Raw genomic sequence first — 57,671 nt, forward strand, 5'->3', positions numbered from 1 at the left:
CTTTACTCTTTACTCTTTACTCTTTACTCTTTACTCTTTACTCTTTACTCTTTACTCTTTACTCTTTACTCTTTACTTAAAATTCGAAATCCCTGTTTTTAACCAAGTTAGATATTCTTCAACATCTACATAACTAATTGTCGGTTTTGAACTGTTTAGATTCTTTCCTTCTAAATCAGTTATAACATATAAAGGTTGTGTATTTGTTTTATATTTTGAGATCATAAAGTCCGTCCATTTATCACCAATTGTCTCAATTTTATCTCCTGCTGCAGTTATAAATTGTTCGTTTTCCGGCAATGGTCTTTTGTCATCAACAAAAAGAGAAATCAAAACTACATCATTTTTCAAGATAGGCAATATTATTGGATCTGACCATACATTATTTTCCATTTTTCTACAATTTACACACGCATGACCTGTAAAATCAAGCATAATAGGTTTGTTGATTTCTTTCGCGTAAGCTAATCCGTCTTCGTAATCTGTAAAAATCATTATACCGTGTGGACCTAATTCAGCACCTTTTGGCAAACCTTTTATTTCTCCAGTATTTACATTTGAATTTGACGAACCTCCCACTCCAAACGGACTTTCACTATAGGTTTGAGGCGGTGGAAAAGCACTAATTAATTTTAATGGCGCTCCCCAAAGTCCCGGAATTAAATAAACCGTAAAACTTAAAACCAAAAGTCCAAAAGACAATCTTCCAACTGAAATATGATTCGTTGGACTATCGTGTGGTAATGTAATTTTTCCAAATAAATACAGCGCCAAAGTTCCGAAAATAGCAATCCAGATCGCTAAAAACACTTCTCTTTCTAATAAATGCAATTGCAAAACTAAATCGGCATTGGATAAAAATTTGAAAGCCAAAGCCAATTCTAAAAATCCTAAAACCACTTTTACCGTATTTAACCATCCACCAGATTTTGGCAAAGAATTTAACCAGCCCGGAAACATTGCAAACAACATAAATGGAAGTGCCAATGCTGATGAAAATCCTAACATTCCAACAACCGGCGCAATTCCTCCATTTGAAGCAGCGTCTACTAATAATGTCCCAACAATTGGTCCTGTACAAGAAAAGGAGACAATTGCCAAAGCCAAAGCCATGAATAATATACCAATGATACCACCTTTATCAGCTTGTTGATCAGCTTTGTTTGCCCATGAATTTGGAAGCATAATTTCGAATGCTCCTAAAAACGAAGTTGCAAAAACAATCAAAATCACAAAGAATATCAAATTGAACCAAACATCTGTAGATAATGCATTTAATGCATCGGCACCAAAAATCTTAGTTACAATTAAACCTAATATTACGTAAATAGAGATAATTGAAAGTCCATATATAATTGCGTTTCTAATTCCTTTTGCTCTGCTTTTACTCTGTTTCGTAAAGAAACTCACGGTCATTGGAATCATTGGAAAAACACATGGTGTCAATAAAGCGGCAAAACCACCTAAAAACGCAAGAAAAAAGATCGACCATAGACTTCTGGTTGGTGCAGGAGGTGGAATATCATTATCTTTTGAATCAGCAACTTCAGCTTTAGCTGGTTCCGATTTAACTTCTTTTGTTACAGTTGATAAAGTATCGACAGCAATTCCAGTTACTTTTGTTTCATCTTTTTTTAGTTCAGAAACCGTTGCAACAGCTTCCATTTTGAAAGAGGCCGGAATGACAATAGAGAATTTTTTATTCGAATTGATACAAACTTCTTTACAAACCTGAAAATCAAAATCGACATCAACCGTTTTCAAATCCGGATTTGTAATCGTAATTTCCTGTTCGATGTGGGCTTTTCCTTCAAAGAAAGTTTCATTCACACCAAATACATCATTAAAGGCAGTTCTCGTTTTTCCCTCTTTGGCTTTTCCAACCAAATTGTAGTTTCCTTTTTGATTTTTAAATACAATTTCTAACGGAAGCGGCCCTCCATCTGGCGTAAATTGCGAATACATATGCCAGTCTTTCTCAATAGTTCCATCAAAAATTAAAACAGCATTTGTTCCTGATTTCTTTTCGATTTTAGCGGTCCATTTTACCGGTTCTAAAATCTGGCCATTACCTTTTGCAAAAGCAAAAATGAAAAACAACAAAAAAATAATGGTTTTATTCCAGATACTTTTTGAAGTTATCGTTTGATAGGATTGAGTAAAGTTCATTATTGTAATTCTATTTTAAGTATATTATTAGTGGTATTTTCTATTTTAAAACGTTCATCCTGCCTGATTCCGATAACCCATACAATTTGATTATCTGAACACAAAATCCATGTTTTTTCCTTTTCAATCAACGATAATTTTTCATCTTTAAAAAGCTTACTGACTTTTTTAGATTTTCCATTCATTCCAAACGGATGAAAAACATCACCTTCATTCCATTTACGTAAAACCAAAGGAAACTGGATTTTTTCGGCGTCCACAAAGATAGCTTTATTTGAATCTAATGTAATGTCGTCTACCTGACAAAGCCTCAATTTTAAGGGAAAATTAACGTCTTGATCTTCTTTATTAATGTGATATTCGTCCTTTTCATCCTCTTCAGAAATTGGACTTAAAATCAATGTATTTCTGTTTTTCAACAATCTAAATTCCCCTGAAAATACTTGTTTCCCGGATTGTCCATCGACTAAATCATAAATATCATTCCACGCCAAAAAACCAAATTCATTCAGCCATTGGTACAAATACGATTTATAATTGGGTAATTTTTGAAGCTGATTTAAATCAAAATGAATATCATCACCCACTTCTTTCGCGACTTGTTGGTAAATCATAATCGAAGCATCTTCAACCATTTCTTTTGATTCCTGCAAATAAGATTGTGTTTTCTGAAAAGCATTCAAAAAATTGGGATTGATTTCTTTAAGCAGCGGAACTAAATCATGGCGAATTTTATTTCGAAGATATTTATTGGATGCATTGCTGCTGTCTTCACGCCATTCTATATTATTTTCTTCGGCATATTCCAGGATTTCATCTCTTGAAAAAGGCAAAAGCGGACGGCTAATTTTATCATTTTGCTCCGGAATTCCTGTTAATCCATCTAAACCGGTTCCGCGAGTTAAATTGATGATAAAAGTTTCCAGATTATCGTCAGCATGATGCGCTGTTAAAATATAATCGAATTTTTCTGTTTCTAAAAGTTCATAAAACCAACTGTAACGAAGTTCTCTCGCTGCAACTTGTGTAGAAAGTTTATAATCTTTTGCAAAAGCTTCTGTATCAAATTGAGTGATAAAAACAGGAATTTCATTTTGATCGCAATAGTTTTGAATAAAACTTTGATCACCAAAACTTTCTAATCCACGCAATTGAAAATTGCAGTGTAAAACGGCAATTTCATATGGTAATTGTTGGAACAAATGCAATAAAACCATACTGTCTAAACCACCACTTACAGCCAGAAATAGTTTTTTATCTTCCAGAAATGGAAACCGTGAAATGATGTGATTTTGAAATTTTGAAAACATTTGATAAAAGTAGAAAATTAAATTGAATCTATTTTTAAATGAAATGTTAAGCGTGCTTTTTTGCGACGAAATGTACTAATTTTTACTAATTATTTTTCTCGCAGATTTAAAAGGATTTAAGCAGATAAACGCAGATTTATTTTAATAAAATCTATTTAAATCTGCCTAAATCTCCAGAATCTGCGTGAAACAAAATCCTTTTGATTACTTAATCTATAGCTAACTTTTTTATCGCAAGACCTCATGCATTGCTTTAGCCTTTAAAAAACATTCTTCATATTCTTTTTCCGGATCAGATTGCGCTGTAATGGCGCTTCCAACAGAAAAGGAAACATATTGATTTTCCTGATTGTACAAAATACTTCTGATAACCACATTAAAGTCAAAATCGCCTTCTGGTGTAAAATAACCAACAGCGCCGCTATATAATCCGCGTTTGGTTTCTTCCAGATTTTCTATGATTTTCATTACTGAAATCTTTGGAGCGCCTGTCATACTTCCCATTGGGAAAGTCGTTTTTAAAACATCAACCGGAGCATATTGTGTATCTACTTTTGAAGTTATCGTTGAAATCATTTGATGAACCTGCAAAAAAGAATAAATCTTGCAAAGTTCCACAACTTCTACAGAACCTTTTTGCGCAGTGTGTGATAAATCATTTCTAACCAAATCGGTAATCATGATATTTTCTGCACGTTCTTTTGAATCTGATTCCAGAAATTGTTTTGATTTTTCATCTTCAACAGGATTTGAAAATCGTTTTGAAGTTCCTTTTATAGGTTGAGAAATAATGGTTTCACCTACTTTTTTCAGATAACGTTCCGGAGAAGCTGAAAGCAAATATTGTTTATTATTTTTAAAGAAAACCGAAAACGGTGCCTTCGAAATTTCATTTAGTTTCAGAAATTTTTCTAACGGATTGATAACAGCATTTTCAGCATAAAACTCCATGCAGAAATTGGCTTCATACATATCACCTATGTAAATATGTTCCAGCATTTTTTTTACTTTTTCAATATAAGAATCTCTGGAAATACGCTGTTCAATTTTTAAAGATGAACTTTCGACTTTCGACTTTGGACTTTGGACTATTTCATTAAAATCATCTTCAACCTCATCATCACAAAGCAATAAATATTTAATTTCAAGTTGGTTTCCTTTCAATAAAAATATTTTTTTTGGCTGAAAGAAAAACAAATCCGGAAAATCCAATCCATCAAAATTAGCCGATTTTAAAGCTTCGACATCATTTTTCAGATCGTAAGTCAAATAACCAAAAAGCCAGTCTTTAGTAGTTTGCTGATATTGTTTTAAATCATCAAAAGCATTTTGAAAATCGGTTTTTAAAGAAGTGAAAGCATCAACAGCCAGCACACAATCAAAATTAGAATATTCTTGCGTATGCGAATTGCTGTCTAAAAAAACAACCTCGCGAAATTGCTGTGACCATGTTAGAAGTTGCTCTTTAAACTGCTCTGGATTTGAAATAGGTTTATGAATAGAAACTCTCAAAAAAGTATAAATTTTAGACTTCAAAATTACGACAAAAAAAATCCTTCAATAAAATTATACCGAAAAATTATTGGCACACTTTTTAGTATATCGAATTAGTGCTAATTATTAAAACTTTTCCTGCCATTTGATTAAAAAATTACTCACGCTGTTATTAACGTACAAAACCCTATTTACATGGTGTAAATAGTTTATTTATTAATCAAATTTTATAACCTTTATGAAAACAATTGCACAATTAGGTTTGACTACCTTGATGATTATCGCATTACTATTTTCCTGTAAAAAAGCAGATTACGCTTCTGAAGAATCTGCAGATTACAAAACCACAGCAGACAGCACGGCTGTTTCCTCAACAGCAGCAGTGGAACCCAAAAACAGCTCGCAGAAATTTATTCGAACCGCTGATATTAAATTCAAGGTAAAAAACGTCGTCAAATCTACTTATACAATTGAAAATGCTGTGGCAAAATTTGGAGGTTTTGTTACGTACACCAATCTTCAAAGCAATATTCACGATCAGATTAAAACTAAAATCAGCCAGGACAGCACGCTGGAAACCACTAAGTTTTCGGTAGAAAATAATATTACCATTCGTGTTCCCAACACGCAGCTTGACACCGTAATTAAAAGCATTGCCAAACAAATCGACTTTCTGGATTTCAGAGTTATCAAAGCTGATGATGTTTCATTGAAATTATTGGCCAATCAGCTTTCTCAAAAAAGAAGTACCACAAATGAAAAAAGAGTTGAAAAAGCAATCGATACAAAAGGCAAAAAAATAAATGATATTATGGAGGCCGAAAATGCTTTAGCTAATCAAAAAGAAGCTAATGATACTAAGACTATCGAAAATTTATCGATGCAGGATCAAATAAATTTTAGCACGATTACTTTACAACTTTATCAAAATGAAACTATTAAACAGGAAATAACGGCGGGCGAAAAAGACAGTGCTTATTACAAACCTAATTTAGGCATTCAGATTATTGATTCATTAAAAACGGGTTGGTATATCCTACAGTCAATTTTGGTTTTTTTGCTTAATCTTTGGCCTTTTATTTTAATTAGTTTGGGTGGATTTTTTCTCTATAGAAAATATGGCAAGAAATAAGAAAAGTGTTAATAAAATAGCAATATCATAATGAAAAAAGCGTTATATTTGATATAGCATTCAATTAATCCCAAAATAGGATTATTTTGATTGTAAAATCCTTAATTAAAGTGTCATTAAATATTAAATTTCATTTTTATTAGGATATAAAGCGCAACGATTTCAGCAGATAACTATATTTTTTTAACCTCTTAAAAATCCTAAGTATTATGAAAATTGCTACAATTATTGTCCGCGTGTTAATTGGTCTTTTGCTTCTTTTTGCTTCGATCAGTTATTTTTTCCACCTAATGCCAGAACCAGAAACCACAGGCAATTTTAAAGCCTTTAATGTAGGTTTAATGGCTTCAACTTATTTAATGCCCTTGGCTAAATCAATTGAATTGCTTTGCGGAATTGCATTTGTAACAGGACGTTATGTAACTTTAGCTAATATTTTGATCTTACCAATTACAGTAAACATTTTGTTTATCAATTATTTTCTGGCTCCGGAAGGTCTTCCAATTGCAATACTTTTATTTCTGGCCAACTTATTTTTGATTTACAGATATTGGGATAATTATAAAAGTGTTTTCACAGCATAAATCACTTTCACATTAAAATAAATAAACCCGACAACTTTAAAAATTGTCGGGTTTACTTTTAATTGGCCTTATTATGTTCGACCCAAACGAGATCTGAAATATTATAACCAATTTCCTGTGCTTTTATAAGATAATCTGCTTTTATACTTTCAGGAATTGTAGTTTCTCTCGAAAGTATCCACATGTATTTTAAGCTTTCGCCTGCAACAAGTGCATATTTATAATCCGGATCAACAGCAATTACATTATAACCGGAATAAAAAGGACCAAAAAATGAGACCTTAAGCATGCCAACATTGTCCTTTTTGACGAACTTGGCTTTCCCGATGCTTTCTTCCCACTTGTCTTTTTTGACATTATAGCCCCTGTTATCAACTTTAATCGTTCCGCCATCCTTAAGAGAATATTCGGCCGTTACGTTGTTTAAATTTTTCTCCCATTTATAATCCAGTCTTGCAATTTCAAACCATTTTCCAAGATACTTTGCTTTGTCAAAATTAGTGACTGCAACAGCTTTTTTCGGAATGGTTGATTTGCACGAAGCAAGTACAAATGCTATTCCTGCTCCTATTAGAATTGGAGCTATATATTTATTTTTCATAATGTTATCTTTTTAAAGAAGTAAAGATAGCATCAGAATTCTACATCTAATTTACAAAATTATTTTTGAATTTTATATTATATGAAGCAGAAAATTACCGCAAAAGAAAACCCATCAATCCCGAAACTTCGGGACTGATGGGTTTTAAAATATAATTTTACGTAGCTTATACGTGTAATGCTCTATTGTCTGTAGCTGCCAAAGCTGCTTCTTTTACCGCTTCCGCGAAAGTTGGATGCGCGTGGCTCATTCTTGAAATATCTTCAGCAGAAGCTTTAAATTCCATTGCAGTAACCGCTTCAGCAATTAAATCTGCTGTACGTGCTCCAATCATGTGAACTCCTAAAACCTCATCTGTTTTAGCATCAGCAATGATTTTTACGAATCCGTCTAAATCTCCACTTGCTCTTGCACGACCTAAAGCTTTGAAAGGAAAACTTCCTACCTTATATTCTGTTCCTGAAGCTTTTACCTGCTCTTCAGTTTGTCCCACTGCAGCAACTTCTGGCCAAGTGTAAACAACACCAGGAATTAAGTTATAATCGATATGTGGTTTTTGACCTGCTAAGATTTCAGCAACCATTGTTCCTTCTTCTTCCGCTTTATGTGCCAACATTGCTCCACGAACAACATCTCCAATTGCATAGATATTTGGAACATTAGTTTGTAAATGATCGTTTACTTCAACTTGTCCTCTGTCTGAAATTTTAACTCCGGCTTTGTCAGCATTTAATCCGTCTGTGTAAGGACGACGACCAACAGAAACTAATGAATAATCTCCTTCTAAAGTTATTGTTTCTCCTTTTGCATTTTCAGCCTGAACAGTAACAGCATCGCCATTTCTTTCAACCGATTTTACTTTGTGAGAAACGTAGAATTTCATTCCTTGTTTTTTCAATACTTTAGTCAATTCTTTAGACAAAGCACCATCCATTCCAGGAATAATTCTGTCCATGAATTCTACTACAGAAACCTGAGCTCCTAAACGTAGGTAAACTTGTCCAAGCTCGATTCCGATAACGCCACCACCAATAATTACTAAGTGTTTTGGAACTTCTTTTAAAGCCAAAGCCTCAGTTGAAGTGATGATTCTTTCTTTATCAATTTTGATAAAAGGCAAAGAAGATGGTTTTGAACCTGTAGCGATTACAGTATATTTTGCTTCGATAGTTTCAGAAGTTCCGTCTGCTTTTGCAACTGCAATGTGTGTTGCATCTACGAAAGAACCTAAACCATTGAAAACAGTAATTTTATTTTTATCCATTAAGTAGTTGATTCCACCTACGGTTTGATCTACAACGGCTTGTTTGCGTGCGATCATTTTCTCTAAATTGATTTTTACATCTCCGGAAACTTCGATTCCGTGATCTGCAAAATGAGCAATTTCAGCATAATGATGAGAAGAAGAAAGTAATGCTTTTGAAGGAATACAACCTACGTTAAGGCAAGTTCCGCCTAATGAATTATATTTTTCTACAATTGCAGTTTTGAAACCTAATTGTGCGCAACGAATTGCTGATACATATCCGCCAGGACCTGAACCTATAATGACTACGTCAAATGAACTCATAGTTTGTCTATTTTATTTTTAGCGATACAAAATTAAGGAATAAAGTTTTGTTTAAAGTTTAAATCTCAATGTTTTTTGTGTGAAATTTTGGGTGTGGGTTTTCTGCCACAAAGGCTCAAAGACACAAAGTTTTTTGTTTTTTTAGTCTCGCAAAGACGCGAAGGCGCAAAGTTTATACTCAAGCTTGTCATCCTGAGGAACGAAGGATCACACTAGAGGCTCGTCATGCAAAATCGCCAATCTTTGTCGAGTTACGTGTGTGATCCTTCGTTCCTCAGGATGACAAACTGGGTGTAGACGGACTGCAGTGCGTCTCTACAGAAAAACCTTTGAACCTTTGCCCCTCTGAATCTTTGAACCTTTGAACCTTCTAAAAAGAAATCACTGTAGAATTCTTTACTTCGCTAATCATAAACATACTTTGTGTGCTTCCAATATGTTGCAAAGAAGTTAATTTGGTTACCAAAAATTCCCTGTAAGCTTCCATATCTTTTACTAATACTTTCAAAATATAATCGTAATCGCCACTTACATGATGACATTCTAAAACTTCATTTAGTTTGATGACTTCGCTTTCGAATTTAGTTAGAAATTCTTTTGTGTGCTGAATGAGTTTTAGATGACAGAAAACCACAAAACCTTTATCTATTTTGGATTTATCGACTAATGCTACATAGTTTTTAATTATTCCTTCGCGCTCTAATTTTTTGATTCTTTCGTAAACCGCCGTAACAGAAAGATCAAGTTTTAATGATAATTCTTTGGTTGTCTTTTTACTGTCGGTTTGAAGTAAAACCAAGAGCTTTTTATCTGTAGCGTCTAAAGTCATTTTAGTTGATGGTTTTTAGTTGATCGTTGATAGTTTATGGAAGAGAAAGAAAATCTATCAATTTAATTTTTTCAATTCAAATTTAGATTAAAAATCCTTATAAATGAATTTTTATAGTTTTAAAATCTAAATATGAACTTTATAATTGATTAATTTTCTAAATAGCTTTTATTTTGAATGGATTTTCTTTTGAAAAGAGTGCCCTAGCCCAGATTACTTCACTATACTTTTATTTTAATCGGGAGTTCAGTGAATTTCATTTGAAGAGTAAAGCCCGGAGTAAAAAAGGCATAAGTTTCTTGTTTTAAAAAAGCGACCAATGGAAGCTCTTTTTAAAACATTAGAAACTTTGCATTTTATGAGGACTTGAAACGGAAAGCTGGAATAGCTCCTTATCAATTTCAAAACTCAATTTCAAAAAACAATAAAATATCAATTCAAGAACTTATGAAAAACTTTAATCCAGCAGATAAAATTCAGGATTTGCAGTACTTTGGTGAATTTGGAGGTGTAAATCCTTCGATTTCTGATTCTTCGACTTATACTTTTCTTTCAGCTAAAACTATGTTTGATACTTTTGAAGGGAATATGGAAGGCTGCTATTTATATTCGCGCCATTCGTCGCCAAGTAACTTATATTTAGATCAGGCTTTGGCAGCAATGGAAGGAACAGAAACAGCAAATGTTTCGGCTTCGGGAATGGGGGCGATTACGCCTACTCTATTACAGCTTTGCGGCGCTGGCGACCACATTGTTTCAAGTCGAACGATTTATGGTGGAACTTATGCTTTTTTGAAGAATTTTACACCTCGATTCGGAATTGAAACAAGCTTTGTTGACATTACAAAACTTGACGTTGTAGAAGCTGCAATTACGTCAAAAACAAAAGTTTTGTATTGTGAAACGGTAAGTAATCCATTATTAGAAGTGGCTGATATTGCTGGTTTGGCTAAAATTGCTAAAAAACATAATTTGAAATTGGTTGTCGATAATACCTTCTCACCTTTATCTGTTTCGCCTGCAAAATTAGGAGCTGATATCGTGATTCACAGCTTAACAAAATACATTAACGGAAGCAGCGATACAGTTGGCGGTGTAACTTGTGCCTCTAAAGAATTTATCAATTCGCTGAAAAATGTAAACTCTGGAGCAAGTATGCTTTTGGGACCAACTATGGATAGTTTGCGATCGGCTTCGGTAATGAAAAATCTTCGTACGTTACATATCAGAATTAAACAGCACAGTCATAATGCTCATTTTTTGGCGGATCAATTCGAAGCTGACGGTTTAAAAACGGTTTATCCGGGATTGAAAAGTCATCCGAGTCATGAATTGTACAAAACGATGATTAATCCTGAATATGGTTTTGGTGGAATGCTGACAATTGATGTTGGGACTTTGGAAAAAGCCAATGAATTAATGGAATTGATGCAAGCAAGAAACTTGGGTTATTTGGCGGTAAGTTTAGGTTTTTATAAAACACTTTTTAGCGCGCCGGGAACCTCAACTTCTAGTGAAATTCCTCTTGAAGAACAAAAAGAAATGGGATTGACAGATGGTTTGATTCGTTTTTCTATTGGGTTGGATAATGATATTCAGCGTACTTATGAGATGATGAAAGCTTGCATGATTGAACTTGGAATTTTGAATTCCGCAAAGATTCGCAAAGAAGTTTTCGCAGAGGTTCGCTAAGTTATACGCAGATTTTAAAAAAATATCGCTACTGTTTGTCATTCCGACGGAGGAAGGATAACACAAGAAACTCGACATAGATTGACGCTTCTCTTTGCGGAATTACTAGTGTGATCCTTCCTTCGTCAGGATGACAAAACTGAGATAATAAAAAAGCCGTTCTGAAATGATTCTCAGAACGGCTTTTCACATATAACTTTTTACGTCTAACTCACAACTTGAGTATTCAGCTTACTATTTTTTCTACTATAAGTAAAGTAAATAAACAATCCGATTAATAACCAGATTGTAAAGTAAATCCAGTTCCAAACGCTTAATTCGGCCATCATATACAGACAGCAGATTAATCCTAAAAGTGGAATTAAAGATAAATTTTGTCTGAATGACCAAACCGCTAATCCAACTAAAACGAAAAGGAAAATCCACATTGGAATTTTGTGTTTGAATAGGCTGAAACCTGATTCGTATTTTAGAGAATCGTTGATTGGCAAACCTTTTACAACTTCAGCATATTTAGCATCGTCATCCTGATATTGGCTTAATAAATGCTCTAAATCTGAAGTTTCGGCAGTTTTATTTTTAACATCGATACTTTCCAAATAATTGAAAACTTTTGCTGATTCTTCTTTATCTAAAGCCGTAATAATCGTCGTTGCATCGTTAATTTGCGCTTCATTATTAATAAAAGCCATTGTCGCTTTATTGTTGAAAGCAAAAGCATAATACAATCCGGCAAGCATTAAAACAGGCATAATGAATTTTGAATTCACATAGGGTGTTTTGAATTTTCCTCTCGGAATTTCTGGTTTATTTTGTAAAACCAAAACTCCGGCACAAACCAATACAAAGGCAAATAAGGTTCCGATACTGCATAAATCGGTAACCATTGTCAAATTCAAAAATAAAGCTGGAACGGCAACCACAAAACCGGTTACAATTGTCGCAAATGAAGGTGTTTTGAATTTTGGATGCACTGTAGAAAATTTCTTTGGTAATAAACCGTCACGGCTCATACTCATCCAGATACGCGGCTGTCCCATTTGGAAAACCAACAATACGCTCGCCATCGCAATTACAGCACTAACGGCTATAATTCCCGACATCCATTTTAAGTTTAATTTATCGAAAACAAACGCCAGAGGATCTCCAACATTCAATTCGTTATAACGTACCATTCCGGTTAAAACCAAGGCAATGGCTATATATAATAAAGTACAAATGATAATTGCCCACATCATCCCGCGTGGTAAATCGCGCTGTGGATTTTTACATTCTTCGGCAGTTGTAGAAATCGCATCAAAACCAATATAAGCAAAGAAAACAGCTGAAACTCCTTTTAAAACACCACTTACTCCATTTGGAGCAAACGGATCCCAATTGGCTGTATCTACATAAAATATTCCGACAGCAATAACCAAAAGAACAATACAAAGTTTTACAACCACCATGATGTTACTCGCATTACGAGATTCTTTCATTCCGCGGTAAACCAAAGCTGTAATTAAAACAATGATAAATAGAGCCGGTAAATCAGCTACAAAATGAAAAGAACCTATTGTTGGTGCGGTTGTCCAGGCTGTATAAGCAGCTTGTAATCCTGAACCTAAATTTTCGTATGTTTTTCCGCCTTGCATTAAAGCTGTGGCATCTTTAAATCCGTTTGAAGCGGTTAAGTAATCCATCTGAATCCATTGTGGTAAATGAATTCCACCGCTCTGGAGCAGTCCGGTAAAATAATCACTCCACGATATGGCTACGGTTATATTTCCGACGGCATATTCCATGATTAAAGCCCAACCAATAATCCATGCAATTATTTCTCCAAAAGCTACATATGAGTACGTATAAGCGCTTCCTGAAACCGGTACCATTGAAGCAAATTCTGCGTAAGCAAAAGCAGCAAAACTACAAGCCAATGCTGTAAATAAAAACAAGAAAATAACAGCTGGTCCTCCATCGGCACTTGCTTTTCCGATTGTACTAAAAATTCCCGCGCCAACAATAGCTGCAATTCCAAAAGCAGTTAAATCTCTGGTCGTTAAATGTTTTCCTAATGCATTATGACCATCTGCTTCGTTTTTTGCAACTTGCTTGAGAATATCTTGTACCGTTTTTTTTCGGAATAAACCTGATAATGCCATATATGATTTTGCTTTTTAAAATTAATTTATATCGGTCTTTGTGGTTTTATTTTGCAAATAATGCAAAAATTATCCTGATTTCAAATATATAAAACCATTTTGTTTTAATGCGAATTATTTTTTGCCACGAAGGCGCGAGGGCACGAAGTTTTTTTAGCTACGAATTGCACTAATTTCCACTAATTGTTTTTTGCCACTAAGGCGCTAAGGCACGAAGCTTTTTTTGCAACCAAGCGTAGGAAATTATTTCTCTCGCAGATTTGGCAGATTTCTATTTCACTGATTAAATAGATTTCTACAGATTTATTTCAGATCAAAATTAAATCTGCTAAATCTGCGAGAAACAAAAACTCAGCGCAAATCAGACTAGATCCGTATCATCCGCGTGCTATTCTCTCATTTCAAATGTATCCGTGTTTTTTGTCACAAATTAAAAAAATTCTCACATTTTTTTACTACTAACCTTAATAAGAATCTTTCATCTTTTTTTTTACATTTGTTACATTATGACAAATGTAAATCATACACTATAATTTATAATTATTTTTGAATGAGTACTTTACAAGAACCACCAATGTAATTTTTCTCAAAAACACTTATTAATAAACCACTACTACTATAAAAACCAAACCACATGGAAAAAATTTCAAGACGATCATTTGTAAATAAATTTGGGGCTGGTATTGGAGCCTCCGTCATCATAACAACACTCCCCTCTTTTTTAACTGCACCCGATCCTGACAAAATACCATACACCGGGAAAAAATTAAATGTTGCCCTTTGCGGTTTAGGAATTTACGCCACAAAGGTTGCGCAAGGTCTGGAGGTTTCTGAATACTGTACGCTTGCCGGAATAGTTACCGGTACTCCTGAAAAAGCAACCAAATGGAAAGCGAAGTACAATATCCCTGATAAGAACATCTATAATTATCAAAATTTTGATGAGATCGCCAACAACAAAGATATTGACTTAGTGTATGTGATACTGCCAAATAGCATGCACAAAGATTTTGTTATTCGCAGCGCGAAAGCCGGCAAACATGTTATTACCGAAAAACCTATGGCAATTACAGTCAAAGAATGTGAGGAAATGATTAAAGCCTGCAACGATAATAAAGTACAATTGGCTGTTGGTTATCGTTTACATTATGAACCTACACACATGGAAATCAAACGACTAGGACAAGAAAAAGTTTTCGGAAAAGTACGCTATATAGAAACATCCCTCGGATACAAAACCTACGATACGATTGCCAAAAAACCTGTAAACATAAATGATCCAAGCGTATGGCGGTTAAATAAAAAATTATCCGGAGGTGGTCCGCTAATGGATCTGGGAATTTATTGTATCCAGGCAAGTCGCTATATTTTAGGAGAAGAACCAATCGCTGTAACTGCTCAATTTGGAACTATAAATGATAAAAACAGATTTTCAGAAACAGAAGAAAGTATTTCGTGGCAAATGGAATTTCCAAGCGGTGCGATGGCCAATTGCAATTCTTCTGTTGGTTATTATATTGACCGAATTTATGCAACTGCAGACGAGGGTAATTTCCAATTAAGTCCGTCTTTAAGTTATGGCCCCTATGAAGGAAAAACATCAAAAGGACCTTTGAAGTTTCCTGAAATTAATCAACAGCAAACGCAAATGGATGAAATTGCAAAAGTACTTTTAGAAAACAAAAAACTACCCAATCATATTACCGGCGAAGAAGGTTTAAAAGATATCAAAGTCATAAACGCCATTTACAAAGCTGCTGAAACTGGGAAGAAAGTCTCACTAAAGTAGTTTTGCCACAAAGGCTCTAGGACACAAAGTTTTTTTGCCACGAATTTCACAAATTTTCACGAATTTTTTGTTTCTAATCTTTAATAAAAAATCTGCTCAATCTGCTCAATCTGCGTGAGAAAATAATTAGTGGAAATTTGTGTAATTTGTGGCAAACATTTTTTTACTTCAAACAAGCTCTTAAAATACTCACGGGATGCTGTGCTTCCCTACTCGTTCCATCATAAATTTGATGACGGCAACTTGTTCCTGCAGCAGCGATTTTTACGTTTTCGGCAGTGTTTCTTACTTTTGGGAATAACGTATCTTCTCCCATTTGCATGCTCACCTGATAATGTTCTTTTTCGTAGCCAAAAGATCCCGCCATTCCGCAGCAGCCCGAATTGTAAATGGTAACCGTATTATTTTTAGGTAAATTCAGCATGGCGAAAGTCGCTTCAACAGAACTCAATGATTTCTGATGACAATGTCCGTGAATTTTAATTTCTTTCGATTCTTCAGAGAATGAATCTGGCGTTATTTTACCATCAATAATTTCTTTTTTGAAGAATTCTTCGATTGTATAAGTATCGTGTGATAGTTTTTCAGCCACTTCTTTATCATCTGCCAAACGCAAATATTCATCTCTAAAAGTCAAAATGGCCGAAGGCTCAATTCCGATTAATGGCGCTTTCGCGGAAATTAAATCCTTGAAAATATTCACATTGGTATTGGCGATTTTCTTGGCTTCTTCCAGAAAACCTTTTGATAAATACGTTCTTCCGCTTTCTTCGTGATCTACGATTAAAACTTCATAACCCAATTTCGTCAATAACTCAAAAGCATCAATTCCGATATTCACATCATAATAATTCGTGAATTCGTCATTAAACAAATATACTTGTCCGTTCGGGAAATCCTGATTTTGTTTCTTCTGATTTTCAAACCATTTTTTGAAAGTCTTTTTCGCCAAAAGCGGAACTTGTCTTTCCGGTGCAATTCCCATCGATTTCTTAATCAATGACTGATTCGAAATAAAGTTGGTTATCGACGGAAACAAACTTCCCATTTTATTCAGTTTTGCGTTGTGGGCAAAAATCTTATTTCGGGTTGAGAATCCGTTTGCTTTTTGGTATTGGTATAAAAACTCGGCTTTAAGCGTTGCAACGTCAACATTACTCGGACACTCGCTGGCGCAGGCTTTACAGCTCACACACAACTCAAAAACTTCGTATAATTCTTTCTGGTCAAACTTATTTTCTTTCTCAGAATAGGTCAAATATTCTCGCAACGCATTGGCTCTTGCACGCGTGGTTTCTTTTTCATTTTTAGTCGCACGATAACTCGGACACATTGCTCCTCCTGCTGATGGTAATTTTCGGCAATCTCCAGATCCGTTGCATTTTTCTGCAGCGCGCAAAATCCCTAAACTGTCTGAAAAATCCTGAAACGTTTTAATATCCGGTTCTATCCTGCCCGAAACCATACGATGGTTTTCATCCATCTTTAAAGCATTGACAATCTTCCCGATATTCAAAACCGAATTCGGGTCAAAAGCTAATTTGATTCGTTTCAGCAATTCGTAATTCGTCTCGCCAATCATAAACGGAATAAACTCTCCGCGCACAATTCCGTCGCCATGTTCCCCGCTTAACGAACCTCTGTATTTCTTCACCAAAATCGCCACATCGGTTGCGATGGTTCTAAAGAGTTCTAAGTCAGATGTTTTCTTCAAATTCAAAACCGGACGCAAATGCAGTTCACCCGCACCCGCATGCGCATAATAAATCGCGCCTTGTCCGTGACGCAACATCATCGCCGAAAACTCTGCAATATAAGCTGGCAAATCGCTCAGTTCAACCGCTGTATCTTCAATCGAATCGGCTGCTTTGTCGTCTCCTACAATGCTTCCCAAAAGTCCGAGGCCGGCTTTTCTCAATTCGTTTACTTTTTCAATATCGGCTCCGTAAATTTTTACAAGAGCATAACCAAAATTATTTTTCTCTAAATCAGCAACCAAAGCATTGGCTTGATTTTCGGCATCTTGTGCATCGTGCGAAGCCACTTCAAACATCATAATCGCTTTCGGTTCTCCCACCAAAAAGAAACGGTTTTTAATGTGTTCGCGATTGGTTTTGGTACAATCCAAAATCGTGTCGTCGATCATTTCTGCTGTGTACAAATGATGTTTCATTGCCACCACAACAGATTCCAGCGATTCCTGAATGCTGTGATAATGCGCCACCACCATAATATTATGCGCTGGCGGTAAATCGTCTACTTTTAAAGTGATTTCATAAGTAAAGGCCAAAGTTCCTTCGCTTCCGCAGAGTAATTTTCCGAGATTTATGGTTGGTTCTGTTCCGCCAAATAATTCTGATTTTAGCAGAATATCAACCGCATACCCCGTATTTCTTCTGTGAATTTCCGGTTTCGGAAACTCTTTTATAATTTCTTCCTGCGTTGCTTTTACCGAAAGTTCGTCGTAAACGCTTTTGTATATTTTATTTTCTAACGTATCGCCTTTGGTTTTCTCGATAAATTCCGCCGAAGTCAGTTCTTTAAAAACCACTTCCGATCCATCGCTCAAAATCGCTTTGATCTCCACAATTTTATCGCGCGTCACACCATAGCGAATCGAAGTTGTTCCCGAAGAATTATTGCCCACCATTCCGCCAATCATACAACGGTTGGAAGTCGAGGTATTCGGGCCGAAAAATACACCATGGGGTTTCAGAAACAAATTCAGTTCATCGCGAATCACGCCGGGCTGCACCGTAACGGTTTTAGCAATCGGGTCAAAATTCAGGATTTTGGTAAAGTTTTTCGAAACATCCACCACAATTCCATCGCCAACGGTTTGTCCGGCCAATGAAGTTCCGGCCGTTCTTGGCGTAATCGAAATGTCATGTTGCGCCGCAAACCGAATCAGTTTACTAATATCTGCGATCGTTTTAGGCACCGCAACCGCTTTTGGTTTAATCCGGTACACCGAAGCATCGGTCGAATAAAGTGTTTTATGAAGATCATCGTATAAAAGTGTTCCTTCCAACGATGCTGATAATTGTTCTAAATCCTTAAGTAGTGACATTTTTGCTGAATATGATTTTACAAAAATAGGTATTTTTTTAAGGTTCAAAGAGGCAAAGGAACAAAGGTTCAGAGGTTTTTTTGTGATGGTTATTAAAATTTAACCGAATCGTCATTATGCCCTTACTTTATCCTTAATGTTGATGCTATTTCTTTGGCTTGATTGAATAAATTATCCTGATAAGTTATGCTGTAATAATGTATAGTTGCTTTATTGTCGCCTAGTAGAACCTGATAAACTTTTATAGGTCTATTCAAATATTTACCTGCAAAGGTGATTTCATAGGCTTCTACATTATTTATAATAATTTTCTTTTCTTCTTTTTTTTCAATTTTAGTGCTCTCGATTATATATTTAGTAATCATTGATTGGGCATATTTTTTTCTTGCTTCAAAATCTGCCATTGGAGGTAGTCCTTCAACCTTTATAAAATTTAGAATGGTTTGACCAAAATTTCCAATACCATTTTCAGTAAAATAGAAATCCTGAGGCGACAAATTGCTAAAAAACTTAAAGTCCGATTTTGAAAGATCCAGATTAAATTTTGCAAAAGCTAAGTAATCCGGATTTGCAGTTTTATCAAAAGTAGAGGTCAATAATCCCGAAAGTATTTCTTGACGGATTTTTTCGTCATCCTTTAAAAATTTACCTTCAGCCATTACACAGAAATCATTGTCTCCAAATATTAAAATAATTCCATCTGATTTTCCTTCCAAACCAGGACAATACATTAAATACGCATCGTAATCTCCAAGTTTAAATTCTTTTTCATAATAAATTATTGCTCCGCTTAATTTGCTTTTTTCTATTGATTCTTTGAAAGTTGCCTTCTCCTTTGAAAAACTTGTTTTTGTAAATTCATGCACACTAACTCTGCCATCACTTTGGCCTTTTCGAAATTTCTCAGAAATTACCATCGAAACTCTTGTGTTTTCAAAATAGGTATGATTACCCGTTTTCTTTACCTCAACTTTGTCTGGAATTTTAAGATCAATTTTATTGGATTGAGCAATTGCATGATGACTTATTAGGCTAATACAAAAAACTAAAATGAATGTTGATAATTTCATGCTGTTTATCTTTTGAGATTTTTGAGCAATAATAGTGTGAATTATTGGAATTTCATTTTTTATCAGGAGCTATTTACTTCGTCAGTCGCTATCGCTCGTGTCCTGCTGCCCTTCCAATCTTTTGTGTCCGCCGCGGCGAACACAAAAGGATTTTCCCTCCCATCAGGGCTAGGGCACTCTTTTTTAAAAGAAGACTATCTTTTTACTTACTAGTTCATTTTTTACAACGATAGCGCAGATTTGTAACCCATGTCCACAAAGTATTTTTTTTTAACGCTTCTTATGTTTAAAAAAATACTCGAATGAGGTTCGAACATAATATTTTTACGTTGGCAACTCCAAATTTGACGTTGACAACGTCAAATTTCAGGTTCGCTTACTCAAAATTTGGGATCATAAACCTCATTTATGAGGCTAGGAACCTCATTTTTTAGGTTAGAAAGCTAAAGTTTGGGGGAGACAACGTAATCAGAGCATGATCGAGCCTCAATTATGGGTTGTGCAATGTCAAAATAGGAATATTTAATTTTAACTTTAGGGTTACGAGACAAGATTGTGCGCACGAGCGAGACGCTCGTGCCAGCAGGAGACTTTGAAGATCGGGTTTATTGCAGAATTAATTGACAAGAAATAGTTACCTAACAATGCCCTCATGCAATATTTACAATCCCTACTTAAAGCACTTTAATTTGATTTGTTGACCGTGTAAATTCCGCCCACAAGTAAAATGACGCCCAGCCCTAAATAAAGGTATCCCTGTTGTTTACCGGATTCGTTGGACGCATTAATTTTTAGTCCTAAAAAATTAATTTCTTTTGTATTATCAGCTATTTTGTTGATACCTATATATCCCACACCGAGACTTATAACGATTAGAATTATTCCTATTATTTTTGATGGACTCATGTTTTTTGAATTTAATTGTTTCTCTAATTTAAGAAAAATATTTTTCAATCAGATGATAATATTCATTTAATCCTAATTGATGAGGGAACATGAAACCCTTCAAACTCAAATAAACACCTTAGAAAACAGCTTTTTTTGGCTGAATGAATTAGCCGAAGTTTTAAATCCTTATTTAAATTTACAATAGGATTTTTTTTGATTTTACAATAATAAAAAAACCTCGATTTTTTAAGATCGAGGTTTTTGGTAATATTAGTATTTTCCAAATGAAAATTATACTTTATATCTTGTTTCTATCTCCTTGAAAGATGCTTCAAGTTTATTTTCCATTATTTCAAGAAAATCAGTAGTTTTAGCTAAGTTGCTTTGTAAAAAATAAGCCTCTCTTGAATATTCTAAGATTTCATCCCTAAAGTTTTCAATAATAGATATCATAATATCTCTCATTTTTTTGATTGAAACTATTTCTAAATCAAAATCTTCGGCTAATTGTAATTCTTTATTACCATGCCCTATTGAATTTCTATTAGCTAAAAGATGATTCTCAATGAATTTCTCTCTGGCCTCATATTGCTTTTTATAGCTTAATCCTATTATTTCATGAATATTTCTAAAAACTGAAGGATTCAAATTGTCGTGAGTATTTATTAAACTTTTATCTTTATTATTATCCAGATCAATTTTTATTATTTTGTTTAATGGAATACCATCCAACTCATTAAATCTAAAAATCAGCTTCATCTCATTAGAGATATTTAATGTACTGGAAGATTTTAAAACCTCACTTGATAAACCTTTTAAGCATATTGCTTTAAAATTTTGCGTTAAATCGGAAACTTTATGCTTATTATCAGCTACATATTTGATGTAAGATTTACTAGTTTTTTTTATATAGCCTTCCCAGTGTGCATACAACAACAAAATTATTGACTTTAGAAGTACTTTATTCTCCTCTTTTTCCGCAATTAATATCAAATCCGAAATTTCTTTTTTTCTCCAAGTCCAATCTTCAATTATTATATCTTCAAGCGTACTATAATTCATGACTCCCAAAATATTCATTAGAGAATTGAATCATTCCTTGAATTCTAGAAAGAGCCTTCTTTCCTCTAGTAGAATTTTCTAAATATTGTGGTTGAGAATAAAGTTTAATTATTTTTTCCTTAAGAAACCCTGGTCCTTGTCCTTCATAAAAATCAATATTCAAAGCCAATCCCGATAAAATAGCTTCAAAACTAGATTGCAAAAATGCACCTTCAAACTCTCCTTTTTCTGGAACAAATTTGCGGAAAGAATATTCTCCTAGTGTAGCATACAATAAATCAAAAACTCTTTTAAAAATTATAATTTCATTATCTAATTCAAAATTTGGATCAGTAATTACATTTGAAGTTTCCTTATCTATAAAATCAGAAAGGAGATCAGAAGTTACATTATAATTAGCAAAGTTAATTTGATTACGCTTAGCAATTAAATATCTTAAAATTAATTCCATTGGGAATTCAATTTCATTTTTAGCTTCAGTAAGTTTGATAGCATTTTTAAAATTCTCATAATTTTTTAATGAATCAATTTTTTGATAAAATGGTTCATCAAGCATTATTATTAAGCAATTTCTGATTTCTTGGGGTTCCAATACTACTGCGCCTGTATTCAGTCTTTTAAACAATTCATATTGTGCCTGTACATTATCCTCTACTAAAATAATTTTTAAATCAAGTTTTGACATTTTAATTATTCGCTGTGCATCAGCTCCTAATGTCTCCCAATCAAGCCCTTCAATAGCAGGTAACTTTTCAGTAAAAGTAAATTTAAAAGGAGGTTTAACATGACCTTTAGAATCTTTAACTTGTAGTAACCCCATAACCTGAAGAATAGTTGATATTCTTTGTAAACCATCAACTATTGTCCATTGTGAACCTTTTTTTTGTGCAATAAATATTGGTGGTGTAGGAATACCCATAAGTAAAGATTCAATAAATCTTGTTTTTTGATCATCTTCCCATCTGAATAACCTTTGATATGAAGGAAATAATTCAATGTCTCCATCTTTATAGACTTGAACTATTTCTCTTATTGCCATACTAAAATTATCAGTCTTGATTTCCTTTCTAATTTCTTGTATTTGACTTTGAAGTTCAATGTTTTTTGCGACTACATCTAATGCCATATTTATTATTTTAAAATTGCTTCAATTTCGTAATATTCATTTATAATAAAATTTACATTTTCCATTGAAAAATCATTTGAAGATATCATTTTACTTCCAATTTCTTGAATATCTGTTAGTGATGGGAATCTCATTTCTCTTAGTTCAGTTGCACTTACATTTACATTACCATTAAATATTTGAAAATATGTATCAAATAACTCACTATTTAATAATGCTGACAATCCTGCAACTTCCTTTTTTTCTAGATTTCCATCTTTTCTATAAATATAATTTACTTTATTTTCAACGCCTATAAAATTTGATTCGTAATTATTACAGAAATAAGGTGCAGCAATAAGTCTACTTTTATCATCTTTTGTACTAAATCGCCTTAGCAAAACATAATTTTTATTAGGTATTAGTATAGATTTTGAAGATTCCTCTATTTTTATAAACTGTCCTTTATTCTTTAATAAAACAGGCCAATCAAGCGCCATTTTATTAATATTCTGTAACCAAAAAAGCGGTGCAAAAAGAACAGTTTTACTCTTATTATTCTCTCTAATAAAATTCAAAGATCGAAATGACACAACCGGTCCAGTTGATATATGAATATCAAAATTGATTAAATTATCATGCCATGAATTCACTAAATTGAAAATTTGCTCTTCCTTATCATTAGTAGGCAAATGAAGAATTTTTTCTTTCGAGTTTAAATTTATTAATTCAGAGAAAGAAAAACATTTTATTCTTGAACTATAAATGTCTTTTATGCCATAACTAGAAGATATTGTTACTTTTCTATCTGGATCAATACTTGTTTTTACCGCCTTTAAAATTACTGTTTCTTGAAGTACACTATCACGATTAAAAGTGTCTTTTCGAGAATTAAACAAATGAATCTTTTCTAATTGGACTGTATTAAAACAATCCTCTAAACATTTTAAAATAATTACCTGAAGCAAAACTTCTCGGAGTTATAAAAATCAACTCTCCATTCTCTTTTAGCAATTTGGAGGAAATTCCCATAAAGATTGAATAGATATTAATTTGTCCACCGACTATTTTTTTTGCCAAAATTGCTCGTTCATCATTCTTCGAAAGTTTAAAATAAGGTGGATTAGAAATTACAACATCAAAATTATCATGTTGAATCTCTATATTCTCCAATGCTTCTGCCTTATCTAAAATAAAATCTTTCAATTGTATTAAAAAAAACAAATCAATTCCTTTAATTTCAAGCCATTTTTTTAAGTATAAAAAGGATTCATTAGAAAATGAAATTAAATCTTTATCCGTTTCATATGCAACAACATTAATAAATTTTAGATTTTTATTTTGTATAATTAAATGTTCTATTAATGCGCATGTTAATACACCAAAACCACATCCAGGGTCTAATATTCGGATGCTATCATTTTCTAATGTACAATATGAAGCCATCAGGTGGGCAATTGGAGTTGGAGTGAAAAATTGTCCGTTATTTTTTTTGTGCTCTTGTGTGACCTTTTTAGCATAAAAAGTTCCTAAACGATCAGCATATTCACTTGGCAATTCTTCGAAGAGGGGTAGTATATTTATTTTTTGAGTCATATGATTGCAAAGTTACATTTTTTAACCTTCTTTGCATTATACACAGAAATTACTTTTAACCAATTTCAACCCTGATAAACAAAATTTGACAAGATTCTTTAAATGTAAAAAGATATGTTTACTGATATCTGTATACCTATTTTTTATTCACAGTAATTCTTGCAAAAGATAGTTTTTCTTCAATATGAAATATTTTATATATAAAATTATTATGAATATTTTCTGCCATATAATCTGTTAGGATTGTATTAAACTTATCTTTACTAATTAAATTTTTTCTCATATCATAATCAGCAATTGCACCAGCAATGTAATCTGGAATTCTTACTAGTTCCTCATAGAACGCGTTATCTTCACTCCCTGCACGAGCTGCTACAAATTGAAATGGTTTCCCATTCAACAACCCATTTAAATAATAATGAAATAAATTAATAGAAAAATCCCCTCCAACTTCATTAATAGAATCTCTATCAGAAAACCAACCAAATAATTCAATATCCATATCTTTTATAATAGAATATGAAACATACGCACCAAAAAAAGTAACTAGAATCATCGTCGTAATTTGTTTTATTTTTTTATCATCATCAACGTTTTTAATAATGGCTTCTATCTTTTTAATTATTTGACTATAATTATCTTTTTGTTCTGGTTGATTTATCAGCCAGTCGAGATATTGTTGCTTCATGTAAGTGAATGTATCTTTTATAAACACCTTTACTTCATTATGATTTTTTCCAAATATCTTTTTTCTATCATTTAATACAAAAGAAAAGTTTATTAGCGGGTACTCTTTTAAAAAAGAAACAAACTCAGCTCGAACTTTTCTCGTGTTTTTGATATCTACAGCAGCTACCGATTTTATATATTGCGATAAATCATTAAAACTATCAATAGATGGAATCAAAGTAAAACAAACTACATTATTAGGTTTATGCTTATCGTCAAAGCAATAATCACTATAGCAAGACCACTTTTTTGAAATCGGACAAGATTTGAGATAATTGTTCTTCAAATCCGTTTTTACTGTTTGATCAAATCCACTTTCTATTAATTGCAATAAAGGATTAAATATTTCTTTTTTACTCACTATCTTTTTTTAAATAACTAAACAATAATGTTTTATTTTCATTAAACAAATAAACGTAGCAAATTACTAAAATAATCTGATTTAGGATTACAAAAAAAGGTTCTTTCAAATTAATAATTAAGGAATAAAATTCACACTTATATGAATAACCAAACTCTTTAAGTCTTGCCAAATCCTAGCATTTAAATTCACTTTCGTCTGAACCTAAAAAAAGTATAAATTCATGCTATGAAAGAATTATCAAGAATAATTTTCTTAGTTTCCCTAAATTTATCCCCAAATAAATCCCATTTTAGCATTACCAAATAAAACACTTTCTTAAAACCTCATTTTTAATGAATAAAAATATAAGTGCCCTTTTTGAAATCGCTCAAAAAGAGACCCGAAAAATAATAGGTTTAATGTCCGGCACTTCGCTTGACGGATTGGATATTGCGCTTTGTGCTATTTCTGGTGCGGGCGAAAATACGGCTGTAAAAATTCTGGAATTCGAAACCATCAATTATACCGAAGACATTAAGACCGAAATCCGTAAAGTGTTTGCTCAGAAAACTATCGATTTTCAGCATTTGGCTTTATTAAACGAATGGATTGGTCTTTTGCACGCCGGCATGGTCAACGATTGTCTTCAAAAATGGAATATTCCGGCACACGAAGTCGACTTAATCGCCTCACACGGACAAACGGTTTTGCACGCTCCAAAGTTTTTGCATCAGCAGGAAAAATTCCCTAATGCAACTTTGCAAATTGGGGACGGCGATCATATTGCAGTAAAAACCGGAATTATTACGTTGTCTGACTTCAGACAAAAACATGTTGCTGCTGGTGGCGAAGGTGCGCCTTTGGCTGTTTATGGCGATTATTTATTGTTCAGCAAAAAAGGCGAAAACCGCATTATGCTCAACATGGGAGGAATCGCGAATTTTACCTATTTACCAGCTTCCCAAAACGCCGAAGAAGTTTTCGTAACCGATACCGGAACCGCAAATACTTTGATAGACATATTTACCAAACACTTTTTCCCTGAAAAAAGCTACGATAAAGATGCCGAAATTGCCCAAGCCGGAGCCGTAAATCAAACCCTTTTAACGGAATTAAAAAGCGATGCTTTCTTCCAGAAAAGCTTCCCCAAAACCATCGGTCAGGAATTATTCAATAAAGCTTTTGTCGATTCGGCTTTGGCAAAAACCAAGCTCGAAAACATTTCGGCACCAGATTTGCTAGCCACTTTAACAAGATTAAGCGCGGAAACGATTGCAGAAGCGATTCAGTTTGTCGTAAAAAACACGGGAACGCCAATCGAAGATTTTACGATTTATATGTCGGGCGGAGGCGCAAGCAATCCGTTATTAGTAAAAGGATTGAAGGAATTATTGTCGTGCCCGTTTCAAAAAAGTGACGATATCGGCATTTCAGGCGATGCGAAAGAAGCGGTTTTATTTGCCGTTTTAGCAAACGAAACGGTTGCCGGCGGAGATTATAATTTTGGAACAAAAAAAGGAATTCCATCAGTAACTATGGGAAAAATTTCTTTACCTGATTAAATATTTTTAAACACATAGAAACATAGGTTTAAAATTAATATTGAAGGTAATTTTAAAAAATCTAGATTTTCACACATAGCTATGTTTGTTTAAACAAGTGAAACGACTTTAACCGTAACAAAAGCTATGTATCTATGTGTTTAAATCATTTTCAAAAGTTAATATTAGTATTTAATTATAACTTGTCTTAAAAAAGTAAACTAATTATACCACAACCCATAAAAAAGCGTTGAAATTATAATTTCTGAATTATTTACTAGAGTCCGCTAAAAAAACTATTTTTGGTTTCTGTTAAAAAGATTACAATGCATAAAAATCAGCCACTACTATTCTCTATCATATTCTTACTTTTCTTAGGATGGACATCCAACTCGCAGGAAAAACAAATACATCCTAAAAACGAATTTAGAGGTGTGTGGATCGCCACCGTCGTAAATATCGACTGGCCCAAAACAGCGATTGACGGCGTTGCCAAAGAAAAAGCAGATTATATTGAAACATTAGAAGCGTATAAAAAACTAAATTATAATGCGGTAATTGTTCAGGTTCGTAGTGTTGGTGATGCCTTTTATCCTTCAGAACTGGCGCCCTGGTCTCGTTTTTTAACGGGTAAAGAAGGTCAGGCTCCAAACCCGTATTACGATGCATTGGCGTGGATGATTGAAGAAGCTCATAAAAGAGGTTTTGAATTTCATGCCTGGCTGAATCCGTATCGTGCGACTTTCGATTTAAATAAAAATCTTTTAAGCCCAACTCACGATCTTTTTAAACATCCGGAATGGATGATCGAATACGCCGGAAAATATTATTATGATCCTGCGTTGCCTGAAGTTCAGGCACATTTAACCAAAGTCGTAAAAGAAGTCGTTGACAAATACGATATCGACGCGATTCATTTTGATGATTATTTTTATCCTTATACCGTTCCAGGAAAAACATTTAACGACAACGCATCGTACAAAAAATACGGATCCGGCTTAAGCCTTGCCGATTGGCGTCGTGCGAATGTGAGCAACTTTGTACACACGATTTCTACCACTATCAAAGCAAGTAAACCGTGGGTGCAATTCGGAATCAGTCCGTTTGGGGTTTGGAGAAATAAATCGCAGGATCCTAAAGGTTCTGAAACACAATCAACATCCAATTACGATGATTTATATGCAGATCCTGTTTTATGGATGGACCAAAAATGGATCGATTATATTATGCCCCAATTGTATTGGAGTATGAATAATCCGAGAGCATCGTATTCTAAATTGGTAAAATGGTGGTCAGAAAACTCAAATGATAATACTGCACTTTATATAGGCCACGCATCCTACAAAATTAGAGGCGACGCTGATAAAAGCTGGAACTTCGTTACTGAAATTCCAACCCAGATTGATTACGCCAGAAGTTTCAAAAAAGTAGGCGGAAGTGCTTACTTCAGTTCTAAATGGTTCATGGATAAAAACTTTGATATTGTTCGTCTTTTAGAAGAAAATCAATATAAATATCCTGCGCTTCCGGCTCCGGTTCCGAATTTAAAACATGTTATTATTGATACTCCGGTTGTCAATGAATTTGGGAAAGACAGCACGAAATATACGTTCACTATTAAAGATCCACTGAACACAAAAGTGCGTTATATGGTAATTTACGGCGCTGATCATATTTCGAAAATCAACATTAATGATGCTACTCAAATCGTTGAAAAAGTGGCAGTATGCGAAAACACTGGAGATATTTCAATTTCTGTTAAGTTCGAAAAAATGAATCAGTATAAAGCTTGTGCTGTAACTTTTATTGACTATTTTGCAAACGAAAGTACACCTACAATTATTGACCTAAAAAACACATTTAAAATCTATACCCCTAACCAACCAAATGAAAATAGATAATAAACCCTGGTATTGGATTCCGCTTCTAAATTTTGCGTCAGGACTACCTTACGCCGTCATCATTTCCGTTTCGGTTATTATGTACAAGAATCTCGGAATCTCTAATGAAGACATTGGAGTTTACACCAGTTTATTATATCTGCCCTGGGTTATAAAACCACTTTGGAGCCCGTTTATTGAACTTACAGGAACCAAAAGAAAATGGTTTTTATCGATGCAATTGTTAATTTCGATTGCTTTTCTGTTGGTCGGTTTCACGATTCCTGCTAGTGGCTTTTTCATTATGACTTTAGCTATCTTTTGGGTTGCCGCCTTTGCTTCGGCATCGAATGATATTGCCAGCGATGGTTTTTATTTATTGGTTTTGCCAAAAGAACAACAATCCTTTTTCCTCGGAATCAGAAGTACTTTTTACCGACTTTCACTTTTAGCCGGAAACGGATTAATCGTTTTGTTTGCCGGATACCTTGAACATAAATATGGCGATAATACCAAAGCATGGTCTTATACGATGATTGCCGTTGGTTTATTAATGACTTTTATTACTCTTTATAATTTCGTCTTTACACCAAAAAATGAAATCAATGCTGATGAAAATCACAAAACCGTTCCACATCAGAACTTTGCAACCATATTTGTAAGCTTCTTTAAGAAAAAACAAATCGGTTTAGTATTGGCTTTTATTCTGGTTTTCAGATTAGGAGAATCCCAATTACTTAAAATGTTAAGCCCTTTTTTATTAGACAAAAAAGAAATAGGCGGAATGGGATTAGACACTGAAGCTGTTGGAATTATCTACGGAACTTTAGGAATTTTTGCTTTAACAGTTGGAGGAATTTTAGGAGGTATTGCCATCTCTAAACAAGGACTTACGAAATGGATGTTCCCTATGTTTTTAGCGATGCATTTACCTATTTTGGGTTTTATTGGATTAGCTCATTTTCAGCCGGAAGAAATTTTCCACCTGCATTTAAACTTTTATTTTTTCGAAATAAACTCTCCACTTAATCTTTATACCTGCATAACGGTTATATTGGAACAATTTGGATACGGTTTTGGTTTTACGGGCTTTATGATGTTCTTAATTCATGTTGCTGAAGGAGAATCTAAAACAGCACATTACGCATTGGCAACCGGATTTATGGCATTAGGAATGATGCTTCCGGGAATGTTAAGCGGTTATATACAACAATTTTTAGGCTATCAGAACTTTTTTATCTGGGTTTTGTTGGCGACAATTCCGGGATTGATTCTATCCCGTTTTTTAATTTTCCCGAAAGACTTTGGGAAAAAATCTGAAGAAGTTTAACCCCAAATCAAACATCTTAAATATGGAATTCAACGAAAATCTGCAAGCCGAACGCAACCTAAAAGGAGCTGAGTTCGAGAAAACAGGAGATTTTGAAAAAGCAATTGAAGTATATGAAGAAAATGTCGCGGAAAGCTTTAAAGGAAATCATCCTTATGATCGGTTAGCTACGATCTACAAAAACCAAAATGATATTGAAAACGAAATTCGGGTTCTCGAAAAAGCAATTATTGTTTTTGAAGAAATCACACTCGAAGACCGACTAGAAGGTTTACCGAAACTTTTCCGTTTCAAAAACCGGTTAGAAAAGGCAATTGAAACCAAAAAACAATTGGCTAAACAAAAGAAAAGCAAATTGAAATAAGCATAAACTTTTACGTATTTTATCATGATTACTTTAAAAAGAACTAATTCTGATGATGTTGATTTTAAAAATCTGGTTGTTTTATTAGACCAGGATTTAGCTATCAGAGACGGAGAAGATCACGCCTTTTATAATCAGTTTAATAAAACCGATAAAATAAAACACGTTATTGTTTTTTATGAAAATGATACTGCTGTTGGCTGTGGGGCTTTTAGAGAAAAAGAATCGGATACGGTTGAAATTAAACGCATGTTCGTTCATCCGGATTTTCGAAAAAAAGGAATTGCCTCTGCTGTTCTGACAGTATTGGAAATTTGGGCAAAAGAAGTAGGTTATGCCTATACGATTTTAGAAACCGGAAAAAACCAACCGGAAGCAATTAATTTATACCAAAAACAAGATTACACTATAATTCCAAATTATCCTCCGTATGAAAAAATGGATAATAGTGTTTGCATGAAAAAGACTTTATAATAATGAAAATGACAGCTGAAGCATTAAGACAAAAAGTGGGACAATTCTTTTTTCCCGCAGTTTTCATCAACGATACCGAAGAAAATATTCAGGAAACCGAACGTTTAATAAAAGAACACAATATTGGCGGACTGACTTTTTTTCACAGCCGTGCGAGTGCGGCAACGAATTATGAAAGCAAGAAAAAAGTTGTTTTTAATGACGACAGTTACGAAAAAATAAAGGCATTAATTGTTCGTTACCAAAAAGCGGCACCTACTCCACTTTTAATTAGTATTGATGCCGAATGGGGCTTAGCCATGCGTATCGAAAAAACACCGCAATATCCGTACGCGATTACACTTGGTGCTTTGCCAGAAAGTAAATCTGATTTGGTTTTTGAAGTTGGAAAACAAATTGGTTTAGACTTAAAAGCAGCCGGAATTCAGTATAATTTATCGCCTTTGGCAGATATTAATAACAATCCAAATAATCCGGTTATTGGCTATCGCTCTTTTGGTGAAAACAAAGAAAAAGTCGCCAATTTCGCCGTTGAATATTTAAACGGAATGTCAGAAGTTGGTGTTTTAGGCTGTCTGAAGCACTTTCCCGGACACGGAAATACCAATGTCGATTCGCATTTAGGATTGCCTGTTTTAAATGAAACTTTGGAGGAATTGTTAGAAAACGAATTACATCCGTTCATCAAAGGAATTGAGAACAATGTTGATTCGATTATGATTGGACATTTGGCTGTTCCGAGCTTGAATAACGGAAAAGATACTTCGGCAACTTTATCAAAAGCGGTAATTCAGGATCTTTTACGTGACAAATTAGGCTACGACGGTTTGGTTATTTCTGATGCTTTAAACATGCACAGCGTTTCAAAATTATACGAAACAAAAGGTGATTTAGAATGGGAAGCTTTCAACGCTGGAAACGATGTTTTATGTTTTGCCGAAAATGTTCCTGAAGGAATTGAAACCATTCTTAAAAACGCTTCTCCGGAAAGAATTGAAGAAAGTTTCAACAGAATCATGAAAGCCAAAGAAAAAGTGGGAATTCTGTCTGAAAACAATTTTACTTCAGGCGAATTAAACTTTAAAAAAGCATCCGAATTAAACTTTGAAATCGCTCAGGATTCTATCACAAAAATTATTGATAATGCTAATACAGAACTGGCTTTTGAAGCGCAGAAAAACAATCAATTAGCGAAATTGAGTTTGTATAAAAATGTCGAAAATACATTCTTTCAAACTTTAAATTCAAAATTAAAATCTCCTGAATTTGCTTTTGAAAATTTAGAAATTTCAGATATTGCTAAAATCAAAAAAGAGCTCGGAAATTTCGAAACCATTCTTATTTCCTTATTTGTTCCAAAGGCAAAACCGATGAACAATTTCGAGATAAATGACGAAGTTTTAGAATTGCTTTCAGATTTGCTTCAGACCAAAAAATGTATTGTTTACGTTTTCGGAAACCCATATGTTTTACCTATAATTCCTAATCTAAAAAAGGCTTCAGGATTGATTCAGGTGTATCAGGATTTTGAAGAATTTCAAAAAAATGCAGGAATTCAATTTTTGGAGAATAATTCTTGCAACGGAATTCTTCCGGTAAATATTGACATACAATAACTTACATCGATCAATAATCAAAAACTATCAACTTATAAATTTTTATAATTACATCTTATTGTAAGTGACTCTACTTATACCCTACTTTTGCACCACAAATAAATTTTTAATTTTAAAACGAAAAATATGTCTTTAGTAGGAAAAAAATTCCCAAGTATTGCAGTAGACGCTATCTCAGAAATGGGTGATAACTTGAAAATCAACATTTTTGAAGAAGCAGTAAACAACAACAAAAAAGTATTATTGTTTTGGTACCCAAAAGATTTCACTTTTGTATGCCCAACTGAATTACACGCCTTTCAAGCTGCATTACCAGAATTTGAGAAAAGAAATACTATCGTAATCGGAGCTTCATGCGACACAAACGAAGTTCACTTTGCTTGGTTAAATACTCCAAAAAACAATGGTGGAATCGAAGGTGTAACTTACCCAATCTTAGCAGATACAAACCGTAACTTATCTAACATTTTAGGAATTTTAGATATTGATTCTACAGAATACAGCGAAGAAACTGATTCAGTTATCATCGAAGGTTCAAACGTAACTTACAGAGCGACTTACTTAATTGACGAAACTGGAAAAATCTTCCACGAAAGTGTTAATGATATGCCATTAGGACGTAACGTAAACGAATACTTACGTATGGTTGACGCTTACACTCACATCCAAACTAAAGGTGAAGTTTGTCCTGCAAACTGGGAAGCTGGTAAAGAAGCTATGTCTGCAGACAGATTAAGTACAGCTGAGTACTTGAGCGCAAATTAATTTTTTATAGAGGTACAAAGGTTCATAGGTACACAGTGACAAAGGTTTTTTGTTGCTATCTACAAAGTTTTAAAACTTTATCCTGTGAACCTTTGCTACTTTAAATCTTTTAAAAAAGGTACAAAGGCTCAGAGAGACAGAGCAACAAAGGTAATTTGTTGTCTTGTACACAAAGTTCTAAAAACTTTGTCCCTTTGAACCTTTGCCACTTTGAACCTTTGCCACTTTGAACCTTAAAAAAACAAACAAATGTTAATCGACTTAAACGAAGATACGTTAGCAGATTTAGTTGCTAAAAACGAAAAAGTAGTAGTACAATATTCAGCTTCATGGTGTGGAAATTGCCGTATTATGAAACCAAAATTCAAAAAATTAGCAACAGAAAATGAAGCTATCACTTTTGTTTTGGTTGATGCTGAAAATTCTCCGGAATCAAGAAAATTAGCTAATGTAAGCAACCTGCCTACTTTCGCAACTTTCGTAAACGGACAATTGGTTGGTGAAACGCAAACCAACAAACAAGAAGTTTTAATCGATTTGGTAAACGCTATTGTTTAATTGGTTATTTGTTTATTCGTTTAATCGATTAAACAAAAAAACGATTTAACGCTTAAACAAAAAATTATGAAATTACCCGTGATAAAGCAATTAACCCAATTTATCGAAGAAAACGATCAGGATTATATCATCGAAACGATTGAAGTTCTGGAAGCGATGACTGAAATTCCGTCTTTAAAAGATGAAGAATTAGATGTAATTGGCGAATTGATTTCAAACATGTATGGTGCGCTTGAAGTACACAAAATGGTAGTTCAGGGCACAGATAAAAAAGAAGCTTTAAATGCGTTTATGAAACGTGTTTTGGGTTCTATCGACAAATAGTCGGCCTCTTTCAAAGAAAAACAAAAAAACATGACTGAAGAAGCGTTTCTAAATTAGAGACGCTTTTTTTTAGTTTTCAGTCTCAGTCTCAGTTCCCAGTTTGTACTATTCACTGACCAGAACAATCTTATCATTTCGCAAATTAAATCTAAAATCTACCCTCTGAAATCTAAAATAATTTGGGCGAGACACCATTAGAAAAAGGGGCTACTCTACTTTGCGCTCATTCGCCCCTTTCCCTAATGCTGTCGGGCTGTCTGCGCTACTTCGGTAGCCAGCGTCCATCCCTCTCGCGGCGACTCATTTTCAATTCAGCTATCATTAATAACGTACTCAACCCAAACTTGTCATCTCGACAAAGGAGAGATCACACAAGTAGCTCGACAAAGAAATCAATAATGATTGTGAAATAACTGTGCGGAGTTTCTAGTGTGATCCTTCCTCCGCCAGTATGACAAAAAAAACAGCGCAAACCTGCCAAAATCCGTATCATCCGCGTGCCCTTCCATACTAAAACATAACGTTTTTTCGTTAGTCTTAAAACTCGCCTAATTCTGCCTACAACCCTCAACAAATACTTTTAGATTCAAATATTAATCCTTACTTTTGAACCTCATTAATTTAAACAAAAATCATGGCTTCAATAACATTAGGAGGAAATCCTATCCATACTTCAGGAGAATTACCAACAGTTGGATCACAACTAGCTGATTTCAAATTAGTACAAAATGATTTATCAGTTGCTTCATTGAGCAATTTCGCTGGTAAAAAATTAGTTTTAAATATTTTCCCAAGTATCGATACAGGAACTTGTGCAACTTCTGTTAGAAAATTCAACGAAAGTGCGAGTAATTTAGAAAACACAACTGTACTTTGTATTTCAAGAGATTTACCATTTGCTCAAAAACGTTTTTGTGGTGCTGAAGGTTTAGAAAACGTGGTTAACTTATCTGATTTTCAGGCTGGAGATTTTGGAAAAGCAAACGGTTTAGAAATCGTTGACGGACCATTGGCAGGTTTACACTCAAGAGCAATCATTGTGGTTGACGCTGATGGAAAAGTTTTACATACAGAACAAGTTACTGAAATTGCAAACGAACCAAATTACGAAGCGGCTTTAGCAGCACTATAATATCCATTAAATGGCATTCGAAAAAGACAATACTTTTGTAACAGGTCGGTTAAAAAGCATGACATATGCTTTTAACGGAGCTGTTAAACTTATAAGAACAGAGCATAGCATTATGGTTCAATTTACATTGGGAATCATAATGACTATTGCTGGGTTTTACTTTCATATTTCACAAACCGAGTGGCTTTGTCAAACACTGGCAATTGGTTTAGTTTTAAGCGTTGAAGGATTGAATACGGCAGTTGAAAAAATCGCCGATTTTATTCATCCTGATTATAGCAGACGAATCGGATTTATTAAAGATATTGCGGCTGGCGCAGTATTTTTTTCTGCAATGACAGCGATAGCAATAGGCTTAATTATTTATTTACCCAAATTTATATAGGCAAGACGCAAGAATGGCAAAAACAACCAAAAAAGAAACTGTAAATAAAAAAAACGAACCAAAAGCTGAGACAAGATCTTGGAAAATATCCAAACAACAAAAATTTGTATTGGGATGCCTTTTGGTACTCTTTTCTATTGCATTATTAGTTGCATTTATTTCTTTTTATGTCAACGGACAATGGCAAACAGATCAAAGCGCGGTAAGTCATCTTGGCGATCGCTCTGAAGAAGTGCAAAACTGGCTCGGAAAATTCGGAGCTTATCTTGCCGATCTGCTTGTATACAGAGGTTTTGGCCTTGCTTCCTTTATATTAGTGCGTTTATTTTTCTTAACCGGATTATTTCTGGCGTTAGAAATGTCAACCAAAAGATTAAAAAGCATTTGGTTCTGGGACTTATTTGCTATTATTATTGTTTCGGTCTTATTTGGATTTTTCGCCACTTCAGCACCTGAATTAGGAGGAACTATCGGATACGAACTGAATTTATTCTCGCAAGATTACATCGGAAAAACAGGAACTTTACTAGCCCTTCTTTTTGGATTAATTGTGTATTTAATTTTCAAAATAAAATTATCTCCGGAGAAAATTCAATCTTATTTTGATTCTACTAAAAATGAATTTAAATCGGAACTGGATTCTATAAAAACGCCACAACAACCTGAAAGCGCTTACAATTTAGAAGAATTTGCTATTGAGGAAGAAGATCCTGAATTAGACAATATTCATTTAAAAACAGAAGACACGCAATTCGAAATTAATAAAGAAGCTTTAAAACCAACGATTTCAAATTCATCAGAAATTGATTTGAATCCGGTTTTAAAACCAGTTCAAATGGATATCAAACCAGCAACAGTAACTGCTCCGGTTCATACCGAAGAATTTGTTATTGAAAAAGCAGAAGAAGAAGATATCATTGAAGAAAACCTGGCTTCTCGCCTTGTTGCTGATTTTGGATTATTTGACCCAACTTTGGATTTATCAAATTATAAATTCCCGACGATTGATTTATTAAAAGAATATTCAACTGGCGGAATTACAATTAATCAGGAAGAATTAGAAGAAAACAAAAACAAAATTGTAGATACACTTCGTAACTACAAAATTGAAATTGCACAAATAAAGGCAACCGTTGGTCCATCGGTAACTTTATACGAAATTGTACCGGAAGCTGGAATCAGAATCTCTAAAATTAAAAGTTTAGAAGATGATATTGCTTTATCACTTTCGGCATTAGGAATTCGTATTATCGCGCCAATTCCAGGAAAAGGAACAATTGGTATCGAGGTTCCGAACAAGAATCCTACTATGGTTTCGATGAAAAGCGTTATTGGATCGGCTAAATTTCAGGAAGCTGAAATGGAACTGCCAATTGCTTTGGGTAAAACCATTTCAAACGAAACTTTTGTTGTCGACTTAGCAAAAATGCCTCACTTGTTGATGGCAGGTGCCACAGGACAAGGAAAATCAGTAGGATTAAATGCGGTTTTAACTTCTCTTTTATACAAAAAACATCCGGCTGAAGTAAAATTCGTTTTGGTTGACCCGAAAAAAGTAGAGTTAACTTTATTCAATAAAATTGAAAGACATTATTTAGCCAAACTTCCTGATACTGAAGATGCCATTATTACAGACAATGCAAAAGTAGTCAATACATTAAACTCACTTTGTGTTGAAATGGATAATCGTTATTCCTTATTAAAGGACGCGATGGTTCGTAACATTAAAGAATACAACGAAAAATTCAGAGCAAGAAAATTAAATCCGGAAGCCGGACACCGATTTTTACCCTATATTATTTTGGTTGTCGATGAGTTCGCCGATTTGATTATGACTGCCGGAAAAGAAGTCGAAATTCCGATTGCTCGTTTAGCTCAGTTAGCGCGTGCTATTGGTATTCACTTGATTATCGCGACACAAAGACCATCGGTTAACGTAATTACTGGTTTAATTAAAGCGAATTTTCCTGCCAGAATTGCTTTTAGAGTAACCTCAAAAATTGATTCGAGAACAATTTTAGACACACAAGGAGCTGATCAGTTGATTGGTCGTGGGGATTTATTATATACAAACGGAAATGATGTCGTTCGTGTTCAGTGTGCTTTCATTGACACACCCGAGGTTGAAAAAATCACGGATTTTATTGGTTCACAAAAAGCGTATGCCACAGCTTATTTGCTTCCAGAGTTTGTTGGAGAAGAAACTGGCATCAATCTTGATATGGATATCTCCGAAAGAGATACTTTATTTAGAGAAGCTGCAGAGATTATTGTCAACGCACAACAAGGTTCCGCTTCCTTATTGCAAAGAAAATTAAAATTGGGTTACAACAGAGCCGGTCGTTTGATCGATCAGCTGGAAGCAGCTGGAATTGTTGGTCCGTTTGAAGGCAGTAAAGCGCGAAGTGTAAACATTTCTGACTTAAGTGCTCTTGATCAATTTTTTAACAATGAACAAAATTAATCCTATCATGAAAACGAAAATTCAGGAAATCAAAAACAATTCTATCACTAACATGACTAAAAAGTGTTTTCAAATGGCAATTTTATTGCTTTTGAGCTTTACTTCTATTCAGGCACAGGATAAAAAAGCCAAAGATTTATTGAACGAGGTAACTGCAAAAATAAAAAGCTACGATAATATTTCTATTGATTTTAAATACTCTTTGAACAACGCCAAAGAAAACATCAATCAGGACAGTAAAGGAAATGTAATCATGAAAGGCAATCAATATGTATTGAATTTCATGGGTGTTACTAAGATATTCGACGGACAAAAAACCTATACTATTAATCCTGAAGACGAAGAAGTTACTATTTCTAAAGTAAACGAAAAAGACGATAATGCAATTACACCTTCAAAAATGCTTACTTTTTTCAATTCCGGATATAAATACAACATGGACATCGTTCAAAATATTAAAGGAAGAAAAATTCAATACATCAAATTAGCGCCAACAAACACTAAAGATCAAAGAAAAGAAATTCTTTTAGGAATTGATGTACAGACAAAACACATCTATAATTTGATTGAAACTGGAAAAAATGGAACAAAAACCACTTTAACCGTTAATTCTTTTAAAACCAATCAGCCTTTATCAAAAAATCAATTTACCTTTGTAGCGAGCAAATATCCAAAATACTACATCAACAAATTAGATTAATTACGGGTTGAAAATTTTAGACAAATACTTACTAAAAACATTTCTGATTACGTTTACTACGGTATTCGTAATCCTTTTTTTTATATTTATACTTCAAACGGTATGGCTCTTTATCTCCGAACTTGCAGGTAAAGATCTTGACTTGATATTGGTTGTAAAATTCCTTCTTTTCTCAATGCCGAGAATTATTCCGTTAGTTTTACCATTATCGGTTTTATTGGCATCCATTATGACTTTTGGAAATTTGGCCGAGAATTATGAATTCGCAGCCATGAAATCTTCTGGAATATCACTTCAAAGAGCGATGCGGGTTTTAATCGTATTTATCTTTGTTTTAAGTATTGTAGCATTCTGGTTCGCCAATAATGTTATTCCGTATGCGGAATACAAGTTTGTTAATTTCAGGAAAAACATTGCTCAGGCAAAACCCGCGATGGCTATTGCCGAAGGTCAGTTTAATGATGTTGGAACTTACAACATTAAAGTAAATAAGAAATCGGGCGAAAACGGAAATATCTTAACTGGAGTTACCATTCATGAAAAAGCAAATAATGTTGGAGAAAACAAAACTGTTATAAAAGCCAAAAACGGTAAGTTAATTAGTAACGAAAAATCCAGCATTTTAAAATTAGTTTTAAATGATGGTTATTATTATCAGGATGTTACACCAAAAAAATATGAAGATCGTGCTAAATTACCATTTGTAAAAGCAGCTTTTAAAAAACAGATCATCAATATTGATTTATCTGAACTGAACAAGGTCGATGATAATCAAGAAATTAGCAGTACAAACGGAATGCTTAACGTAAACGAACTTCGTTATACATTAGACTCTCTTAATAAAAATCTTGACAACGAAATACTGTCATTTTCAGAAAATATAAATCAACGCGTTGGCATTAAACAGCAACCAGTTATAATAAAAACAAGTAAAAAGAAAAAATCGTTACCCAACGATCTTTTGTCTCTTTATGATAATAAACAAAAACTGGATATTCTAAAAATGGCCAGTAGTAATGTTACGAGTAACCTCTATTCTATCGACGCTACTCAAAAAGAACTAAAAGACAAACAACGCGAAATCAATAAACATCTTAGTGCTTTATATGAAAAGTTTGTGATTGCGTTCGCCTGCTTTTTAATGTTTTTTATTGGCGCTCCATTGGGTGCTATTATTCGTAAAGGAGGATTAGGTTTACCAATTGTCTTTGCGGTATTAATTTTTATTACTTTTCATTTCATCAATACTTTTGGAAAAAGACTTTCACAAGAAGGCGGAATGACTCCATTTATGGGATCATGGATGTCTTCCTTTATATTACTTCCATTAGCCATTTTATTAACATATCGCGCTACAAACGACAACGGATTAATAAACTTTGATGCGATCACAACTCCGATTTCACAACTATTTCAAAAAATTTCCGAGCGGTTTACTCCTGCTCAAAAGCAATAACAATTATGTCAACAACAAAAATACAACTGAACACCATTGAGGAAGCTATTGAAGATATTCGTCAAGGTAAAGTAATCATTGTAGTCGATGATGAAGATCGTGAAAACGAAGGTGATTTCCTGGCTGCAGCTGAAAAAGTAACTCCGGAAATGATCAATTTCATGGCGACTCACGGTCGTGGATTAATTTGCACACCACTTACTGAAAGCCGTTGTAAGGAACTTGATTTACGCGCAATGGTAACCAACAATACAGATCATATGGAAACTGCTTTTACTGTTTCTGTAGATTTAAAAGGACATGGTGTTACAACAGGAATTTCAGCAGCAGACCGATCTAAAACAGTACAGGCTTTAGTTGACGGAAATACAAAACCACATGATTTAGCGCGTCCAGGACACATTTTTCCTTTAATCGCAAAACAAGGTGGTGTTTTAAGAAGAACTGGGCATACAGAGGCTGCAATTGACTTCGCAAGATTAGCCGGATTTAAATCTGCTGGTGTAATCTGCGAAATTTTAAATGAAGACGGAACTATGTCACGCCTGCCTGAATTGATAAAAGTAGCTAAGAAATTCAATTTAAAATTAGTTTCAATTGAAGATTTAGTTGCCTATAGAATGCAGCATGACAGTTTGATCGTTAAAAAAGAAGATTTTGATATCGAAACTCGCTTCGGTACTTTCAGACTAAGAGCTTACGAACAAACTACCAACAAACAAATTCACATCGCCTTAACTAAAGGAACATGGAATCTTGGAGAACCAATCTTAACCAGAATCCACTCTTCTCAGGTAAATAACGATTTACTAGGAACTTTAACCAACAATGCTGAACAACAATTAGACGGCATGTTTAAAGTTATTAATGAAAATGGAAAAGGTGCTGTAGTTTTTATTAATCAGGATATGCAGGCAGTAAACCTATTAAGCCGTATCTCTGAACTTAAAACACTACAGTCAGAAGGTACAATGAAAGCTCCAAAAGTGATTATCGACAGTAAAGACTACGGAATTGGTGCTCAAATTCTTCATGATATTGATATTTCAAAAATTAGATTAGTTTCGAATACTGAACAAACAAAACGTGTCGGCATGATTGGTTACGGATTGGAGATCACTGAATACGTAAATTACTAATATGGGTACATTAGAGGAGAGAATTTCAAAATCAGAAACTCATATATTCAAAGCGGTTTTTCCGAGTACAACGAATCATTATGACACCTTATTTGGAGGAACTGCACTTCATTTGATGGATGAAGTTGCTTTTATTTGCGCTACGAGATTTAGCCGAAAGAAAGTGGTGACAATTTCTACTGGCCAAATTGACTTTAAAAAAGCAATTCCGGCCGGAACTTTAATCGAATTAGTTGCCAAAGTGATTAGTGTTGGAAGAACAAGTTGCAAAATTCATGTGGATATTTTCATGGAACAAATGTATTCAGAGCTTCGCGAAACGGTAGTTTCAGGAACTTTTTCGTTTGTCGCTGTCGATGAAAACAAAAAACCAATGCCTATTTTAGACTAATCACATAATTTAACGCAAAATTGTTTTTAAAATAAATACTGATTATGAAGGACTTAAAAATTAATTTAAAATAATCAGTAAAAAAGCTTTAAAAAAGTTTTGAGAACCGAAAAAGCGTCTTATATTTGCACTCGCAATCAGCAAATGATCGCAACATACTGGAGAAATGGCAGAGCGGTCGAATGCGGCAGTCTTGAAAACTGTTGACTGTAACAGGTCCGGGGGTTCGAATCCCTCTTTCTCCGCCAGTAGAAGTTTCAAAAGAAACTTTAAAAGTCAAAAGCCTTTAAACATTGATGTTTAAAGGCTTTTTCTTTTTGGCATACCTTTCAAAAAGCACATGTTTTATCATAGGACAGTGCACTTATTAGTGAAAATGTTCAAAACGGCATGCAACTACAGTGTTAAAATGGACTTCATTCTTAAAAATCCCTTTAATATTTATGATGGAAAATTGAGTAAAGATGCTATTTTTTTAACGCAGCAAGAACTTAATACTACCCGCGCCCATTGCTATAAGTATCAGATAATGAGTCGTTTTCTCACCATAAGTAATTTGATGATACAGGTAGATCTGTTCGGCTGCCACCGATTCTAATATGGTTTCGATTGCAACGCTAAGAATTATATATGTGTACATTTTCGCATGGTCGGGGAAGTAAGTTGAAGGGCTAAATCGGGGAATTTGATATTTAAATAGCCGATACAGGGAGGGGATGAGATATTAATTCCTTTCCGAAACACGTTTGAGACCTCATAACAAATACAGGAACGTCAGACCGAATAACTAGCTGTTTAAGTACATTATAAAACAAAAAAACAACCTTCGGGTTGTTTTTTTGTTTATGCGATTTTATACGAATCTCTGATTATCTGTAAGTATTAGCTGCAATTGTTTAGCCATCAATACACATGTCACATTATCCAAATTTAGTTAGTTTAAGACTTAATTCTGACATAGATAAGCTTTTCGTAAATTCATTGTTATTATGAATTTTTTTCTTTACTAAATCCCATTTATTTTTTTCAATTCCAAATAGATTATTATTGAAATCTAACAAATCATTTTCATCCATATAAAAAGTTGCAATAATTTTTGAAAAATAATTTAAACAGTCTTTTTTAAACTTTATATTAACATTCTTACTTAAGAAAATTTCATCTAATAAATCTATTTCAAGATATTTATAAGTAAAACCAATCAATGAATAAAAAGAAAAAGAGCTTGTAAAATTTTCTATCAGCGACAATAAATCTTCATGTTCAATTTTTTCCCATAATTCAGGTAAACAAATAAATAATTGTATTGTATAGGTTGTACTATTATTCTCCAAATTATAAAATATAAACTCTAATTTGCCAACTTTTAGTATTTTTTCCAAATAATGATGTTTTTCAATAAAAAATCTGTCAATTGGAAAATAATGTTCAACACTTTTTAAAGAATGAGATGATAGTTGATTAGCTAAATCTTTAGTTTTTTCTTCTACAATAATTTTTTTATTTGTTTTATTCATACGTTTTAAGTTTTGCTTTTGAAACATTAACTCCTAGATTTTCAAATATTCATGGAAACTTTTGAGCTTCAAATACTGAAGGTTGATAATGTCCAGAAGCGTTGTTTATTGCCCGCTCCACAAAGTATTCACTCGCAGCGCTGTGCAAATGTCTCTGACTTTGCACAACTTTTAAATCTCAATCAAAAACGAAAACTTCTCAAAGTCTCCGACTTTAAACCAAATATAAATTAAAACCAAATTATAATTTCTATAGCTTAAATAATATTTATCAAGCGTTAAATAAGATATAGAATAAAAAAGTCGGGAGACTTTTGAGAAGAATACAATTTCTAAAAAAAATGCGCAAAGTCAGAGACATTTGCGCAGCTTTTCGTAAGAAGACTTCGGATAGCGGGGTTCTAAAATCAAAAACCACATAATTAACACATTTCCAGAAAATATCGTTTAATTTTAGAATACTGATTTATAAAGAACAAAGCCATTTTTTTCTGTTTCTGTTAGTTCATTTGTTTCCTTTCTTCCTCTTAACGTTGCTTCTTGGGCTATTAATTCGTTTATCTTTTTTATAGCATATTTCAATGCTTTAATAGCATATTCTTCATGGTCTTTATCGAGTGAAATGTTAATAAATAAATGAGCACTCTTTGTGTTGTAATTGTTGCCAGCATCACCTATAAACTCATTCAGATAAGTCTGATAAGCTACTTCAACTAAATCATAGCGAATATTTGTTGTTAAATTTCGTACTCTGCTATAATGCATGTCCAGAATAACAACTGGGAAATTTTTTATTTTAGAACTATTAATTAGGTCGTTTAACACAACAGCAATATTTCGTTCTGTCCGCGAATTTTCCTTATTGAATGTATATGAACTAAAAATTATTTTACCAATTTGTTCCTGATTAACTTGAGAAAAGGAAATATTTATAGCGAATAAGGCTAATAACGTTAAAGAAAAATTTTTCATTTATTAAAATTTATTTATCGGGATTGTAGCTTTTACTCCTTTTGTTGAATATATATACACTTGACCACTACCTTTGCCAAAAACATAATTAGTCATATTTACACCGCTCTTGCTATTATAGGCATTTTTGTAATCTGTCGATGATGGAGGTTGAATTGTAGTCCCTGCACTAGTCCCGCTAGGATGGTCATGATAAACACTTGTGTTAAAAATAGAGTCACTATATTCGAACGATACAATTCCACCATTTCCAGGTGTCATAACCGCACCTGGTGTTCCAGGCCTATTAGTAACTTTCCCACTATCGGGGTCTGTTGATAATCGCCCACCATACTCTCTATTATTAGCATCTGATTTCCCACCAGAACCGTCATCTCCACTAACAGTGTCTAGCATCCCCTGACGATTTTCAGCCGATGGTAACTCAACAAAATTATTATAAATATCTGGTTTGTCATTAAAAGCATTTGTATCTCCTGCATTTTCTTGAACAAATCCTACTGCTTTATCTTTTTGTGCTTCTGAGATACCATCCGCAGATACAGTTTCCTTAGATTTACTGTCTGCATTAAACGATTCAAAATTACTCTGAGTTGTTTTTATAACATAGGTCTTTCCATCATTTTTTCCATCATTCCCGATATTTTGGCCATTCGAATCTAAAAAATCACCTGGGTTAGCATACATTCCATCAACATCTATAAAATATACAGGATTATTTAGAGCATATGTATATGGATTAAATCTACGGGATTTCTCAGCTAGTGGATCAATATTCATCCAACGCCCTAAAGCAGGGTCATAATTCCTAGCTCCATAATCGTACATATTAAGTCCCAGCTCGTCTTGCAATTCTTTTCCGTTATACTTATACTTGTAACTAGTGTTGCCAACTACTGCTCCTGCCACTTTTTGTTTAAATCCAAAAGGATAGTAGTGGTTTTCCTCCACAATTTGTAAAGATGGCGATGTCAATGAACCTATATTTTTATAGTTAACTCTATTGTTGCCCAAATGGTCCTTGTATTGGTAAATATACTCAAAAACTCCGTTAGTATGATTTACATAACCTTCGGGTTGTGAGAAGAATTTTAAAACATTGTTTTCATACTGAAAGCCACTGGCATAATCGGTGGTAATTCCACTAACTATTTTACGTTGTTTTGTACCTGTGGCATCATAATCGTAATGGATGTTCCCTCCCGATAAGGTAATATCTACAGGCAGATTCAGATAGTTGTAGGTGATGGCTGTAATCCCCTTATTAGCATCGGTTTTCATGTTTCCGTTATCGTCATAAGTGTATTCTTGAGCTGTATCAATGCCGTCTTTAAAACCTTCGGAACTGCCTGAGCTGTCTTTTACCTTAAATAATTTGTTGCCTGCATCATAGGTGTAAACCAAGTTATCCATTACTCCTAATAGCGATGCATTAGGATCTGTATATCCATTACGGATTAAGCTCTTGATGTTACCGTTTTTGTCATAAGTCAGATTTTCATTGTAACGGCCAGAGTTCTGGGATATGGCATTAGTCAATCGGTTTAGTGCATCATAGCCGTACATGTAGTTTTTTAAGGCAGGATCTTGGCCTTGTGTCTTCCAAAATGTTTGACTAATGTTTCCATTGTATAGTGCTGTGCCTGCAGAAGGATTATTGTAATTGATTTTAAACCCGAATAAATCGCCACCTCCTACAGTAATATCGTTATTGGTTGAATTTGAATCGTTGATTCCTTTAAGCCATCCGCGTATGTTGTATGTGTAATCTACGGTTTGCAAACGTGGATTTCCTTCTTTGTTTCCCACTGCTTTAGAAACTAATTGTCCCAATTCATCATAAGTGTTATCAGCAATGACTTCTGCGGTACCACCGTTTATGGACTGCGTCTGTTTTTTGAGCCTTCCGGCAGAATCGTAAGTGAATGTATCTACAAGTGTTATTGTAGAACTTCCCTTAATATGCTGGGTAGTCGTTTTATTAGGTTTCCCCACAAAATCAAGCTCAGTTTTTACTTTTTGTGTCACTCCTAAATAGTCATTCTTACTATAGTTATAAATGGGACGACCTTTATCGTCGTAATAAATAACATTGGTAATCCAGTTTGTGGCTCCTAAAATGCGTATTTTGCTTCCAGTGACCAAAGATTTGGTGGCAGTACTCGGCGTAACTGTGCTCACATTTTCAGTAGTTCCTCCATTTAAGTCAAAACTATAGTCATCGTAATAATTGATGGTATACATGTCAATGCCGGTATTAGGAAAAGCATTATTAGAGTAGTAAACCGTAGTATTATTGATAGTATTAACTCCTTGTCTGCTTTCAAACAAAGTCGTTTGGGAATTTACAGTATTTTGTAAATTCGCACGCGATGTCTGACTAGAATATTCACCTGTATATACGGGTCTGCTCAAAGCATCGTATTTAGTAAACAACCATTTGTTTTGGATTCTTAAATTGGCATCTTGGGTTAAGATTGGTTGGTCTAATTTGTCATACACAATAAACTCCCATTGCTTTCCGGGCAGTTTTTTCTCTACCAGACGGTTGCGGGAATCGTATTTATATTGATAGCATAAATCGTTTAAAACATTTTGATTGCTACTTACTATATTAGCAGAAAAAGTACTTCCGGCTTGTGCATGAAAGCCTGGTTGCAATATAACTGAATTAGTTGCAGAAAGCGTTAAAGTATTCCCCGGAGTTACAACAGCAGAAGAAGTTATTGTAGACTGCGCAGTCGTAGAATTGACTATCAAATCAACTGCTTTCGGAGGCAATACATAAGTAAGGTTTCCGTAAACATTATAGACATAATAAGTGTCGTGTTGTATTTCTTTTTCTCCAGCATCAGCAGTATCTCCGTCATTGTTTAGATCGGAGTTGGCATATGTCCTTTTTAAGACAATATGCCCTTCTTTGTCTTTAAACTCTTCTGTAGTGTTGTTTTTCCCTGAAGCTGTTGTCCAGTTTTCGTCTTTGATAATATTTTTGTAGAGTACATCCTTAGCGTAGCTGCTTCCATCATTGTACAATGAAATATCGAATATTTTTTGAGTGGCATCCCAATTAGTATTGGCCACAAAGAGTTTTACTTCGTTTACAATATTGGTTTGATAGCTCAATTTTATGGTGTGATTATTGGCTAAAGACCAGTCATTGCCAGGTGCAGCCAGCTGTAAGACACGGTTAAGTGGCGAGGATTCGAAGTCTTTTTGGGAATAAGGATTCGAAGTGTTTTCATATTTGGGAGTGTTATAAATTGGCAAAACGTCCTGCAGGGCAGTGTTTCTGTATAAGCCGCCATTGGAGTTTTTTGCATAAGGCAAATACTCTTTCTTTTGCCTTCCAAAATTGTCATATTCAATAGGCGCGATTAGGTCTTCACCACTACCGCCGGCAGCGATTCCGACTTTTTGGATTGGGCGGCCTAAACCATCGAAGTAAGTGATATTATCTATTTTTGTTGATGCCGCCAGCCCGCTGACAGATGTCGTTGGAATAGTGGGATTGATTGTGCGAACATAATTTTCGTTTATTAATGGGGGATTTACAGGGCAGCCATTCGCAGTTGTACTATAATCATTAGGGCAGGTGTCTAAGTTGTTGGCCACATAATAGCCCGGTGGTTTTGTGCATGCCGAAACGGGATTGGAATTGGAGTCTCCAAAACCGTCGTTGTCGGTGTCGTAATACCAATTTGGGCCAATACCTACAGCGGGATTTTGGTCATTGCAGTCGTAATTGTTTGATACATAATTCGGACGTTGATAACAATCAAAAATAGGTGTTGCGGCAGAACTCCCGTAATTGTCATGATCATTGTCTACATACCAGTTTACCCCACAGCTCAAATCCATTACGAAACTTAAACTGAAAGTCGTAAAACTGGTCCAGTTATCCGGGGTTAAAGTGTAAATTACTAATTGATTGTCTTCAATTTTGGCAAAATATCCCGTTTGCCCATATCCAGACTGCTCGTTATAGCCATAAATTTGGCCAAGCTCCATATTTGGCAGGGCGGGATATATATCGAGCCAGGCAACAACTCCTCTTGCAAATGTTTGGTTATAAGTCCAACTGGCGTCAAAATTGACAGACAAGACATTATTTTGCACCTGAATCATATTGTGCACAATATTATCGGCGGAATCACCGGAACTGACCCAATGATATGGATCTATTTGTTGAGAATAATTTGGATATTGCGTGTTTGGCGAAACTTTTGGAAGAAAGCCTATATTATTGTGATTAACAAAAGACTTAGCGTTTAAAGAATAAATACAACACAAAAACAGAATAGGTAAATATTTTTTCATCTTCATAATTAAAAATTAGTGTTTGTAATTGTATTGGTTTTCCGAAAGGATGTTTCCTTGTGCATCTTTGATCTGCTTCAATTGCTGGAACTCATCATATTCGTAGTACGTCGTCATCCCCTTTGTATCGGTCATACTCGTCATACCAACCAAAGGGCTATAGGTATAGGTCGTAATCTGGGCGCCCTTCAGCAATGTAGAGGTGCGCAGGGTATTCAATAATGTACGTAAATCAGCCTCTCCGCTAGTTACCGCATTATCTATCTGCGTTTGTGTTATTACGGAATTTACCGTTGCGTAATTGCTGTTGGCAACCTTCGCAACCGGGTACTGCCCGTTGTAACCCCAGAGATAGACATAAGTGATTCCGTCTGTAACCGTCTGGCTGTTCAGGTTATTCTTCGAATCGTAGGCATTTGAGAGTTTGGGACTGAAAGTGTAGGGAGACTGCGGATTAAAGACAATATCCGTACCATCACCCTCCGCACTATATATTGTTAAAGGCAAACCATTGACTCCATACTGAACTTGTTCTCCGGAAATAAGCTTAGCATTACGATATTTACGGATATCCACAGGAACGAGGATATGTTTATCCTTGAGGCCGGAAAGCGAACTGCCATACTCGGTTGGGTAGAAATATTTTATAGCAGTTGCATTTCCCTTGCTGTCGTATTCCCTACTCTCGGTTAGCTGCTTATGGTTAACGGAACTGTAGTCAAGTTGTTTTACCGTCCGTATATAGCTTCCATCGCTATTGTACATTTCCGTTATCTCACTTATAGGTTTGGCCATGCCACCTATATCATAATAGCGGGAATAAAAATATTCAATTTCATTCCCAAATGATGTTACTTTATAGCCGGGAACCGCTTTAAGCGCACGGATATCGTATTCTGTATAATTCTTAGAAAGTAACATCCCATTTTCCGAATAAGTCTCTTTAGACTCAAGATGCCCTCGCCTCCAATCATTGTTAATAAAATTAGGATAAGGAAACGTACAGGGAGAAATAGTTTTATATAGAAAATCAGGCTTGTAAGTACTTATGTATTCTGTTTGAACCAGTGCTGAGTTAAACAATCCCGGAACCGATAGCCCATCGCTATTCAAATCTCCGGGAAATTCGACATCATAGGCAAACTTAAAATTATAAACGGTAAAACCGTTACCGGGCGAGATTTCCTTAACACTAGTATAGATAACGTTTGTTCTTGCTCCAAAACCCAATTGAGGAGCGCCTTCGACACGGGCTATAAACCTGTTGTTAATGGATAATGTGGCAGGAACTCCAAAAGCGGACAATTTTTGCCAATTTCCCTCAGTAGAAGTTTGAGCGTTATAACCAGAATTGTACCAGGTATAATAAGGATTTTCCGAACCAATACATTTTTCGCTGACCACCAACCCCGGATATTCATAGTTTTTTATGATAGCGACAGAACCCGAGCTTTCTTTTGTTTCAATTTGCTTGATCCTTAAGCCTCCTGATATTGGCAAAAGATCATTTTCATTTGCCAAATGCGCTCCGAATACAAAGCGTGTGTAACCACCGGTGGGAAATATGATTTTATTTAAAGCGCAGGCCTTTGATGCTTCTGCAACGGACTCTCTTGTTCCTCCATTGGGTACGCCATAGGCAAAACTCGGCCCCGTCCCTCCATATTGCTCTTGACCGGGTGTTAACTGTCTGGCCCAGTCATCGATACGGAAAGGAAGATTCTGGGGATTACTAGGAAAAATTGTTTTATTGTTACTATTGTTGTAATAGCCCCAATGGTCTTGACTAGGCGATAAACGGTAGGGAAGCGTATAGGGATCGTCTGTATTCGGATCATTGTCCCCATAATATTCAAATCGGTATGGACTTTGCAACCTGCCGTTTACAGCTATCTCGCGAAACGAATCCAGCCTTAAGCGATAATTAAGGCAATCTTTGTTGCTATACTGTTCCTTTGGGATTTGCCTAGATTTATTGGCTTCAAAGTAACTATAATCAAAACGAAATTTCTTTATCTGTCGATTATTCCTATCCTTCAATACAATAAAATTGAGTTGGTTGTTAGACAACAATTCACTGTCTTTCCTTGCATCGGGAGAGGTCACAAACTCCAGGTAATTTCCTGAAGAACTCACAATTTTCTTCAAAACAATCCCGGATATTACCTCGTCATGATCTAAGTATGTGGCTGCTGCATACTCTTCGGGAAGATAATGCTCAGGGTTGTTTTGGCTTACCGCAAAATATGCCTCGCTATAACGTCTTTTCTGATAAAGTGAAGCTATAGTACCCCCCGGCGCATATTCAAACGTAAGCTGCCCACCAGAAGGGCTTTTTATCTTCGAAATATACCAGGAGCTTGTATATGATTTCCCGCTAGTGTAACTATAGTCTACCGTCTCATGATCCTTGAATTCATAAACAAAACCCCGCTCATCGGTAATGATAAAATCTCCCCCGATATATAGCGGGTTTCCAGCATTATTTTTCGCATCAGGCACAAACTCAATTTTAAAATCTTCATATTGTGCCAATGTTGCATTAGCCGTCCCGTCCAAAAAGAATCTACCTGACCTCCCGTTGAAATTATAGTAGAATATATCCGAGCCATTATCGGTTATATTTAAGGCACCATCCCTTAATTTATATTTAACTTGATCCATATAGTTTTTAATCGAAATATCATCGTAAGAAGAACCTACAAAATCAGGGATAGAAGTCCTACTCTGCAATCCACTATATGTATAACCATCTGGAACTCCCCTTACTTCCCTGGTAATCATCCCTCCGGCATTTAAAGCCCAGCCCAAGCCTACCCAAGAAGCTTCTTCGTCAACCTTAATACCGGACGCATGGTACGACAATGACACATCGAGATTGATGTCCTTGTCTGTAAATTTAATTACCGGTATACTAATTTGGGGGATTCCTGAAGACAAATTAACAGGAATGTCGCCGTATTGGCCAAGAGAATACGTATTTGGCGAATATACGTTGAATCGCTCGTGTCCCACATATTGTGCCGAGGCTTCTTCGCTCTTCAAAAATAAAAAAAACAAAATCAGTAAAGTATTTGTCAATCGGGTAAGCAGATATTGATTTTTAAGGATTAGCCAAAGGTTGGCTTGAGTAAGAAAAAAACTATTTCGCATAATGAATTATATTGAAAGTAATTGTTTATTTATATTATATTAAATCCATGAGAAAGATCCCAGAAGATTAAAAAGTAGAAAAACAAATGGATTTTCTGCTTCTTTGAAGTTTAAAATATTCAGATTTATTATTGCAGTATTCTAGAGCTTTCTCTAAAATTTCATCGCGGCCCTGCCTTATTGCATTAATGTTTAGTTTTACTATAACATCTACTTTTATTCCCTTTCTCTGTGTCTGGGTTTCATCGTTATAATAGACTCCTGTTCCTGAAATTAAAGACGAATAATTTCCTAAAAAGTCAATTTTAGATATATTACCGTCAACACCTGATGTCTGATTTCCAATCGTCGTCGTATTTGGGGCTGTTTGGATCTCTCCATTTTCCATTGGCATTAGACGCAGGAATATATTTTGAACGCTCATTCAAAATTTCCATTACTACTTCCCTTCCATCAATTTTTGTAATGATATCTCCAATTCTTAAATCATTTATTTTAGATAGCGAATCATTTAAGAAATCAATAACCACAGCTTTTTTGTCTATTATTTTTAAATCTGCAGGGAAAAATTTTGTTCCAAAAAAATCAGCAGTTAATTTCGTTTTAAACGTTGTGTGACCATCACATATCTTTACTGTAGTTTCAAGCATTGCCAGATGATATTCTTTTGGTGATTGTGCGGTATTGAATTTTGGGATCATTTCCAAGAGTACATCATCCCAATTTTTATCCATCAAATACTTGTATGGATAAAAATATTCAATCGTATTCCAAAACTTAAACAGGCTCAGTAATCTAAAATATTGATTTGGATACTCTGAAGTATCAGATTTAGGTTCATTACGAGTTTTTATGTTTCCTTCTTTTCCGGTTTCTAAGTAAAAGTTCTCTCCCTGAAATCTGTTTTTTACGATATATCGCATTTTTTCTTGAACCGCATCACTCAACAGTTCCTTATTTTCCAGCCATCGAAGATCAAAATTTTTATCAAAAAAATATTTTTTGGGAATATCGTTGCATTTTTTATATTCTTTTACATTGCCTAAACTATTAATCCACTCCAAATAAAATTGTGATAGTTTTTCTCTGTTTTTAATTTCATCGATTCTTTTACATCTATTAATGAGCTCATTATCCCAGTCAAATTTGCCCGCAGCAACATTTGGATGGTAATACTTTAAGAAACCCCAAACTTTAGCAGTTACTGCCCATTTTTCATCCGTAAGGTTTTTTTGTGCAAAAACTAAACTTGACATGGCAATACAAACAAAAACAAAAATATTCTTCATTAAAATTTCTTCTTTTTGACTGCTTTTATCCAGTTTTTCGCTAGATAAATACAGTCACAAAATCATATTAAAACTGAAAAAATAAAAAAACCCGATCAAGTCCGGTTTGAAATGCTTTTAAAATATTTAAAAACTCAATTGATGTTTTTCTGCTTATTCAGATTTGCCATCAATTTCAGAAAAGAAATTATTTAATATTCTTTAAAACAATATTTCTTATATCTTTCTTAAAATTCAATTACAAACATAATTTTTTTTTACTTTGTTTCTTACTTCAAGAATATTTTAAGAAAACATCCAATTATCTTTTTATGCTTAAAATTTATGAGTGTTTTCTGTAAAAAAAAGCAACATAAAAATCTTAAGATGTGTTTTTGTATAGAATTTTGTATTTTTTTTACCACTAAACGGTACTATAGTATACCTAAAAAATCACATTTGCCTAATTATTAAAGTAGTTAAGTGGAGTGCCTTCAATTTCGTCACAAAAAAGCTAAGTCAGTTTTTTTTGGATATTTTAGCATTGCGAGTTTTGTGGCGGATCGTGGCAAGAGGTATTTGGACTTGATATCTTTTCTGCCACAAAAAACTAAGGTATCTAAGTACTATTAGATCAATTTTATATATTTTGAGTTTTTCAGCAAAATAGTTAACACATATGATTTCAAAACTACAAATCCAGCACGATTATTATTTAACGGATTTAGTTTCGAATATTATTAACCAAATCATAATAGAACCATTTTTTAATGAAGCTCAAATCTTTATTATTTGATTTTGCCTACTATTGATTTGAAAACATCCGTTTTTGCCGATGAAGAGATCCTGAAATTTGTCTAGTTAATTTTACAATTTAATTCAATGGAAAATCACGTGAAAACTATTCAGGAAAGCACAGATAAACTTGCTGTAATTGAAACAATTTATCGCTTCGCCGCGGCCTTGATCTACGCGATAAAGATCTTCTTGCTTCTGCTTTTGCTGCAGATGCCATATCCGATTTTAGACCTGCGGAAAAAAAGCAGACTTTGAGTATCCCGTGCTGCAAGGGCGAGACAACATTGTCGACGCATTAAGAGGTTCTCTTGGTCAAATCGACACCACACATTCTGTAAGTAACCCAAGAATAAGCATTCAGGGAGACAAAGCAATTAGATGCTTTGGTAGAGACGCAACACTTGCCTGCAAACGACCACTCACGTCATTATCTGATGAAAAATCGATATGATGTTGAACTTACAATACAAGGAGAAGTTTGGGTTATTCAGCATCTCATAATTGACAATGTCTGGCCAACTGGCGATCCAACTGTTCTTACCGGAATCTAAACAGATTATTATTAAATATTGTAATCAAAATGCAGCGTTTTATTGACGCTGCATTTTGGCTCCATAAACTTTTTCTTTTATATTTTCTTCAATTTTAGAAAGTCTTTCAATTACTAATTTGAAATTTTCATTTTCTTTTTTTAATTCATCATAATTCTTTTTCATCTCAATCATGTAAAGTGTCAATTCCTCCACTTTCTTCAACAAATTCATATTCATTTCAGCCAACATTAAGCCATTTTTTTCAATTTCCTGGGCAGAAGGTATTTCAGGTAAATGTTTATTTTCTCTGATGTAATCTTCAACTTCTTGCAATGATTTAAGTTTATAATCTTTTGCAAAAACATAATCAGGAACAAGAGGCCCGTTCATGTCAACTCTTACTTCTTGTGCGTGGATTTTTCCTTTTACGGTTAGTTTTTCGTCTGGAACTAGAGTTCCTATTCCTACATTTCCTCCTCTGGGCTGTAAAAACGTTCCGCTTCTTCCGTATATAAACCCTCCATCAAGTATAATTCCAGTTTCAAAAGAAAGTTTTAGTTGTTGATAATTTGGTGCAGTCCATGCCCCATTTGTTCTATATATTCCATAATCTAATGGTTCAGGCACAAACCAAGTAATTCCATCTGGTGTATCACGCCCATCATTAACTTTGCTAAAGTTTATTGAATTATGCAATTCATAGCTCTGCGCATTCATTTGTTGAAATAAACCGAGTAGAATGCAAATAATTAAATTTTTTACTTTCATTTTATTTTAGAATTTGATTGTTTTTTTATCAAGAATGGAGAAAACTCTGATGCTATTATACATAGCAACCATTATTTCTTCAAATTCAAATATTTTCTTAGATACGAACCTAATGATTGTACTTATTTATATGGATTACTTGCTGTAATTGTATCAATTAATGTTGATCCACATGGCAGTTTATCATAATTAAAATATTGAATTTCATTAAAATTATCTTCATCAGATTTACTTTTTAAACCTTTTTTTATAATTGTTACCCATACTCCAGGTGAATGGATATCCGGAGTTAACGAACAATAGTGCTCTAAGCTATCTACAACAATATTATACCCTACAGGCTTATTTTTGAAATTAATTACATTACTTCCTTTTATTGTGTCTTTCAACTCCAAAACATAATATTTTGTTTGATTATTTTTCATCATCACGGATTCAATTATATAATCGTCCGATAAAACCTTGATCGTTTTATCTCTATAATTTATTTCTATTTTTTCTCCATTAAACTGGAAACAGCTTCCAAAATGAAAACATACAATAATCAGCAAAACTATTTTTTTAATATCCATATTTTTCGGTAATTTCATCTTGTTCCTCTGTTGAATCTTGTATAATCTTATTATAATAATTAATATATCGATTGTAGAATTTTTGAACACCTGGCGTCATTTTTACTTTGGTTATTTCTTTCCTAATATTTGAGAGTCTTGAATTAGCATAAGAAATACGATCGCTCAAAATAACATCCCTTCTGAATCTTGCTCCTGTACTCTGCAAAAATGAAGCTTTTTGATTATTTGTCAATCCACCATTTTTAAAAATTTCCATGACCTCTCCTTTTTTGTAAGCAAGTAGTTTGTCCGCATAATCTTTAATTTTCGGATCATCATTACTTCCATTTTTAAAAGCTTTTTCTTCAGTATCAATGTTTTTATAACCTGTAACACCCTGTAGACCATACTTTATGTAAAATGAAGGTCCCTCATTTTCAAAATCTTCCCTATGACTTTGCTCATGAGCGATTAATCCAAACCATTCATCATCATTTCGGCCTTTACCATTATTGTAGCCTCCATCGTGAGCAATCGCATATCCTTTAGTAGTTGCTGACGGATTACCCATTAATCTATACCATGCAACAACTCTTTGATCTGACCATAAAACCCAACTTGTCTCTTCTAAAGATGAGATTGAGTAGCCATATGCTGCATTTAATAAAGAGACCATTCCTGAGGTCAATCTTCCGTTATCAATCATGAATTTAGGTTCCATTCCTTCTAATTCTTTAGAAACAACAACTAAGTTTCCGCTAAAAACATAAGGCGACCATTGAGGAAAATCGGGAGCCAAAGGATCTACAGACATAAACCTGCCGATAGCCGGGTCATAATTTCTCCACTTTAAATTGTCCCAATTCAATCCCAGTTCTTCTTGTCGTTCTTGACCTTGAAACTTATATTTTTGCGCAGTCGAATTTCCTTTACCAATTATTGTTACATAATTATATCCTTTTTGTTTTAAACCAAATGGGTAATAATTATTTTCTTCAATAATTTCATTAATTGAAATACTTCCATTGTTATCTATGTCACCATAACTCAACCTAACATTTTCTAAATGATCTCTATATTGGTAAATATAATCATAAGTTTCATTATTATTAGTAATATAACCTTCAGGCTGTGATAGAAACTTTAAGTTATTATTTTCATAAATAAAACCTCCTGCATAATCAGTAGTGATTCCGTTTACTATTTTCTGCTGTTTTACACCGGTAGCATCATATTTATAATCAATAACACCTGTGTTTAAAGTTATTTTTGTAGGTAAATTTAGGTGATTATATGTTATATCGGTTAAACCTTTATTGGTATCACCAATCATATTTCCGTTATTATCATATTTATAATCGTCTTGAGTATCTGCAATCTGGTTTAATGCATCATCTTTAAACCCATATTGATCAACTGGAGCTGCATCTGCTACTTTCATGAGTTTATTTCCTGAATCATAAGTATAAGTCAGGTCATCCATAACACCAAAATGAGCTGCTACATTAATATTAGGTACTACAGCATCACCTACAACTTCACCCATACGTTTGAGATAAATGATATTTCCATTTTTATCATATTTCATGGTTTCACTAAACTTACCTAGATTATCAGTGGCATCCACTAATCTATTCAAATTATCATAGGAGTAATTGTAATTTTTTAAACTTGTATCTGCATTAGCTGTTTTCCAGAATGTCTGACTGATATTTCCGTTGTACAATGCTTTCCCCGAAGAAGGATTGTTATAATTAATTTGAAAACCAAATAAATCACCAGCACCCATTGTAATAGCTGCATTATTAGTATCTGAATCGTTAATTCCTTTTAGCCATCCACGAATATTATAGGTAAGGTTTACAGTCTGTAAACGCGATTGGCTAATTTTCCCACCAACACCTTTAGTAATTAATTGTCCTAAATCATCATAAGAATTTGAAACTATAATTTCAGGAGTCTGGGTGTTTATTTTTTGTTGTTGTGTAAGTTGTCTTCCTGCATTATCGTAAGTAAAGGTATCAACTATTGTAAGAATTCCATTGGTCCCTTTTTGATGTGTAGTCGTAGTTTCAAGAACTTTTCCTGTAAAATC

45 protein-coding genes and 1 tRNA gene (1 of these 46 running past the window's edge) are annotated in these 57,671 nt (G+C 34.2%); 22 read left to right on the forward strand and 24 right to left on the reverse strand.

Annotated features, from left to right (window positions below; translation table 11 throughout):
• Positions 1 to 72: 72 nt before the first annotated feature.
• The 3 genes from AC1RRN_RS20185 to AC1RRN_RS20195 form a co-directional block, all read right to left on the reverse strand.
• Positions 73 to 2,169 (reverse strand): protein-disulfide reductase DsbD family protein, encoded by a 2,097-nt coding sequence (locus AC1RRN_RS20185; RefSeq protein ID WP_492969027.1) that lies wholly within the window; start codon positions 2,167 to 2,169, stop codon positions 73 to 75.
• Positions 2,169 to 3,479 (reverse strand): tRNA lysidine(34) synthetase TilS, encoded by a 1,311-nt coding sequence (gene tilS / locus AC1RRN_RS20190; RefSeq protein ID WP_492969028.1) that lies wholly within the window; start codon positions 3,477 to 3,479, stop codon positions 2,169 to 2,171. Before tilS ends, AC1RRN_RS20185 begins: the two co-directional genes overlap by 1 nt.
• A gap of 228 nt (positions 3,480 to 3,707) precedes the next feature.
• On the reverse strand, positions 3,708 to 4,991 hold the full coding sequence (locus AC1RRN_RS20195) for an anthranilate synthase component I family protein (protein ID WP_492969029.1): 1,284 nt from the start codon (positions 4,989 to 4,991) through the stop codon (positions 3,708 to 3,710).
• A gap of 220 nt (positions 4,992 to 5,211) precedes the next feature.
• Here AC1RRN_RS20195 and AC1RRN_RS20200 point away from each other — a divergent pair, with 220 nt between their 5' ends.
• Complete coding sequence (locus tag AC1RRN_RS20200; protein WP_492969030.1) at positions 5,212 to 6,105, forward strand: DUF4349 domain-containing protein; 894 nt, start codon at positions 5,212 to 5,214, stop codon at positions 6,103 to 6,105.
• Between the two features lie 209 nt (positions 6,106 to 6,314).
• Entirely contained in the window at positions 6,315 to 6,689 is a 375-nt protein-coding gene (locus AC1RRN_RS20205) for a DoxX family membrane protein (RefSeq protein ID WP_492969031.1), read from the forward strand.
• A 58-nt stretch (positions 6,690 to 6,747) separates the two neighbouring features.
• Here the strand turns inward: AC1RRN_RS20205 and AC1RRN_RS20210 are convergent, their stop codons facing one another.
• The 3 genes from AC1RRN_RS20210 to AC1RRN_RS20220 all read right to left on the reverse strand — a co-directional run bounded on the left by AC1RRN_RS20210 (position 6,748) and on the right by AC1RRN_RS20220 (position 9,689).
• Positions 6,748 to 7,290: a lipocalin family protein gene (locus AC1RRN_RS20210; protein ID WP_492969032.1), complete on the reverse strand. Its 543-nt coding sequence runs from the start codon at positions 7,288 to 7,290 to the stop codon at positions 6,748 to 6,750.
• A 166-nt stretch (positions 7,291 to 7,456) separates the two neighbouring features.
• Entirely contained in the window at positions 7,457 to 8,860 is a 1,404-nt protein-coding gene (gene lpdA, locus AC1RRN_RS20215; RefSeq protein ID WP_492969033.1) for a dihydrolipoyl dehydrogenase, read from the reverse strand.
• Positions 8,861 to 9,230: 370 nt separating this feature from the next.
• A complete protein-coding gene (locus AC1RRN_RS20220) occupies positions 9,231 to 9,689 on the reverse strand; it encodes an Lrp/AsnC family transcriptional regulator (RefSeq protein WP_492969034.1) in 459 nt (152 codons plus the stop codon).
• A gap of 447 nt (positions 9,690 to 10,136) precedes the next feature.
• Between AC1RRN_RS20220 and AC1RRN_RS20225 the strand changes: the two genes are divergently transcribed.
• Positions 10,137 to 11,381, forward strand: coding sequence for an aminotransferase class I/II-fold pyridoxal phosphate-dependent enzyme (locus tag AC1RRN_RS20225; protein ID WP_492969035.1), 1,245 nt, complete (start codon positions 10,137 to 10,139; stop codon positions 11,379 to 11,381).
• Positions 11,382 to 11,587: 206 nt separating this feature from the next.
• Here AC1RRN_RS20225 and AC1RRN_RS20230 read toward each other — a convergent pair whose 3' ends face one another.
• Positions 11,588 to 13,522 carry an amino acid permease gene (locus tag AC1RRN_RS20230; RefSeq protein ID WP_492969036.1) on the reverse strand — a complete coding sequence of 645 codons (1,935 nt, stop codon included), beginning with the start codon at positions 13,520 to 13,522 and terminating at the stop codon, positions 11,588 to 11,590.
• Positions 13,523 to 14,156: 634 nt separating this feature from the next.
• On the opposite strand from AC1RRN_RS20230, the gene AC1RRN_RS20235 reads away from it, so the two are divergent.
• Positions 14,157 to 15,311, forward strand: coding sequence for a Gfo/Idh/MocA family protein (locus tag AC1RRN_RS20235; RefSeq protein ID WP_492969037.1), 1,155 nt, complete (start codon positions 14,157 to 14,159; stop codon positions 15,309 to 15,311).
• Between the two features lie 163 nt (positions 15,312 to 15,474).
• Here the strand turns inward: AC1RRN_RS20235 and AC1RRN_RS20240 are convergent, their stop codons facing one another.
• The 8 genes from AC1RRN_RS20240 to AC1RRN_RS20275 form a co-directional block, all read right to left on the reverse strand.
• Complete coding sequence (locus tag AC1RRN_RS20240; protein ID WP_492969038.1) at positions 15,475 to 18,381, reverse strand: FAD-binding and (Fe-S)-binding domain-containing protein; 2,907 nt, start codon at positions 18,379 to 18,381, stop codon at positions 15,475 to 15,477.
• A gap of 122 nt (positions 18,382 to 18,503) precedes the next feature.
• Positions 18,504 to 19,451, reverse strand: coding sequence for a hypothetical protein (locus AC1RRN_RS20245; protein WP_492969039.1), 948 nt, complete (start codon positions 19,449 to 19,451; stop codon positions 18,504 to 18,506).
• A 684-nt stretch (positions 19,452 to 20,135) separates the two neighbouring features.
• On the reverse strand, positions 20,136 to 20,357 hold the full coding sequence (locus tag AC1RRN_RS20250; RefSeq protein ID WP_492969040.1) for a hypothetical protein: 222 nt from the start codon (positions 20,355 to 20,357) through the stop codon (positions 20,136 to 20,138).
• A 273-nt stretch (positions 20,358 to 20,630) separates the two neighbouring features.
• Entirely contained in the window at positions 20,631 to 21,401 is a 771-nt protein-coding gene (locus AC1RRN_RS20255; protein ID WP_492969041.1) for an MAE_28990/MAE_18760 family HEPN-like nuclease, read from the reverse strand.
• The gene (locus AC1RRN_RS20260; protein WP_492969042.1) at positions 21,391 to 22,527 is read right to left on the reverse strand and encodes a GmrSD restriction endonuclease domain-containing protein; all 1,137 of its coding nucleotides are present in this window, start codon (positions 22,525 to 22,527) and stop codon (positions 21,391 to 21,393) included. Before AC1RRN_RS20260 ends, AC1RRN_RS20255 begins: the two co-directional genes overlap by 11 nt.
• A gap of 5 nt (positions 22,528 to 22,532) precedes the next feature.
• Positions 22,533 to 23,474, reverse strand: coding sequence for a hypothetical protein (locus AC1RRN_RS20265; RefSeq protein WP_492969043.1), 942 nt, complete (start codon positions 23,472 to 23,474; stop codon positions 22,533 to 22,535).
• The gene (locus tag AC1RRN_RS20270) at positions 23,431 to 24,102 is read right to left on the reverse strand and encodes an Eco57I restriction-modification methylase domain-containing protein (protein WP_492969044.1); all 672 of its coding nucleotides are present in this window, start codon (positions 24,100 to 24,102) and stop codon (positions 23,431 to 23,433) included. The genes AC1RRN_RS20265 and AC1RRN_RS20270 overlap by 44 nt, the downstream gene beginning before the upstream one ends.
• A gap of 136 nt (positions 24,103 to 24,238) precedes the next feature.
• Complete coding sequence (locus AC1RRN_RS20275) at positions 24,239 to 25,192, reverse strand: hypothetical protein (RefSeq protein ID WP_492969045.1); 954 nt, start codon at positions 25,190 to 25,192, stop codon at positions 24,239 to 24,241.
• 335 nt (positions 25,193 to 25,527) lie between these two features.
• Between AC1RRN_RS20275 and AC1RRN_RS20280 the strand changes: the two genes are divergently transcribed.
• The 17 genes from AC1RRN_RS20280 (at position 25,528) to AC1RRN_RS20360 (ending at position 41,941) form a co-directional block, all read left to right on the forward strand.
• Positions 25,528 to 26,736 (forward strand): anhydro-N-acetylmuramic acid kinase, encoded by a 1,209-nt coding sequence (locus AC1RRN_RS20280; protein WP_492969046.1) that lies wholly within the window; start codon positions 25,528 to 25,530, stop codon positions 26,734 to 26,736.
• Between the two features lie 305 nt (positions 26,737 to 27,041).
• Positions 27,042 to 28,616, forward strand: a complete 1,575-nt coding sequence (locus AC1RRN_RS20285) for a glycoside hydrolase family 10-like protein (RefSeq protein ID WP_492969047.1) — start codon at positions 27,042 to 27,044, stop codon at positions 28,614 to 28,616.
• On the forward strand, positions 28,603 to 29,925 hold the full coding sequence (locus AC1RRN_RS20290) for an MFS transporter (protein ID WP_492969048.1): 1,323 nt from the start codon (positions 28,603 to 28,605) through the stop codon (positions 29,923 to 29,925). The genes AC1RRN_RS20285 and AC1RRN_RS20290 overlap by 14 nt, the downstream gene beginning before the upstream one ends.
• A gap of 22 nt (positions 29,926 to 29,947) precedes the next feature.
• Positions 29,948 to 30,289, forward strand: a complete 342-nt coding sequence (locus AC1RRN_RS20295) for a hypothetical protein (protein WP_492969049.1) — start codon at positions 29,948 to 29,950, stop codon at positions 30,287 to 30,289.
• A 24-nt stretch (positions 30,290 to 30,313) separates the two neighbouring features.
• Positions 30,314 to 30,763: a GNAT family N-acetyltransferase gene (locus AC1RRN_RS20300; RefSeq protein ID WP_492969050.1), complete on the forward strand. Its 450-nt coding sequence runs from the start codon at positions 30,314 to 30,316 to the stop codon at positions 30,761 to 30,763.
• A 2-nt stretch (positions 30,764 to 30,765) separates the two neighbouring features.
• Positions 30,766 to 32,379, forward strand: coding sequence for a glycoside hydrolase family 3 protein (locus AC1RRN_RS20305; RefSeq protein ID WP_492969051.1), 1,614 nt, complete (start codon positions 30,766 to 30,768; stop codon positions 32,377 to 32,379).
• Positions 32,380 to 32,505: 126 nt separating this feature from the next.
• The gene (locus AC1RRN_RS20310; protein WP_026985957.1) at positions 32,506 to 33,144 is read left to right on the forward strand and encodes a peroxiredoxin; all 639 of its coding nucleotides are present in this window, start codon (positions 32,506 to 32,508) and stop codon (positions 33,142 to 33,144) included.
• Between the two features lie 249 nt (positions 33,145 to 33,393).
• Complete coding sequence (locus AC1RRN_RS20315) at positions 33,394 to 33,702, forward strand: thioredoxin family protein (protein WP_008462030.1); 309 nt, start codon at positions 33,394 to 33,396, stop codon at positions 33,700 to 33,702.
• A gap of 66 nt (positions 33,703 to 33,768) precedes the next feature.
• Complete coding sequence (locus AC1RRN_RS20320) at positions 33,769 to 34,026, forward strand: DUF6952 family protein (protein ID WP_017495510.1); 258 nt, start codon at positions 33,769 to 33,771, stop codon at positions 34,024 to 34,026.
• Between the two features lie 634 nt (positions 34,027 to 34,660).
• Complete coding sequence (gene tpx / locus AC1RRN_RS20325) at positions 34,661 to 35,158, forward strand: thiol peroxidase (RefSeq protein ID WP_492969052.1); 498 nt, start codon at positions 34,661 to 34,663, stop codon at positions 35,156 to 35,158.
• 10 nt (positions 35,159 to 35,168) lie between these two features.
• A complete protein-coding gene (locus AC1RRN_RS20330) occupies positions 35,169 to 35,543 on the forward strand; it encodes a diacylglycerol kinase (RefSeq protein WP_492969053.1) in 375 nt (124 codons plus the stop codon).
• Between the two features lie 13 nt (positions 35,544 to 35,556).
• On the forward strand, positions 35,557 to 38,007 hold the full coding sequence (locus AC1RRN_RS20335; protein WP_492969054.1) for a DNA translocase FtsK: 2,451 nt from the start codon (positions 35,557 to 35,559) through the stop codon (positions 38,005 to 38,007).
• A gap of 73 nt (positions 38,008 to 38,080) precedes the next feature.
• Positions 38,081 to 38,707, forward strand: a complete 627-nt coding sequence (gene lolA1 / locus AC1RRN_RS20340; RefSeq protein ID WP_492969110.1) for an outer membrane lipoprotein periplasmic chaperone LolA1 — start codon at positions 38,081 to 38,083, stop codon at positions 38,705 to 38,707.
• A 7-nt stretch (positions 38,708 to 38,714) separates the two neighbouring features.
• On the forward strand, positions 38,715 to 40,163 hold the full coding sequence (locus tag AC1RRN_RS20345; RefSeq protein WP_492969055.1) for an LptF/LptG family permease: 1,449 nt from the start codon (positions 38,715 to 38,717) through the stop codon (positions 40,161 to 40,163).
• A gap of 5 nt (positions 40,164 to 40,168) precedes the next feature.
• A complete protein-coding gene (gene ribB, locus AC1RRN_RS20350) occupies positions 40,169 to 41,302 on the forward strand; it encodes a 3,4-dihydroxy-2-butanone-4-phosphate synthase (RefSeq protein ID WP_492969056.1) in 1,134 nt (377 codons plus the stop codon).
• Between the two features lies 1 nt (position 41,303).
• Positions 41,304 to 41,693: an acyl-CoA thioesterase gene (locus AC1RRN_RS20355; protein WP_072975970.1), complete on the forward strand. Its 390-nt coding sequence runs from the start codon at positions 41,304 to 41,306 to the stop codon at positions 41,691 to 41,693.
• A 160-nt stretch (positions 41,694 to 41,853) separates the two neighbouring features.
• Positions 41,854 to 41,941 (forward strand) — tRNA-Ser (locus AC1RRN_RS20360).
• 672 nt (positions 41,942 to 42,613) lie between these two features.
• Here AC1RRN_RS20360 and AC1RRN_RS20365 read toward each other — a convergent pair.
• From AC1RRN_RS20365 to AC1RRN_RS20390, 6 genes are all read right to left on the reverse strand, one after another.
• Positions 42,614 to 43,210: a hypothetical protein gene (locus AC1RRN_RS20365; RefSeq protein ID WP_492969057.1), complete on the reverse strand. Its 597-nt coding sequence runs from the start codon at positions 43,208 to 43,210 to the stop codon at positions 42,614 to 42,616.
• 453 nt (positions 43,211 to 43,663) lie between these two features.
• Entirely contained in the window at positions 43,664 to 44,182 is a 519-nt protein-coding gene (locus AC1RRN_RS20370) for a hypothetical protein (protein ID WP_492969058.1), read from the reverse strand.
• A 3-nt stretch (positions 44,183 to 44,185) separates the two neighbouring features.
• Complete coding sequence (locus AC1RRN_RS20375) at positions 44,186 to 48,502, reverse strand: DUF6443 domain-containing protein (protein ID WP_492969059.1); 4,317 nt, start codon at positions 48,500 to 48,502, stop codon at positions 44,186 to 44,188.
• A gap of 15 nt (positions 48,503 to 48,517) precedes the next feature.
• Positions 48,518 to 51,655 (reverse strand): RHS repeat domain-containing protein, encoded by a 3,138-nt coding sequence (locus tag AC1RRN_RS20380; protein ID WP_492969060.1) that lies wholly within the window; start codon positions 51,653 to 51,655, stop codon positions 48,518 to 48,520.
• Between the two features lie 67 nt (positions 51,656 to 51,722).
• Positions 51,723 to 52,043, reverse strand: coding sequence for a hypothetical protein (locus AC1RRN_RS20385; protein ID WP_492969061.1), 321 nt, complete (start codon positions 52,041 to 52,043; stop codon positions 51,723 to 51,725).
• Entirely contained in the window at positions 51,976 to 52,944 is a 969-nt protein-coding gene (locus tag AC1RRN_RS20390; RefSeq protein ID WP_492969062.1) for a hypothetical protein, read from the reverse strand. Before AC1RRN_RS20390 ends, AC1RRN_RS20385 begins: the two co-directional genes overlap by 68 nt.
• A 1,039-nt stretch (positions 52,945 to 53,983) precedes the next feature.
• On the opposite strand from AC1RRN_RS20390, the gene AC1RRN_RS20395 reads away from it, so the two are divergent.
• Positions 53,984 to 54,172, forward strand: a complete 189-nt coding sequence (locus tag AC1RRN_RS20395; protein WP_492969063.1) for a hypothetical protein — start codon at positions 53,984 to 53,986, stop codon at positions 54,170 to 54,172.
• Positions 54,173 to 54,311: 139 nt separating this feature from the next.
• Here AC1RRN_RS20395 and AC1RRN_RS20400 read toward each other — a convergent pair whose 3' ends face one another.
• The 3 genes from AC1RRN_RS20400 to AC1RRN_RS20410 all read right to left on the reverse strand — a co-directional run.
• Positions 54,312 to 55,022, reverse strand: a complete 711-nt coding sequence (locus tag AC1RRN_RS20400; protein ID WP_492969064.1) for a hypothetical protein — start codon at positions 55,020 to 55,022, stop codon at positions 54,312 to 54,314.
• Positions 55,023 to 55,144: 122 nt separating this feature from the next.
• Entirely contained in the window at positions 55,145 to 55,612 is a 468-nt protein-coding gene (locus AC1RRN_RS20405; protein WP_492969065.1) for a hypothetical protein, read from the reverse strand.
• Positions 55,584 to 57,671, reverse strand: partial view of a DUF6443 domain-containing protein gene (locus AC1RRN_RS20410; RefSeq protein ID WP_492969066.1) — the 3' portion only. 1,926 nt of this gene lie beyond the right edge of the window; only the last 2,088 of its 4,014 coding nucleotides appear in the window; the start codon falls outside the window, past its right edge; its stop codon occupies positions 55,584 to 55,586. Before AC1RRN_RS20410 ends, AC1RRN_RS20405 begins: the two co-directional genes overlap by 29 nt.

This window comes from Flavobacterium sp. GW821-FHT11G01, assembly GCF_058808175.1.

What these genes read in the sequence shown, in the direction of transcription:
- AC1RRN_RS20185 (WP_492969027.1), bottom strand. Translation starts at nt 2,169, where the DNA reads ATGAACTTTACTCAATCCTATCAAACGATAACTTCAAAAAGTATCTGG.
- tilS (WP_492969028.1), bottom strand. Translation starts at nt 3,479, where the DNA reads ATGTTTTCAAAATTTCAAAATCACATCATTTCACGGTTTCCATTTCTG.
- AC1RRN_RS20200 (WP_492969030.1), top strand. Translation starts at nt 5,212, where the DNA reads ATGAAAACAATTGCACAATTAGGTTTGACTACCTTGATGATTATCGCA.
- AC1RRN_RS20205 (WP_492969031.1), top strand. Translation starts at nt 6,315, where the DNA reads ATGAAAATTGCTACAATTATTGTCCGCGTGTTAATTGGTCTTTTGCTT.
- AC1RRN_RS20210 (WP_492969032.1), bottom strand. Translation starts at nt 7,290, where the DNA reads ATGAAAAATAAATATATAGCTCCAATTCTAATAGGAGCAGGAATAGCA.
- lpdA (WP_492969033.1), bottom strand. Translation starts at nt 8,860, where the DNA reads ATGAGTTCATTTGACGTAGTCATTATAGGTTCAGGTCCTGGCGGATAT.
- AC1RRN_RS20220 (WP_492969034.1), bottom strand. Translation starts at nt 9,689, where the DNA reads ATGACTTTAGACGCTACAGATAAAAAGCTCTTGGTTTTACTTCAAACC.
- AC1RRN_RS20225 (WP_492969035.1), top strand. Translation starts at nt 10,137, where the DNA reads ATGAAAAACTTTAATCCAGCAGATAAAATTCAGGATTTGCAGTACTTT.
- AC1RRN_RS20230 (WP_492969036.1), bottom strand. Translation starts at nt 13,522, where the DNA reads ATGGCATTATCAGGTTTATTCCGAAAAAAAACGGTACAAGATATTCTC.
- AC1RRN_RS20235 (WP_492969037.1), top strand. Translation starts at nt 14,157, where the DNA reads ATGGAAAAAATTTCAAGACGATCATTTGTAAATAAATTTGGGGCTGGT.
- AC1RRN_RS20240 (WP_492969038.1), bottom strand. Translation starts at nt 18,381, where the DNA reads ATGTCACTACTTAAGGATTTAGAACAATTATCAGCATCGTTGGAAGGA.
- AC1RRN_RS20245 (WP_492969039.1), bottom strand. Translation starts at nt 19,451, where the DNA reads ATGAAATTATCAACATTCATTTTAGTTTTTTGTATTAGCCTAATAAGT.
- AC1RRN_RS20250 (WP_492969040.1), bottom strand. Translation starts at nt 20,357, where the DNA reads ATGAGTCCATCAAAAATAATAGGAATAATTCTAATCGTTATAAGTCTC.
- AC1RRN_RS20255 (WP_492969041.1), bottom strand. Translation starts at nt 21,401, where the DNA reads ATGAATTATAGTACGCTTGAAGATATAATAATTGAAGATTGGACTTGG.
- AC1RRN_RS20260 (WP_492969042.1), bottom strand. Translation starts at nt 22,527, where the DNA reads ATGGCATTAGATGTAGTCGCAAAAAACATTGAACTTCAAAGTCAAATA.
- AC1RRN_RS20270 (WP_492969044.1), bottom strand. Translation starts at nt 24,102, where the DNA reads ATGACTCAAAAAATAAATATACTACCCCTCTTCGAAGAATTGCCAAGT.
- AC1RRN_RS20280 (WP_492969046.1), top strand. Translation starts at nt 25,528, where the DNA reads ATGAATAAAAATATAAGTGCCCTTTTTGAAATCGCTCAAAAAGAGACC.
- AC1RRN_RS20285 (WP_492969047.1), top strand. Translation starts at nt 27,042, where the DNA reads ATGCATAAAAATCAGCCACTACTATTCTCTATCATATTCTTACTTTTC.
- AC1RRN_RS20290 (WP_492969048.1), top strand. Translation starts at nt 28,603, where the DNA reads ATGAAAATAGATAATAAACCCTGGTATTGGATTCCGCTTCTAAATTTT.
- AC1RRN_RS20295 (WP_492969049.1), top strand. Translation starts at nt 29,948, where the DNA reads ATGGAATTCAACGAAAATCTGCAAGCCGAACGCAACCTAAAAGGAGCT.
- AC1RRN_RS20300 (WP_492969050.1), top strand. Translation starts at nt 30,314, where the DNA reads ATGATTACTTTAAAAAGAACTAATTCTGATGATGTTGATTTTAAAAAT.
- AC1RRN_RS20305 (WP_492969051.1), top strand. Translation starts at nt 30,766, where the DNA reads ATGAAAATGACAGCTGAAGCATTAAGACAAAAAGTGGGACAATTCTTT.
- AC1RRN_RS20310 (WP_026985957.1), top strand. Translation starts at nt 32,506, where the DNA reads ATGTCTTTAGTAGGAAAAAAATTCCCAAGTATTGCAGTAGACGCTATC.
- AC1RRN_RS20315 (WP_008462030.1), top strand. Translation starts at nt 33,394, where the DNA reads ATGTTAATCGACTTAAACGAAGATACGTTAGCAGATTTAGTTGCTAAA.
- AC1RRN_RS20320 (WP_017495510.1), top strand. Translation starts at nt 33,769, where the DNA reads ATGAAATTACCCGTGATAAAGCAATTAACCCAATTTATCGAAGAAAAC.
- tpx (WP_492969052.1), top strand. Translation starts at nt 34,661, where the DNA reads ATGGCTTCAATAACATTAGGAGGAAATCCTATCCATACTTCAGGAGAA.
- AC1RRN_RS20330 (WP_492969053.1), top strand. Translation starts at nt 35,169, where the DNA reads ATGGCATTCGAAAAAGACAATACTTTTGTAACAGGTCGGTTAAAAAGC.
- AC1RRN_RS20335 (WP_492969054.1), top strand. Translation starts at nt 35,557, where the DNA reads ATGGCAAAAACAACCAAAAAAGAAACTGTAAATAAAAAAAACGAACCA.
- lolA1 (WP_492969110.1), top strand. Translation starts at nt 38,081, where the DNA reads ATGGCAATTTTATTGCTTTTGAGCTTTACTTCTATTCAGGCACAGGAT.
- ribB (WP_492969056.1), top strand. Translation starts at nt 40,169, where the DNA reads ATGTCAACAACAAAAATACAACTGAACACCATTGAGGAAGCTATTGAA.
- AC1RRN_RS20355 (WP_072975970.1), top strand. Translation starts at nt 41,304, where the DNA reads ATGGGTACATTAGAGGAGAGAATTTCAAAATCAGAAACTCATATATTC.
- AC1RRN_RS20365 (WP_492969057.1), bottom strand. Translation starts at nt 43,210, where the DNA reads ATGAATAAAACAAATAAAAAAATTATTGTAGAAGAAAAAACTAAAGAT.
- AC1RRN_RS20370 (WP_492969058.1), bottom strand. Translation starts at nt 44,182, where the DNA reads ATGAAAAATTTTTCTTTAACGTTATTAGCCTTATTCGCTATAAATATT.
- AC1RRN_RS20375 (WP_492969059.1), bottom strand. Translation starts at nt 48,502, where the DNA reads ATGAAAAAATATTTACCTATTCTGTTTTTGTGTTGTATTTATTCTTTA.
- AC1RRN_RS20380 (WP_492969060.1), bottom strand. Translation starts at nt 51,655, where the DNA reads ATGCGAAATAGTTTTTTTCTTACTCAAGCCAACCTTTGGCTAATCCTT.
- AC1RRN_RS20385 (WP_492969061.1), bottom strand. Translation starts at nt 52,043, where the DNA reads ATGGAAAATGGAGAGATCCAAACAGCCCCAAATACGACGACGATTGGA.
- AC1RRN_RS20390 (WP_492969062.1), bottom strand. Translation starts at nt 52,944, where the DNA reads ATGAAGAATATTTTTGTTTTTGTTTGTATTGCCATGTCAAGTTTAGTT.
- AC1RRN_RS20400 (WP_492969064.1), bottom strand. Translation starts at nt 55,022, where the DNA reads ATGAAAGTAAAAAATTTAATTATTTGCATTCTACTCGGTTTATTTCAA.
- AC1RRN_RS20405 (WP_492969065.1), bottom strand. Translation starts at nt 55,612, where the DNA reads ATGAAATTACCGAAAAATATGGATATTAAAAAAATAGTTTTGCTGATT.